57 protein-coding genes (1 of these 57 only partly in view) are annotated in these 56,730 nt (G+C 64.5%); 22 read left to right on the top strand and 35 right to left on the bottom strand.

The annotated features are described in order from the left end of the window. On the top strand, positions 1 to 186 hold the end of the coding sequence (locus AC1DX0_RS01510; RefSeq protein ID WP_477220945.1) for a lactonase family protein. The gene continues 912 nt to the left of window position 1, outside the view; only the last 186 of its 1,098 coding nucleotides appear in the window; the start codon falls outside the window, past its left edge; the stop codon is at positions 184 to 186. Positions 187 to 223: 37 nt separating this feature from the next. Here the strand turns inward: AC1DX0_RS01510 and AC1DX0_RS01505 are convergent, their stop codons facing one another. The 3 genes from AC1DX0_RS01505 to AC1DX0_RS01495 all read right to left on the bottom strand — a co-directional run bounded on the left by AC1DX0_RS01505 (position 224) and on the right by AC1DX0_RS01495 (position 2,815). Then, positions 224 to 1,210: a Tim44 domain-containing protein gene (locus AC1DX0_RS01505; protein WP_477220946.1), complete on the bottom strand. Its 987-nt coding sequence runs from the start codon at positions 1,208 to 1,210 to the stop codon at positions 224 to 226. Positions 1,211 to 1,284: 74 nt separating this feature from the next. Continuing rightward, positions 1,285 to 1,578 carry a TFIIB-type zinc ribbon-containing protein gene (locus tag AC1DX0_RS01500; RefSeq protein ID WP_477220947.1) on the bottom strand — a complete coding sequence of 98 codons (294 nt, stop codon included), beginning with the start codon at positions 1,576 to 1,578 and terminating at the stop codon, positions 1,285 to 1,287. A 247-nt stretch (positions 1,579 to 1,825) separates the two neighbouring features. Next, positions 1,826 to 2,815, bottom strand: a complete 990-nt coding sequence (locus AC1DX0_RS01495) for a zinc-dependent alcohol dehydrogenase family protein (RefSeq protein WP_477220948.1) — start codon at positions 2,813 to 2,815, stop codon at positions 1,826 to 1,828. A gap of 102 nt (positions 2,816 to 2,917) precedes the next feature. Between AC1DX0_RS01495 and AC1DX0_RS01490 the strand changes: the two genes are divergently transcribed. Further along, a complete protein-coding gene (locus tag AC1DX0_RS01490) occupies positions 2,918 to 3,820 on the top strand; it encodes a LysR family transcriptional regulator (protein ID WP_477220949.1) in 903 nt (300 codons plus the stop codon). Between the two features lie 89 nt (positions 3,821 to 3,909). Further along, positions 3,910 to 5,556 (top strand): acetolactate synthase large subunit, encoded by a 1,647-nt coding sequence (locus AC1DX0_RS01485; protein ID WP_477354082.1) that lies wholly within the window; start codon positions 3,910 to 3,912, stop codon positions 5,554 to 5,556. Between the two features lie 44 nt (positions 5,557 to 5,600). On the opposite strand, the gene AC1DX0_RS01480 is transcribed toward AC1DX0_RS01485, so the two are convergent. The 8 genes from AC1DX0_RS01480 to AC1DX0_RS01445 form a co-directional block, all read right to left on the bottom strand. Then, positions 5,601 to 6,770 carry a substrate-binding protein gene (locus AC1DX0_RS01480; protein ID WP_477220951.1) on the bottom strand — a complete coding sequence of 390 codons (1,170 nt, stop codon included), beginning with the start codon at positions 6,768 to 6,770 and terminating at the stop codon, positions 5,601 to 5,603. An 80-nt stretch (positions 6,771 to 6,850) separates the two neighbouring features. Continuing rightward, on the bottom strand, positions 6,851 to 7,552 hold the full coding sequence (locus tag AC1DX0_RS01475) for an ABC transporter ATP-binding protein (RefSeq protein WP_477220952.1): 702 nt from the start codon (positions 7,550 to 7,552) through the stop codon (positions 6,851 to 6,853). Positions 7,553 to 7,554: 2 nt separating this feature from the next. Continuing rightward, on the bottom strand, positions 7,555 to 8,259 hold the full coding sequence (locus AC1DX0_RS01470; RefSeq protein ID WP_477354079.1) for an ATP-binding cassette domain-containing protein: 705 nt from the start codon (positions 8,257 to 8,259) through the stop codon (positions 7,555 to 7,557). Beyond that, positions 8,256 to 9,242: a branched-chain amino acid ABC transporter permease gene (locus AC1DX0_RS01465; RefSeq protein WP_477220954.1), complete on the bottom strand. Its 987-nt coding sequence runs from the start codon at positions 9,240 to 9,242 to the stop codon at positions 8,256 to 8,258. The genes AC1DX0_RS01470 and AC1DX0_RS01465 overlap by 4 nt, the downstream gene beginning before the upstream one ends. Next, on the bottom strand, positions 9,239 to 10,096 hold the full coding sequence (gene urtB, locus AC1DX0_RS01460) for an urea ABC transporter permease subunit UrtB (protein WP_477220955.1): 858 nt from the start codon (positions 10,094 to 10,096) through the stop codon (positions 9,239 to 9,241). Before urtB ends, AC1DX0_RS01465 begins: the two co-directional genes overlap by 4 nt. Positions 10,097 to 10,100: 4 nt before the next feature. Next, a complete protein-coding gene (locus tag AC1DX0_RS01455; protein WP_477220956.1) occupies positions 10,101 to 11,222 on the bottom strand; it encodes a class II histone deacetylase in 1,122 nt (373 codons plus the stop codon). 84 nt (positions 11,223 to 11,306) lie between these two features. Next, complete coding sequence (locus AC1DX0_RS01450) at positions 11,307 to 14,018, bottom strand: winged helix-turn-helix domain-containing protein (RefSeq protein ID WP_477354076.1); 2,712 nt, start codon at positions 14,016 to 14,018, stop codon at positions 11,307 to 11,309. Continuing rightward, positions 14,015 to 14,662: a GNAT family N-acetyltransferase gene (locus AC1DX0_RS01445; protein WP_477220958.1), complete on the bottom strand. Its 648-nt coding sequence runs from the start codon at positions 14,660 to 14,662 to the stop codon at positions 14,015 to 14,017. Before AC1DX0_RS01445 ends, AC1DX0_RS01450 begins: the two co-directional genes overlap by 4 nt. A gap of 177 nt (positions 14,663 to 14,839) precedes the next feature. Here AC1DX0_RS01445 and AC1DX0_RS01440 point away from each other — a divergent pair, with 177 nt between their 5' ends. From AC1DX0_RS01440 to AC1DX0_RS01425, 4 genes are read left to right on the top strand one after another with little or no spacing between them, the layout of a single operon-like run. Further along, positions 14,840 to 16,141 carry an ArgE/DapE family deacylase gene (locus AC1DX0_RS01440; RefSeq protein ID WP_477220959.1) on the top strand — a complete coding sequence of 434 codons (1,302 nt, stop codon included), beginning with the start codon at positions 14,840 to 14,842 and terminating at the stop codon, positions 16,139 to 16,141. Beyond that, positions 16,138 to 17,196 (top strand): phosphotransferase, encoded by a 1,059-nt coding sequence (locus AC1DX0_RS01435; protein WP_477220960.1) that lies wholly within the window; start codon positions 16,138 to 16,140, stop codon positions 17,194 to 17,196. The genes AC1DX0_RS01440 and AC1DX0_RS01435 overlap by 4 nt, the downstream gene beginning before the upstream one ends. Beyond that, positions 17,197 to 18,507, top strand: coding sequence for an aspartate aminotransferase family protein (locus AC1DX0_RS01430; RefSeq protein ID WP_477354073.1), 1,311 nt, complete (start codon positions 17,197 to 17,199; stop codon positions 18,505 to 18,507). It abuts the gene before it with no gap. Between the two features lie 16 nt (positions 18,508 to 18,523). Beyond that, complete coding sequence (locus AC1DX0_RS01425; RefSeq protein ID WP_477220962.1) at positions 18,524 to 19,180, top strand: GntR family transcriptional regulator; 657 nt, start codon at positions 18,524 to 18,526, stop codon at positions 19,178 to 19,180. A gap of 25 nt (positions 19,181 to 19,205) precedes the next feature. Here AC1DX0_RS01425 and AC1DX0_RS01420 read toward each other — a convergent pair whose 3' ends face one another. The 5 genes from AC1DX0_RS01420 to AC1DX0_RS01400 are packed head-to-tail and all read right to left on the bottom strand — an operon-like array spanning position 19,206 to position 23,938. Next, positions 19,206 to 20,510 carry an NAD(P)/FAD-dependent oxidoreductase gene (locus tag AC1DX0_RS01420; protein WP_477220963.1) on the bottom strand — a complete coding sequence of 435 codons (1,305 nt, stop codon included), beginning with the start codon at positions 20,508 to 20,510 and terminating at the stop codon, positions 19,206 to 19,208. Then, positions 20,507 to 21,490, bottom strand: a complete 984-nt coding sequence (locus tag AC1DX0_RS01415; RefSeq protein ID WP_477221096.1) for a branched-chain amino acid ABC transporter permease — start codon at positions 21,488 to 21,490, stop codon at positions 20,507 to 20,509. The genes AC1DX0_RS01420 and AC1DX0_RS01415 overlap by 4 nt, the downstream gene beginning before the upstream one ends. Next, complete coding sequence (locus AC1DX0_RS01410) at positions 21,487 to 22,395, bottom strand: branched-chain amino acid ABC transporter permease (protein ID WP_477354070.1); 909 nt, start codon at positions 22,393 to 22,395, stop codon at positions 21,487 to 21,489. Before AC1DX0_RS01410 ends, AC1DX0_RS01415 begins: the two co-directional genes overlap by 4 nt. After that, the gene (locus AC1DX0_RS01405; protein ID WP_477354067.1) at positions 22,392 to 23,141 is read right to left on the bottom strand and encodes a branched-chain amino acid ABC transporter ATP-binding protein; all 750 of its coding nucleotides are present in this window, start codon (positions 23,139 to 23,141) and stop codon (positions 22,392 to 22,394) included. The genes AC1DX0_RS01410 and AC1DX0_RS01405 overlap by 4 nt, the downstream gene beginning before the upstream one ends. Further along, positions 23,138 to 23,938, bottom strand: a complete 801-nt coding sequence (locus AC1DX0_RS01400; RefSeq protein WP_477220966.1) for an ABC transporter ATP-binding protein — start codon at positions 23,936 to 23,938, stop codon at positions 23,138 to 23,140. Before AC1DX0_RS01400 ends, AC1DX0_RS01405 begins: the two co-directional genes overlap by 4 nt. 128 nt (positions 23,939 to 24,066) lie before the next feature. Here AC1DX0_RS01400 and AC1DX0_RS01395 point away from each other — a divergent pair, with 128 nt between their 5' ends. From AC1DX0_RS01395 to AC1DX0_RS01365, 7 genes are all read left to right on the top strand, one after another. Continuing rightward, the gene (locus AC1DX0_RS01395) at positions 24,067 to 24,798 is read left to right on the top strand and encodes a GntR family transcriptional regulator (protein ID WP_477354064.1); all 732 of its coding nucleotides are present in this window, start codon (positions 24,067 to 24,069) and stop codon (positions 24,796 to 24,798) included. Further along, a complete protein-coding gene (locus AC1DX0_RS01390; protein ID WP_477220968.1) occupies positions 24,795 to 25,283 on the top strand; it encodes a DUF3830 family protein in 489 nt (162 codons plus the stop codon). Before AC1DX0_RS01395 ends, AC1DX0_RS01390 begins: the two co-directional genes overlap by 4 nt. Position 25,284: 1 nt before the next feature. Continuing rightward, complete coding sequence (locus AC1DX0_RS01385; RefSeq protein ID WP_477220969.1) at positions 25,285 to 25,638, top strand: TIGR04076 family protein; 354 nt, start codon at positions 25,285 to 25,287, stop codon at positions 25,636 to 25,638. Beyond that, positions 25,635 to 26,690: an aldo/keto reductase gene (locus AC1DX0_RS01380; RefSeq protein WP_477220970.1), complete on the top strand. Its 1,056-nt coding sequence runs from the start codon at positions 25,635 to 25,637 to the stop codon at positions 26,688 to 26,690. Before AC1DX0_RS01385 ends, AC1DX0_RS01380 begins: the two co-directional genes overlap by 4 nt. Next, a complete protein-coding gene (locus AC1DX0_RS01375) occupies positions 26,687 to 27,115 on the top strand; it encodes a DUF4440 domain-containing protein (protein ID WP_477220971.1) in 429 nt (142 codons plus the stop codon). The genes AC1DX0_RS01380 and AC1DX0_RS01375 overlap by 4 nt, the downstream gene beginning before the upstream one ends. A 49-nt stretch (positions 27,116 to 27,164) precedes the next feature. Further along, positions 27,165 to 28,424, top strand: coding sequence for an ABC transporter substrate-binding protein (locus AC1DX0_RS01370; RefSeq protein WP_477220972.1), 1,260 nt, complete (start codon positions 27,165 to 27,167; stop codon positions 28,422 to 28,424). Positions 28,425 to 28,639: 215 nt separating this feature from the next. Then, on the top strand, positions 28,640 to 30,037 hold the full coding sequence (locus AC1DX0_RS01365) for an FAD-binding oxidoreductase (protein WP_477220973.1): 1,398 nt from the start codon (positions 28,640 to 28,642) through the stop codon (positions 30,035 to 30,037). Between the two features lies 1 nt (position 30,038). Here AC1DX0_RS01365 and AC1DX0_RS01360 read toward each other — a convergent pair whose 3' ends face one another. The 8 genes from AC1DX0_RS01360 to AC1DX0_RS01325 all read right to left on the bottom strand — a co-directional run bounded on the left by AC1DX0_RS01360 (position 30,039) and on the right by AC1DX0_RS01325 (position 38,246). Beyond that, on the bottom strand, positions 30,039 to 30,839 hold the full coding sequence (locus AC1DX0_RS01360; RefSeq protein WP_477220974.1) for an ABC transporter permease: 801 nt from the start codon (positions 30,837 to 30,839) through the stop codon (positions 30,039 to 30,041). Further along, the gene (locus tag AC1DX0_RS01355; RefSeq protein ID WP_477354061.1) at positions 30,836 to 31,669 is read right to left on the bottom strand and encodes an ABC transporter permease; all 834 of its coding nucleotides are present in this window, start codon (positions 31,667 to 31,669) and stop codon (positions 30,836 to 30,838) included. The genes AC1DX0_RS01360 and AC1DX0_RS01355 overlap by 4 nt, the downstream gene beginning before the upstream one ends. Positions 31,670 to 31,701: 32 nt before the next feature. Next, on the bottom strand, positions 31,702 to 32,802 hold the full coding sequence (locus AC1DX0_RS01350; protein ID WP_477220976.1) for an ABC transporter ATP-binding protein: 1,101 nt from the start codon (positions 32,800 to 32,802) through the stop codon (positions 31,702 to 31,704). Positions 32,803 to 32,879: 77 nt separating this feature from the next. Beyond that, on the bottom strand, positions 32,880 to 33,905 hold the full coding sequence (locus AC1DX0_RS01345) for an ABC transporter substrate-binding protein (protein ID WP_477220977.1): 1,026 nt from the start codon (positions 33,903 to 33,905) through the stop codon (positions 32,880 to 32,882). Between the two features lie 52 nt (positions 33,906 to 33,957). Next, positions 33,958 to 34,956: an AraD1 family protein gene (gene araD1 / locus AC1DX0_RS01340; RefSeq protein WP_477220978.1), complete on the bottom strand. Its 999-nt coding sequence runs from the start codon at positions 34,954 to 34,956 to the stop codon at positions 33,958 to 33,960. A gap of 33 nt (positions 34,957 to 34,989) precedes the next feature. After that, on the bottom strand, positions 34,990 to 35,769 hold the full coding sequence (locus AC1DX0_RS01335; RefSeq protein WP_477220979.1) for an SDR family NAD(P)-dependent oxidoreductase: 780 nt from the start codon (positions 35,767 to 35,769) through the stop codon (positions 34,990 to 34,992). A gap of 9 nt (positions 35,770 to 35,778) precedes the next feature. Beyond that, positions 35,779 to 37,506: an IlvD/Edd family dehydratase gene (locus AC1DX0_RS01330; protein WP_477220980.1), complete on the bottom strand. Its 1,728-nt coding sequence runs from the start codon at positions 37,504 to 37,506 to the stop codon at positions 35,779 to 35,781. Continuing rightward, a complete protein-coding gene (locus AC1DX0_RS01325; RefSeq protein WP_477354058.1) occupies positions 37,503 to 38,246 on the bottom strand; it encodes a FadR/GntR family transcriptional regulator in 744 nt (247 codons plus the stop codon). Before AC1DX0_RS01325 ends, AC1DX0_RS01330 begins: the two co-directional genes overlap by 4 nt. Positions 38,247 to 38,355: 109 nt before the next feature. Between AC1DX0_RS01325 and AC1DX0_RS01320 the strand changes: the two genes are divergently transcribed. Next, complete coding sequence (locus AC1DX0_RS01320) at positions 38,356 to 39,282, top strand: aldose 1-epimerase (protein ID WP_477220982.1); 927 nt, start codon at positions 38,356 to 38,358, stop codon at positions 39,280 to 39,282. 28 nt (positions 39,283 to 39,310) lie between these two features. Here AC1DX0_RS01320 and AC1DX0_RS01315 read toward each other — a convergent pair whose 3' ends face one another. The 8 genes from AC1DX0_RS01315 to pcaQ all read right to left on the bottom strand — a co-directional run bounded on the left by AC1DX0_RS01315 (position 39,311) and on the right by pcaQ (position 47,404). Next, positions 39,311 to 40,756, bottom strand: coding sequence for an aldehyde dehydrogenase (locus AC1DX0_RS01315; RefSeq protein ID WP_477220983.1), 1,446 nt, complete (start codon positions 40,754 to 40,756; stop codon positions 39,311 to 39,313). A 37-nt stretch (positions 40,757 to 40,793) separates the two neighbouring features. Next, the gene (locus tag AC1DX0_RS01310; RefSeq protein ID WP_477354091.1) at positions 40,794 to 41,579 is read right to left on the bottom strand and encodes a coniferyl-alcohol dehydrogenase; all 786 of its coding nucleotides are present in this window, start codon (positions 41,577 to 41,579) and stop codon (positions 40,794 to 40,796) included. Positions 41,580 to 41,581: 2 nt separating this feature from the next. Beyond that, a complete protein-coding gene (locus AC1DX0_RS01305; RefSeq protein ID WP_477220984.1) occupies positions 41,582 to 42,649 on the bottom strand; it encodes a branched-chain amino acid ABC transporter permease in 1,068 nt (355 codons plus the stop codon). Next, positions 42,646 to 43,542: a branched-chain amino acid ABC transporter permease gene (locus AC1DX0_RS01300; RefSeq protein ID WP_477220985.1), complete on the bottom strand. Its 897-nt coding sequence runs from the start codon at positions 43,540 to 43,542 to the stop codon at positions 42,646 to 42,648. The genes AC1DX0_RS01305 and AC1DX0_RS01300 overlap by 4 nt, the downstream gene beginning before the upstream one ends. Then, on the bottom strand, positions 43,539 to 44,267 hold the full coding sequence (locus AC1DX0_RS01295; RefSeq protein ID WP_477220986.1) for an ABC transporter ATP-binding protein: 729 nt from the start codon (positions 44,265 to 44,267) through the stop codon (positions 43,539 to 43,541). Before AC1DX0_RS01295 ends, AC1DX0_RS01300 begins: the two co-directional genes overlap by 4 nt. Then, positions 44,264 to 45,007 carry an ABC transporter ATP-binding protein gene (locus AC1DX0_RS01290; protein WP_477221098.1) on the bottom strand — a complete coding sequence of 248 codons (744 nt, stop codon included), beginning with the start codon at positions 45,005 to 45,007 and terminating at the stop codon, positions 44,264 to 44,266. The genes AC1DX0_RS01295 and AC1DX0_RS01290 overlap by 4 nt, the downstream gene beginning before the upstream one ends. 21 nt (positions 45,008 to 45,028) lie before the next feature. Beyond that, on the bottom strand, positions 45,029 to 46,345 hold the full coding sequence (locus AC1DX0_RS01285) for an ABC transporter substrate-binding protein (RefSeq protein WP_477220987.1): 1,317 nt from the start codon (positions 46,343 to 46,345) through the stop codon (positions 45,029 to 45,031). A gap of 141 nt (positions 46,346 to 46,486) precedes the next feature. Further along, positions 46,487 to 47,404, bottom strand: a complete 918-nt coding sequence (pcaQ, locus tag AC1DX0_RS01280; protein ID WP_477354055.1) for a pca operon transcription factor PcaQ — start codon at positions 47,402 to 47,404, stop codon at positions 46,487 to 46,489. A gap of 93 nt (positions 47,405 to 47,497) precedes the next feature. Between pcaQ and pcaD the strand changes: the two genes are divergently transcribed. The 7 genes from pcaD to AC1DX0_RS01245 all read left to right on the top strand — a co-directional run bounded on the left by pcaD (position 47,498) and on the right by AC1DX0_RS01245 (position 53,640). Beyond that, complete coding sequence (gene pcaD / locus AC1DX0_RS01275; RefSeq protein WP_477220989.1) at positions 47,498 to 48,307, top strand: 3-oxoadipate enol-lactonase; 810 nt, start codon at positions 47,498 to 47,500, stop codon at positions 48,305 to 48,307. Next, positions 48,300 to 48,707 (top strand): 4-carboxymuconolactone decarboxylase, encoded by a 408-nt coding sequence (pcaC, locus tag AC1DX0_RS01270; protein ID WP_477354052.1) that lies wholly within the window; start codon positions 48,300 to 48,302, stop codon positions 48,705 to 48,707. Before pcaD ends, pcaC begins: the two co-directional genes overlap by 8 nt. Beyond that, complete coding sequence (pcaH, locus tag AC1DX0_RS01265) at positions 48,697 to 49,452, top strand: protocatechuate 3,4-dioxygenase subunit beta (protein ID WP_477354049.1); 756 nt, start codon at positions 48,697 to 48,699, stop codon at positions 49,450 to 49,452. Before pcaC ends, pcaH begins: the two co-directional genes overlap by 11 nt. Beyond that, the gene (pcaG, locus tag AC1DX0_RS01260; RefSeq protein WP_477354046.1) at positions 49,452 to 50,066 is read left to right on the top strand and encodes a protocatechuate 3,4-dioxygenase subunit alpha; all 615 of its coding nucleotides are present in this window, start codon (positions 49,452 to 49,454) and stop codon (positions 50,064 to 50,066) included. Before pcaH ends, pcaG begins: the two co-directional genes overlap by 1 nt. 19 nt (positions 50,067 to 50,085) lie before the next feature. After that, complete coding sequence (locus AC1DX0_RS01255) at positions 50,086 to 51,138, top strand: 3-carboxy-cis,cis-muconate cycloisomerase (RefSeq protein ID WP_477220993.1); 1,053 nt, start codon at positions 50,086 to 50,088, stop codon at positions 51,136 to 51,138. Then, complete coding sequence (pobA, locus tag AC1DX0_RS01250) at positions 51,138 to 52,310, top strand: 4-hydroxybenzoate 3-monooxygenase (protein ID WP_477220994.1); 1,173 nt, start codon at positions 51,138 to 51,140, stop codon at positions 52,308 to 52,310. Before AC1DX0_RS01255 ends, pobA begins: the two co-directional genes overlap by 1 nt. 295 nt (positions 52,311 to 52,605) lie before the next feature. Continuing rightward, positions 52,606 to 53,640, top strand: coding sequence for a LacI family DNA-binding transcriptional regulator (locus AC1DX0_RS01245; RefSeq protein WP_477220995.1), 1,035 nt, complete (start codon positions 52,606 to 52,608; stop codon positions 53,638 to 53,640). Here AC1DX0_RS01245 and AC1DX0_RS01240 read toward each other — a convergent pair. From AC1DX0_RS01240 to AC1DX0_RS01230, 3 genes are all read right to left on the bottom strand, one after another. Further along, positions 53,628 to 54,578, bottom strand: coding sequence for an alpha/beta hydrolase (locus tag AC1DX0_RS01240; RefSeq protein WP_477220996.1), 951 nt, complete (start codon positions 54,576 to 54,578; stop codon positions 53,628 to 53,630). The genes AC1DX0_RS01245 and AC1DX0_RS01240 overlap by 13 nt on opposite strands. Before the next feature lie 23 nt (positions 54,579 to 54,601). Further along, the gene (locus tag AC1DX0_RS01235; RefSeq protein ID WP_477220997.1) at positions 54,602 to 55,750 is read right to left on the bottom strand and encodes a Gfo/Idh/MocA family protein; all 1,149 of its coding nucleotides are present in this window, start codon (positions 55,748 to 55,750) and stop codon (positions 54,602 to 54,604) included. 269 nt (positions 55,751 to 56,019) lie between these two features. Continuing rightward, the coding region (locus AC1DX0_RS01230; protein WP_477354043.1) for a DeoR/GlpR family DNA-binding transcription regulator at positions 56,020 to 56,730 on the bottom strand (711 nt) is incomplete at its 5' end.

Below are 56,730 nucleotides of genomic sequence, written 5' to 3'. Positions count from 1 at the left end.
GCCCCATGCGGTGGTGCGACGCCGCGCAATCTGGCGCTGACGCCGTCGGGCGGTCATCTGTTCTCGGCCAACCAGAACGCCGATCGCATCTCGATCTTCGCGCGCGACGCGGCGAGCGGCATGCTGACCGACACCGGAAGCGCCATCGAGATCGGCACGCCAATGTGCGTCAGGATCGTGCGCTGAACCGCCAGCAGCTATCCTCGGACAAACTGGCCGGGTCTCAAGCCTGCTGTATGGCCGAGAGCTTCCAGTTCGAGCCATTCTCACGCATGAATGTCCACAGCTCGGTCGTCTCCGTCGGCTGATCTTCGTCGCCTTCGACGACCTTGTTGGTGGCCCGTTCGCGCATCACGTCACGAGACTCGTAGCGCAACGCGGCCGTGGCGTAGTCGCGGTCATCCTCGCGCCAGCTTTCCGCGACGTCGGCCTGCAGCAAACTGATATCGGAGACCTCGTTCTTGAGACCTTTCTGGGCGTTGTCGGCTAGCTCTTCCGAGAGATAGGACACCATCTCGGGCGTCGTCGCCCGGCGGAGCGCAGCATGGTCTTCGCGCCCGAAGGCTTCCTGGACGTCGGTCAACAGTTGCTGGAAGGCATCGAGATCGGTCTGGGCCAGCGTGATCTCCTCGGAACCGGCGGTCGCAGAGCCTCCGCCCGAACCACCGCCAAAGCCGGGAATTGCGAACGAGCCCGTAGTTTGCTGCTGTGCCGCAGTGCGGTTCTCAAATATCGACGCCTGGGCGTTGCCGGCACCGGCGAGCGCAGGCGCAGGGCCTCGCGCCGATTGCGACCGGAAGAAGCGGATGGCCAGCATGATCGCGCCGCCGATGAGCAGGGCCTGAAGCAGGAAACCGAACATGCCGGCCAGGCCGCCAAAACCCTGGCCCAAGAGCAGCCCGATCAGGCCACCGATCAGCAGACCGCGCATCATCGTTCCGCCGAAGCCGCTCATGAAGCCGGGTCTTTGCGGGCCGGCCTGCGGCTGCCGGGCGGCAGAGTTCACACCGGTGTTGGGCGTCATCGAACGCTCGACCGGAGCGGTCGGCGCTGGTGCGGTCCTGGTCGGCGGCGCCGACTGGAACGTGCGCGTGCCGCGACTGCCGAAGCTGCCGCCGCGCCGAGCCTCGGCATGATCGATCGCGACCATGGAGAATGCCAGGAACAGTCCTGCAAAGATGGTGGCAAATCGGCTTGTGCGAGACATCATCGGGGTTGGCCTTTATCGGTGTGTTTCTTGGAAATTTTCAGCAATGCCGGCCCGGGTTACCGGGCGTCATGCGGTCAATCGAACAATTCTTCGAAGAATGATTTCTTCCGCTTCGGATAGCGGTGGCCGTGCGAGCGGGAATAATCGTCGTCGCGGCCCTGGCCTTGCTGCGGCTGGGAAAACGCTGTCGGCTGCGGCGCGGGCGACGCCTCCTTGCCGGAGCGCTCGATGATCTTGTCGAGTTCGCCTCGATCAAGCCAGACGCCGCGGCACTGTGGACAATAATCGATCTCGATACCCTGGCGTTCGCTCATTGTGAGCGCGACGCGGCAGGAGGGGCAAACCAGACCAAGGAGAGAAGTTGTCATACGGGGCTCCAACCGAAAGGAATGAGCCCGCTTGACCGAAAAGGATGGAAAACGGGCCCGTTAAAGCGGTCCGACATCACAATCACAGAAGCGATCGTCAGAGGGGCCCGGCCCGCATCAGACAGGTAGGAATGCGGAGCCGGACCTTCAAGGGCGATAGTGCCGGCAAGGATGATTAGTTCGCCGTCGCTCAGACCGTCACCACGATCTCAGACCGTCACCACGATCTCAGACCTTCACCACGATCTCAGACCGTCACGACGATCTTGCCGAACTGTTCGTTCGATTCGAGATAGCGGTGCGCCTCGACGATCTGGTCGAAGCCAAAGCTCCGGTCGATGATCGGCCTCAGCGTGCCCATCTCCAGGCCTTCGAGGATGGACGCCTTGGCGGCTTCCAGCTTCGCCGGATCGCCGGTGATCTCGTGGACAAGGTAGCCACGCAGCGTCAGCGTCTTGCCCAACACAGCAGCCAAAGGGAATGGTGTCGGCTCGCTGCTGAGGCCGCCATATTCGATCAGAATGCCGCCCTTTGACATCGCAGCCGTCAGTGGCCCGAAGATCGGGCCGCCGACTGCATCGAACACGACGCGCACGCCTTGCGATCCAGAGATCTCGTTCAGCCGCGCCGCCAGATCCTCTTCGGCCAAGACCACGACATGTGCCGCTCCGGCGTCGAGCAGGGCCTGCTTCTTGGCTGGTGTCCGCGTCACCGCGATCGCCGTCGCGCCGATGCTGTTGGCGATCTGGATCGCCGCAAGCCCGACGCTGCTTGAGGCCGCCGTAATGACGACGGCATCTCCACTGCTCAGTTTGGCGATGTCGATCAGCGCGCCATAGGCGGTGAGATACTGCATCCAGATGGCTGCCGCCGTCTGCCAGTCGAGCGATGGCGGATGCTTGACGATGAGCCCGGCCGGATAGGTGACCAACTCGCCGTAAGCCGGCCAGCGGATCATCGATTGCGGCGGAATGACACTGACCGCATCGCCCGGTGCGAAATCCTTCACGCCGTCGCCCACCGCCTCGACAACGCCCGCTGCCTCGAGACCAAGCCCTGAGGGCAGGGCGGGTGTTTCAATGTAAGCGCCCGAACGCAGCAGCGCCTCGGCGCGATTGAGGCCGAGTGCCTTGACCCGGATTTGAACCTCGCCCGGACCGGGTAGAGGGGGGTCAACGTCCTCGATGCGCAGAACCTCGGGACCACCATGCTGGTGGAAGCGGACGATACGGGTCATTCGGGATACTCCAAATCATTTCAACCGAATGACCTATGCAGCCAAGGATCTCCGGGATAAATGGCTGTTCAGATAAAGCAGTAGAAACCAGGAGTTCCGAATTTGGATCGGCTCGAGAGCATGGCGGTGTTCGTCAGGGCGGTCGACCTCGGCTCGTTTGCGGCTGCGGCCCTCGCGCTCGACCTGTCCGGACCGATGGTTGGCAAGCATGTCCGCTTTCTCGAGGAGCGGCTCGGCGTGCGTCTCATCAACCGCACCACGCGCCGCCAGAGCCTGACAGACTTCGGCCGCGCCTATTATGAACGCTGCCGGGTGGTGCTGGCCGAGGCCGAAGCCGCCGATGCGCTCGCTGCCGACCAGTTTTCCGAACCGCGCGGGAAACTGCGCCTCACCATGCCGGCGCATTTCGGCCGCCACTGCGTCGCCCCCGTGCTGCTGCACCTGGCGCGGCAATATCCGATGCTGGAACTCGACCTGTCGCTCAGCGACCGCTTCGCCGATCTCGCCGAGGATGGCTTTGACCTTGCTATCCGGACCGGCGATCTCATCGACAAGGCTGGCGTGATCGCGCGCCGCGTTGCGCGCCAGGACATGGTTGTCTGCGCCGCGCCCTCCTATCTCAGAATTCATGGTGAACCGCGGCGGATCGAAGATCTCGTCGACCATCACGCCATTGTCTATCGCCGGCTCGGTCAGGTGGTTCAGCCGTGGCTCTTCCCGCGCGACGGGCAACCTACACAGGAGATCATGCCCAGCGGCAGGCTGCGGCTCGACGATCTCGATGCCATCGCCGACGCAGCGGTCGAAGGTATGGGTCTGGCGTGGCTGCCCTGGTGGCTGGTTCGCGAGCGCATTCGAGCCGGCGCGCTGGTGACGCTGTTGCCGGACCAGCCGCGCTATCCCTACGACTGCCACGCCCTTTGGCTGCAGACGCCGCATCTGCCGCTCAAGGTGCGGCTCGCCGTCGACGCTCTGGCGGCCGCCTTGCCGAAATTGAAGGCCTGATTGCCAACAGAGCAAGCTTGCGCTCTTTGAGGCGCCACTTTCCAATGCCATATGAAGGCGGAATATGCGCATTGCAGGAGAGGCGGTTCATGACCAAAGGTTCGGATCTGTTCGTTGCGGCCCTCGAGAATGAAGGGGTCGACCGGATTTTCGGCATTCCGGGCGAGGAAAATCTCGACATCGTCGAATCCATCCGCCGCTCGTCGATCCAGCTGATCCTGACCCGCCACGAACAGGCGGCGGCCTTCATGGCCGCCACCTATGGCAGGCTCACCGGCAAGGCAGGCGTGTGCATCACCACGCTTGGCCCCGGCGCGCTCAACCTGACGACCGGTTCGGCCTATGCGCTGCTCGGCGCGATGCCGATGATCATGATCACCGGCCAGAAAGGCATCCTGTCATCGCGGCAGGCGCGCTTCCAGATCGTCGACATCGTCGCGGCGATGAAGCCGCTGACCAAGCTGTCGCGCCAGATCGTCTCGCCGAAGATGATCCCCTCGCTGGTGCGCGAAGCTTTCCGTGTCGCCCAGGAAGAGCGTCCCGGCCCCGTGCATCTGGAACTGCCGGAAGATATCGCGGCTGCGGAGTGCGAGCCGATCGCACTGGTGCCGACGCATCCGGTCGAACTGCCGCTGGCCAGCCCCGGCGCGCTCGATCGCGCCGCCCGTATGATCCTAGAGGCGAAGCGTCCGCTGCTGATGTTCGGCGCGGCGGCGTCGCGGCCGCGCGTGACCCCCGATGTCGCCCAGTTCGTGCTGCGCACGCAAATTCCCTATTTCACCACGCAGATGGGCAAGGGTACCGTGCCCGGCGGCACCGAGCTCTACATGGGAACGGCAGCCCTTTCGGAGCGCGACTATGTGCACGAGGCGATAGAACAGGCCGATCTGATCATCACCATCGGCCACGACACGGTCGAGAAGCCGCCCTTCATCATGGGCGCCAACGGGCCGAAGGTCATCCATGTCGGCTATCAAACAGCCGATGTGGAGCAGGTCTATTTCCCGCAAGCCGAAATCGTCGGCGACCTCGGCCCTTCGCTGGCGCTGCTGGCCGACCGCATCGAGGGCAAGATCCCCAACGCGCAGGCCCTGCTGCCGCTGCGCGAAGGCATTTTGAGCCGGATCGCAGCGCGCGCCACCGAAGATCGTTTCACGCCGCAGCGCATCGTGCATGACGTGCGCGCCGTTATGCCGGCGGACGGAATCCTCGCCCTCGACAACGGCATGTACAAGATCTGGTTCGCGCGCAACTACCGCACACGCATGGCAAACACGCTGCTGCTCGACAATGCACTGGCCACCATGGGTGCCGGCCTGCCATCGGCGATGATGGCGGCACTGCTTTATCCGCAGCGCCGTGTCATGGCGATCTGCGGCGATGGCGGCTTCATGATGAACAGCCAGGAACTGGAAACCGCCGTCAGGCTCAAGCTCAACCTCGTCGTATTGCTGCTCGAAGACCACGCCTATGGCATGATCCGCTGGAAGCAGGCGGTCGACGAATTCCCGGATTTCGGCATGACCTTCGGCAATCCCGATTTCGTCAAATACGCCGAGGCGTACGGYGCCAAAGGGACGAGGGTTGATGCGATCGCCGAGTTGCGGCCGGCGCTGGAACAGGCGTTCRCCGGCGGCGGCGTCCATCTCGTCGTCGTGCCCATCGACTATTCCGAAAACACCAGGGTGCTTGTCGACGAATTGCGTGAGCGGTTGCCGGCGCCGCAGACGCCCTGACGGCAGCGGCAACGCCGCCGTCAGGATTGGTTGAGTGCGCAGGCCTACACCTTGCAGTAAGGCGTGACCGGCGCGATGGTGCCGAAATCCTTGACGATCTCGTAGCTGATGCCGTCCGCCGCCGCCTTGCCGACATAGGAATGGCAGAGCGTGTGGTTGTTTGTGGCATCGACACGGATCTTGCCTTGCGGCGCGTCGAACTCGATCGTCGGCAGCGCCTTGAGCACATCGTCGTCTTTCAGCGATCCGGCCTTCTCGGCGGCCAGCGCGTAGAGATGCAGGCCGTTATAGCCGGCTTCGCCGATGCCGTTGACCATCTTCTCCTGGCCGAATTTTTCGCGGAAGCTCGCGATGAACTTCTTGTTGACCGGATTGTCGAGTGCCATCCAGTAGGGCTGCGGCGCGTAGGTGCCGGCGGCGACGCCGGGCGGCAGCGCGTCCTTGTTGAAGACCTCGTCGAGCGGCGCGATCAGCGGCTGCTTGATGTCGAAAGAGCGATACTGCTTGAGCTGCGTGACGGCGTCATTGCCGACCACCATCGACCACACGACATCAGGCTTCAGCGACTTGATCTTCTGGAAGGCCGGGCCGAAATCCGTGGTGCCGAACGGATAATAGTCGGCGCCGATGATCTTGCCGCCGGCCTTCTCATAGGCCGCCGTGATCGCCTCTGTCATCTTCTGCGGCCAGGCATAGTCCGAAGCCATGACATAGATCGTCTTGCCGAGGTTTTCGGCCACCCACGGCATCATCGGGTCGACCTGCTGCATCGGGATCGGGCCGGTGGCGACGAAGTAGCGGTTGCATTCGCCGCCCTCGAAATTGGTCGGGTAGAAAAACAGCTTCTTGGCCTTCGACGTCACCGACAGCGTCGCGCTGCGCTCGGGCGAAATGATCGTGCCCATGACCACGTCGACCTTGTCTTCGTTGAGGAGCTTGCGCGCCTTGTCGATGGCGCCCTTGGTCGTGGTCTGGTTGTCCTCGATGAACAATTCGACCTGGCGGCCGCCAATGCCGTTGGCGGCGTTGAGTTCGGCGGCGGCGAGCTTGTAGCAATTGAGCAGCGTCTCGCCGAGGATCGCCTGCAACCCGGTGATCGGGATCGACAGGCCGACCTTGACGGTGTCGGCGGCGCGCAGGATTGACGGCGCGCCGACCATGGCGAAGGCAGCGGCAGCGCCGCCGGATTTGAGGATCGTTCTTCTGCTTATCATTGTTATGTTCCCTTCCAGTTCAGGCGCGCCCCATGCACGCCTTACAAAGCCAAGAGGTCCCAGGCGCGCTTCAGCGCGCCTTATAGGGCCAACAAATCCTTGAGCAGGCTCTCGTCGGCGAACGCCTCCGGCGTGCCTTCGTGCACGATCCTGCCCTTCTCCATCACCAGGCAGCGGTCCGCCGCCTTGAGAACGAGATCGAGATTCTGCTCGACCAGAACGATCGCGATGCCGCGCTCGCGGGCGATGCGCGGCACCAATTCGGCGATCGACTGCACGATGTTCGGCTGGATGCCTTCCGAGGGCTCGTCGAGCAGCAGCACCAATGGCAGGCCGCACAGCGCGCGGCCGATCGCCAGCATCTGCTGCTGGCCGCCCGAGAGCGTGCCGGCGATTTGCGCCTCGCGTTCGCGCAGAATCGGAAAATAGCCGAAGATGTCGTCAGGAATGCCGCCGTCGCCGCGATCCCTTGCGGCACGCGTGCCGACTTCCAGGTTCTGCCTCACGGTCAGCTGGTTGAAGATGCCGCGCCCCTGCGGCACATGGGCGATCCCCGCCCGCGCGCGGCGGAAGGCCGGCGCATTGGTAAGGTCCTGGTCGCCCAGAACCACCGCGCCGCCGCTTGCCTTCAAGCCGCCGGCGATGACCCGCAGCAGCGTCGTCTTGCCGGCGCCGTTGCGGCCGAGCAGGCCGACGACTTCGCCTGATGCCACGCTGAGGTCGATGCCGTTCAGCACCGGGAGCAGGCCGTAGCCGGCCGAGACCGCCAATGTCCGCAGCATGGTCAGCGCCTCCCCAGATAGACGTCGCGGACCATTTCGTCGGTCTCGATGTCATGGAAAGGACCACTGCGCAGCCGGCGCCCCTGATGCAGCACCAGCGTCTCGCAATTCAGCGCCCGCACGAAACGGATGTCGTGTTCGACGGCGACGATCGAGAATTCGCCCTTGAGCCGCAGCAGCATCTCGGCGGTCGCCAGTGTCTCCTGCGGCGTCATGCCGGCGGTCGGCTCGTCGAGCAGCAACAGCCTCGGCTCGATCGCCAGCGCCATGCCGATCTCCAGCCATTGCTTCTGGCCATGCGCGAGTTCGCCGGCCAACGTGGTCGCGCGGTTACCAAGCGCGACCAGTTCCAGCAACTMACCGACCGGCCGAACCGGAGACGCCACGCCCCACCGTGCCACCTTGAGGTTGTCCTCCACCGAGAGGCTCGGAAAGACCGACGGGATCTGGAATTTTCGGGCTATGCCGAGCCGGGCGATGCGGTGCAGCGGCAGACCGGCAATGTCATGGCCGAGGAAGCGCACGCTGCCGCTGGTCGGGCGCAGCGTGCCGGTCAGCACGTTGAGAAAGGTGCTCTTGCCGGCGCCGTTCGGCCCGATGATGCAGCAGAGCTCCTTGTCGCGCACGGTCAGGTTCAACCCTTCCAGCGCCTGCAGCCCGCCAAAGCGGATGCCGACATTCTCGGCCTGGAGCAGGACATCGCTCATTGCGCGTGTCTCCGGCCTTTGAACAGGCTCTTCAGCCGCGCGTAGATCGACAGGATGCCGTCGGGCAGCACGAAGACGATGATCACGAAGACACAGCCGAGCAGCAGCGGCCACAGGCTCGGGTTGAAGCTTGAGATCGTCTGCTGCGCACGCTGGATGAAGATCGCGCCGAGCACCGGACCGAGCAGCGTACCGCGCCCGCCGACCGCCACCCAGACGATGACTTCCGTCGACAGCAGCAGTCCGGAGAGGTCGGGCGCCACCAGCCCGGCCATGCAGACATAGAGCGCGCCGGCAAGCCCGGCGATCGCCGCCGAAACGACGAAGGTGACGAGCAGCCGCAGTGGGGCGTTGTGGCCGAGCGCCGCCGCCCGGACTTCATTGTCCTGGATGGCGGTCAGCACCGTGCCCCAGCGGCCACGGCTGATCGACCACAGCGCCAGCACGACCACCGCGACGATGGCCGCGACGAAGATGTAGGAGGGCAGATCCTGGCTGAGATCGACATGCGTGCCGCCAACATCGAATTCGATCGGCGGGATGCCGATCAGGCCGCTGTCGCCGCCGGTGACCGAACTCCAGGAGACGGCGGCTTGCTGGCAGATGACGCCCATCGCCAGCGTGACGATGGTGAAATAGCTGCCGCGAATGCCGCCGAAGAACAGGAAGTAGCCGATGATGGCGGCGACGAAGGCCGCACCGGCCACCGCGCCCATGATGCCGAGCAGGCTGCCGAAGGGGATCGCGTCGTTGAGCGTGACCAGCGCCATGATGTAGCCGCCAATGCCGAAGAAGGCGGCGTGGCCGAAACACAGAATGCCGGTGCGGCCCCAGAAGAAGTCGAGGCTCGCCGCGAACAGGCCGAAGATCAGCGCGTCGCGGATCACCGTCAGCTGATAGCCATCGGCGAAAAGGGGATAGATGACAGCGAGTGCTGCGCAGACGGCGAAGATCAGCAGCCAGTTGCGGTCGCGGGCGATCATCGTGACGCCCCGTTGAACAGGCCGTTGGGCCGTAGCCGCACAGCGACGATGGCCGCGAGCAACACGATCGCTTGCGCCAGCGACGGCGAGATCTGGTAGTTGAGCACACTGGTCAGCCCGCCGACGAAGACGCTGCCGGCAACAAGGCCACCGATCGAACCGACGCCGCCGACAATGACGACGAAGAAGGCGTTGGCGAGGTAGTTCACTCCCATCTGCGGCAGCACGATCGCCAGCGGCGCGACCAGCCCGCCGGCGAGCCCGGCGATGGCCGCGCCGAAGGTGAAGGCGATGGCGTAGGTGCGCCGCGTGTTGATGCCGACGCCCTCGGCCATCTCGCGGTTCTGGATGACGGTGCGGATATCGAGCCCGAACGATGTCCGGTTGATCAGCAGGACGACGCCGAACAAGGTCAGCATGGCAATGGCGATCAGGATCAGCCGGTAGGCGGGATAGACGGTGAAGAACAGGTCGAGCGTGCCCTCGATCGGTGGTGTCACCGGCTTGGCGCCGAGCCCGAAGGTCAGTTCCAGCCCTTGCTGCAGGATCAGGCTGACGCCCCAGGTGGCAAGCACCGTCGAAACCGGCCGCGAATAGAGATGGCGGATGATGGCGAATTCCAGGATGCAGCCGACCACGGCGCCGGCGATGGGCGCGGCGGCCAGCCCCAGCCAGAACGACCCGCCGATGCTCTGGACGAAATAGACCGCGAAGGCGCCGACCGTGACGAACTCGCCATGCGCCAGATTGGTCACGTTCATCAGGCCGAAGCTGATCGCCAGCCCGAGCCCGACCAGCATCAGGATGCTGATCAGCGTCAGCGCGTTGAGGAGCGTGGTGATCAGAAAATCCATCGCGTCAGGCAGCGCTTGCGAGGCGTTGGCGCAGGCCGGTGAGCAGGCCTTCGGCGGCGTCGATCACTTGAGCCTGATGCGGCTGCAAGTCCTGCCCGGCCCATTCGTCGATATGGTCCGACAGCGGGTCGACCACTTCGGTGCGGTGATTGGCCAGCGTCTCGATGACGGCGTGGCCGCAGAACGGCACATAACCTTCGGAGTAGCCGCCTTCATGGCTCATCATCAGGCGGCCGTTCGATGTCTCGGCGGCCAGCGCCACCAGGCGCGCGGCAAGGCGCCGGAAGCATTCGCTGTTGAGCATCATGCGGCCGAGCGGATCAAAGCCCGAGGCATCGAAACCCGACGCGACGATGACGAGGTCCGGCTTGAAGGCGCGCAGCGCCGGGGCGACGACGCGGTCGAAGGTTGCCTCGTAAGCGCCGGTGCCGCTGCCGGCCGGCAGCGGGATGTTGATGTTGTAGCCTTCGCCGTCGCCCTTGCCATTGTCGGCCAGCGCGCCGCGCCCGGTCGGATAGAGATTGTCCTGATGCAGGGAAATGGTCAGCACCGAGGGGTCGGAATAAAACACCGTCTCGGTGCCATTGCCGTGATGCACGTCCCAGTCGACTATCGCCGCGCGGCCGAGCAGGCCTTCATGCTGCAGCCGGCGCACGGAGACGCCGATGTTGGAGAACAGGCAGTTGCCCATCGCCTGGTCGGGCTCGGCATGGTGCCCGGGCGGGCGCGCCAGCGCATAGGCATTGTCGACGCGGCCGGTTAGCACCGCGCGCATCGCCGCATAGGTGGTGCCGGCGGACAACAGCGCGATGTCGAAGCTGTTGAGGCCGATCGGCGCCTGCGGTCCGGCGAAACCGGAGCCGCGTTCGCTGAGCATGCGGATGTCGTCGACATGGCGCTGCGTGTGCACGCGCAGCAGGTCCTCGACCGTCACCGGCTCGGCAAGAATCGGCACCAGATGGCGCGACAGGCCGCTGACCTGGATGAGGTTGTTCAGCCGGCGCTTCGATCCCGGCGATTCCAGGTGCCGTCCGGGTTCCACGAAACGGCCGGGAGGCATCATGTCGGCGCTGGAGCCGGTGTCATGCCACATCAGCTGTTCGTGAAAAACGTAACCTGTCGCCATAAGCAGCGTCCTCTACAATCCGGAGGAGGCTAGCAGGCTAACGATCCCACGGCCCGACCCTAAAGAAGGGGCTGTGCCGGATGTCTACACCCCTCCTTTCGGAGGGGGACGGAGGTCTGCGGCGGCCTGCGCGGCGCGCACGGCCTGGACGCGGTTCGATACCGAGAGCTTGCCGAAAATGTTCTTCAAATGCCATTTCACCGTGGTCTCGCTCACCGACAGCGCAACCGCGATATCCCTGTTGGACATGCCTTCCGACAGGCAGCGCAGCAGTTCGGACTCGCGCCGGGTGAGCTGTTCCTTCTCGGCTGGGGCGGCGGTCTTGCGCGTCGCCACGGGCATGGTCTGCGCGGCATCGATGATGCGCGTGGCATAGGCCGACAGCGCAGGGTCGGTCTTTGCCTGCGCCGCACGCAGCCGCATCAACCCCTCGACAACAGGCCTGCCCTCATCGACGAAGGAGCGGATGAAGCCGGAAGGCTGGGCAAGGCGCAAGGCTTCGAGAAGATGGCGATCGGCTTCGCGCTGGTCCTGGCCGGCATTCTTGGCGCGCAGGATCAGCGCCAGTATGTGGCGGCGCATGCGCCCGCTGCTTTTCGTTCGCTCCAGCAACGTGTCGAAAAGTTCTGCGGCCGCCGCGTAGGATTTCTCCGCCGTCAGCAGCCGGCCTTCGGCGAAGAACTCGAACTCGTTGGCGACTGTAGGGGCGGTTTCAGCGCTTTCACGGCGATGCTCGCTCAGCAGCGCGCGCGCCTCGGCGACGCGGTTCTGGTCGAGCAGCAGCCGGATGCGATCATGCACCAGCACCGAAGCGAGGCGGCGGTAGACGGAGCCGCGCACACGCTGGTAGACGCGTTCCAGCATATCCAATGCCACGTCGCCGCGACCGGTCAGCTGCAGCACACGGGCATAGGTCGGCACGCTGGCCAAGGGATAGACGATGACCGCGGCGCCCTCGATCAGCGGCCCGAGATTCTCGACCAGCGTCAGCGCCTCGCCGGATGCGTTGGTCTCGTAGGCGAGTTCGGCCAGCAGCGTTCCGGCAAGCGCCTCGGCGTAGGAGTTCGCGCCGATCCGCGTCCTGGCCTCGATGATCGTGTTGCGCAGCAGCTTTTCGGCGGCGGGCAGGCGGCCGGCCGAGCGCTCGATGACCGCCATATAGCAATTGGCGATGGTGACGCCGAGCAGGCTGCCGCTTCGCTCATGCGCCTTGCGCGCCGCGTCGACCGCCGCCCAGGCGCCCTCGAGGTCGCCCAGCGCGTAGAGATTGTAGCCGATGACATTGGCGGTCGCACCTTCCATGAACCAGGCATCGGGAGCGATGATGCGCAGCGCGGCCAATGCTGTGTCGCGCGCGTCCTCGAACTGCTCCAGCGTGCTGTACACAGCGGCATCGAGGACCACGATTTCGGCCTCGATCGTGGTGCCGGTCAGCGTACCCGGATCCTTGCCGTCGGCCGGCCCGGTCTCGACGAGCTTGCGCGCATTGGCGAGCGTCTGCTGGGCGATCTCGGGCTGGCTTGAGTGCACCGCCAGCCACAACACGACGAGTTGCAGCCGAATGCGCTGGTCGACCAGTTTCCGGGGCAGCAGTGCCAGCAATTGGCGTACGTATAGCAGCTGGCACTGGGCGATCAGTTCGAGCGCATTGTTCTCGACGAACACCRCCGCGCGGGCCTGGTCGCCGGCGGCGAGCGCATGTCCGATCGCTTCGGTCAGCATCTTGCGTTCGCCAAACCATTCGGCTGCGGCCAGATGCAGCGGTGCGATCATCTCCGGTTCGCGCCGCTCCATTTCACGGCTGAGGAAGTCGTGGAACAGATGATGATAGCGGAACCAGCGCCGCTCCTCGTCGAGCGGCACGAGGAACAGATTGCGGGTCTCGATCTCGGTGATATCAGCCTCGGCGTCCGCCGCGCGCAAGACGGCCCGGCACGCCTCGGCGCTGAAGCGCTCGAAAATCGAACTGTAGAGCAGGAATTTCGCCAGCGCCGGCGGCAGCCCGAGGAAGACTTCGCCCATCAGGAAGTCGGCGACGTTGCGGTTGGCGCCGGTGAAATTTCCGATGACGGTTTCCGGTGCGTGCGCGGCACTGAGCGACAGCGAAGCGAGTTGCAGGCCGGCGGCCCAGCCCTCGGTCCGCGAGCACAAGGCCTCCACAGTGCCGCTGCTGACGCTGAGGCCCAGCTTGTCGTTGAAGAAGGATTCCGCTTCGGACGAGGCGAAGCGCAGATCGTCCGGGCCGATTTCGAAAACGTCGCCCAGCACCCTGAGCTTGCCGAGCTGCAGATCAGGCAGGTTGCGCGAGCCGATGACGAAGGCGACGTTGGCTGGTGCCTGCCGGGTCAGGCGCTCCATGAAGCGCTTCACCGCCGGCGCTTCGATGGCGTGGTAGTCGTCGAAGAACAGGGTGATCTCGGCATCACGCGCCGCAAAACCCGCCACCAGTGCTGCCAGCACGACATCGAGCTGCGGGATCGGGCTCGACTGGAAGGCAAGGTCGAGTTCGGCCGGGTTCTGGACGAGATGGCGCAGCGCCCCCACCAGATGCGACAGGAAGGTGCCTTCGTCATTGTCCGTCGCCTCGCAGGAGAGCCATGCGGTCAACCGGCCATGGCGCGCGACTTCCGCGGCCCACTGCGCCATCGTCGTCGACTTGCCGAAGCCGGCGGGCGCGGCGAACAGCACGATGCGCGTATCGACATGCCGCCCCAGCCTCGACAGGATGCTTTCGCGCCGCACCCACCGGCGATGGTGCGGCGATGCCTGGCTGGCGGGTTGCGAAGACGGTCTCATCTGGCGCCGGGCACCCATTCCGTCTCGATCAACGGGATCTGCGGGGCCGCATCGCGCGGCAGGGTTCCCTTGATCCGGGGGTCGTCCGTGATTTCGAAACCGGCCGCATAGGGCTCGAACCCGCAAGCCCTGTAGAACCCGATGACGCTGTGATGATCGATGCTGCTGGTGTGCAGCCAGATGCGGCGGGGGCTGAGACGCCATGCCTGATCAAGCGCGCCGGCCATCAGCCGCTTGCCAAGGCCCCTGCCGGGCAAGGTGGGGAACAGGCCGAAATAGGTGATCTCGACCTCGTTGTCGTCGGCCACGCAGAATTCGACCATGCCGACATGGTCGCCGCTTTCATCATGGCCGTAATAGACATGCTGGTGAGGGTCGGCGAAATGCGCTGATATTTCGGCATCCGACATTTCGGCGGCGCCATCCCACAGCCAGGGAGCGCCGATCTCGAGGAAGATCGCGCGGTAGTCGGCACTGTCGGGCTTGGTGATCCGGGTCATTGCCAGCGGCTGCGCGAGGTCAGGCATAGGGGCGCGCGCTTCCATCCACGTTACCGCATTGATGATCTTGCCGGCCGGCACGCGCCGGTAGCCGGACGAGAGATCGGTGATTTCATCCGGCAATGCGCCTTGGGTGACCAGCATCTGTCCTCGATCTCTGCCATGCAGCTTTGCTGGCATGCAAGAAGCTGATGCCAACTCTGCGCCCGCCTGCCAAGAGGTTCGCGGGTTGGGCCATCGTTTTGGCCTGACCTGTCTCTTTGCCTTTCCAGGAAATGGCATATGAGATATGATACACCATTCAAGGGAAAGCGGAATATCATGCCTGAGCGAATTGCCGACGAAGCCATTTTAAGCGCGGTCGATGACGGCTTCGCGCGGCAAGTCGCATTCCTGGCGGATCTCGTGCGCTTTCCTTCCCAGCGTGGCGAGGAGCACGCCGCGCAATCCTTCATGGCGGCTGCCTATCAGGCCGACGGCTACGCGGTCGACATGTGGCGCGTTGATGTCGACGCCATCCGCGACCTTCCGGGTTTTTCGCCGGTTGCGGTTTCCTATGATGATGCCTTCAACGTCGTTGCCACCCACACGCCGCGAAACGCCACCGGCCGCTCGCTGATCCTCAACGGCCATATCGACGTGGTGCCGACGGGACCTGTCGATCGCTGGGTGCGCGATCCCTACGATCCGGCGATCGAGGATGGCTGGATGCATGGCCGTGGCGCCGGCGACATGAAGGCCGGTCTGTCGGCCTGTCTCTACGCGCTGGCCGCCTTGCGCGGCCTCGGCTATCAGCCGGCCGCGAACGTCTATCTGCAGTCGGTGGTCGAGGAGGAATGCACCGGCAATGGCGCGCTCGCTTGCCTGCAACGCGGCTACCGCGCCGATGCGGCTTTCATCCCCGAGCCGCTGGAGCCAAGGCTGATGCGGGCGCAGGTCGGTCCGATCTGGTTCAAGGTCGAGGTCGATGGGGACCCTCAGCATGCGTCGGGGGCTTTCTCGGCCGGCGCCAATGCCATCGAAAAGGCCTTCGTCATCATCCAGGCGCTGAAGCAGCTCGAAATCGTATGGAACGCGCGAAAGGTGGATGATCCGCATTTTCACGATCATCCGCATCCGATCCGCTTCAACCTCGGCAAGATCGAAGGCGGCGAATGGACATCGAGCGTTCCGGCGCGCTGCGTTTTCGAGATGCGTGTCGCCACCTATCCCGGCCAGAAGCTGGAGGATGCGAGAGCCGAACTCGAAGCCTGCATCGCCGACGCAGCCCGTTCCGATCCGTTCCTCGCCAATCGCCCGCCCACAATGACCTATAATGGCTTCATGGCCGAGGGCTATGTGCTGGAGGGTGCCGACGAGATGGAAGCCGTGCTGCGGCGCAGCCATACAGCCGTGTGGGGCGAGCCGCTGACGGAGCACGTCACCTCGGCGACGACGGATGCGCGCTTCTTCGGCCTCTATGCCGACACGCCGGCGATCGTCTATGGCCCGATCTGCCGCATGCCGCATGGCTATGACGAGGCCGTCGATCTGGATTCTGTGCGCAAGGTTACCCAGACCATCGCGCTGTTCATCGCCGACTGGTGCGGTCTTGAGCCGCTTGATCCGAAGGCGAGTTCATGAGCGCAGCCGTGCCTGACGGTTTCGGCGAAACGCTCGCCGAGGACGCGCCTGACGTTTCGATCGCCGACGCGTTGGATATCTTGCACCGGCACTATGGGCTCACCGGCAGCGCGCGCCCGTTGCCGGGCGAACGCGACCACAATTTCCATATCCAGACCGAAGGCGAGGGCGAGTTCGTCCTAAAGGTCTCGCACCCGGCGGAAGAAGCCGGCTTCACCGATTTCCAGAACAAGGCGCTGGACCATATCCTTGCGGTCGACCCGACCCTGCCGGTCCCTTCGGTGCGCAAAAGCCTCGAGGGCGAAGCGCAATTCACGGTCAGCGTCGGTGGATCGGCGCCGCGCATCATCCGGCTGGTGACCTATCTGCCTGGCCACTTGCTGTCGCGCTCGCCCACGTCAGCCACACAGGATCGCAATCTCGGCATCTTCCTCGCCCGGCTTGGCCGGGCGCTGCGCGGCTTCTTCCATCCGGCCGCCGGCAGCGACCTGCTCTGGGATATCCGCAAGGTCGCCAAGACGCGGCCGATGCTTGCACATATCGCCGATGCCGGTCACCGTGCAATGGTCGAGCGTGTGATGGACGCTTTCGAGGAGCATGCGGCGCCGGTCATCCCGAGCCTGCGCGCGCAGATCGTCCACAACGACATGAACTCCTACAATGTGGTGATGGACGCTTCGCGGCCGGAGGTGGTGACCGGCATCCTCGATTTCGGCGACATGATCCATTCGCCATTGATCTGCGATCTCGCCATCGGTGCCGTCTACCGCTGGCCGGCTGAAGGTCATCCGCTGGCTTCAGCCGCGCGCTTCGTCGCCGGCTATCAATCGGTGCAGCCGTTGGAGGCCGAAGAGATCGGCATTCTTTTCGACTTGATCCGTGCCCGCCTTGCGCTCATCGCCAACATCGCCAGCTGGCAAGCGGAACGCTTCCCGGCCAAGCGCGACTACGTGCTGCGCCTCATCACCGAGGTCTGGGCCTCGCTCGAACGGCTGGACGAGCTGTCGTCCGCGGATGCCCGCCGCTATTTTCTCGACCATTCCAATCCGGAGTAGATGCTCGTGTCCCAGTCTTCGTCATATCCCGCAAATGCCGACTCGGCGCCTTCCGAGCAAGCCCTGCTCGAACGCCGCGCCAGGCTGCTTGGGCCGACCTACCGTGCCTTCTACCGCAACCCGATCCATCTGGTGCGCGGCAGCGGCGTCTGGCTCTACGATGCGCAGGGCCGCAAATTMCTCGACGCCTACAACAATGTCGCCTCGGTCGGGCACTGCCATCCGCGCGTCGTCGAGGCGTTGTCACGGCAGGCAGCCACGCTCAACACGCACACACGCTACTTGAGCGAGATCATCCTCGACTATGCGGAAAAACTGCTTGGCACCGTTCCGGCCCATCTCGGCCACGCCATGTTCACCTGCACCGGCAGCGAGGCCAACGACCTCGCCATCCGCATCGCCCAGCATTCGAGCGGCGGCACCGGCGTGATCATCACCGACTTCGCCTATCACGGCGCCACGATCGCCACCGCGCAACTGTCGCCGGCGGCTGTTGGCGCCAAGGGCGTGCCCACGCATCATCGCACCGTGGCAGCACCCGACACGTTCCGCGACCATGGCCGCGCCGCGCGCGATTTCGCCGGAAATGTCGCCGCCGCCATCGACGACATGCGTGCGCAAAACATCCGTCCGGCGGCGCTGCTGCTCGACTCGGCCTTTTCCAGCGACGGCATTTTCTTCCCCGATGCGGCGGTCATGCGCGAGGCGGCCGATCACGTCAGAAAGGCCGGCGGTATCGTCATCGCCGATGAGGTCCAGTCCGGCTTCGGCCGGCTTGGCCAGGGCATGTGGGGCTTTGCCAATTATGGCCTCGAGCCGGATATCGTCACCATGGGCAAGCCGATCGGCGACGGGCATCCGATGGGCGCGGTGCTGGTGCGGCCGCAGCTTGTTTCATCCTTCGGCTCGAACACCGGCTATTTCAACACATTCGGCGGCAACCCGGTCGCGGCCGCTGTCGGCATCGCTGTGCTCGAGGTGATCGAAGGCGAGGGGCTGATCGAGAACGCACGCAATGTCGGCGCCTATACAGCTGACCTGTTGCGCGCGCTGCAGAACCGGCACGGCATGGTCGGTGATGTCAGGCACAACGGCCTCTATTTCGGCGTCGAGTTGACGGCCGATGGCGACGAGGCGCTGGCCGCCAGCAAGACATCCGCGGTTGTCGAAGCCATGCGCGAGGATGGTGTGCTGATCTCGTCCTGCGGTCCGCGTGGCAATGTGCTGAAGATCAGGCCGCCTCTGCCCTTTGCCAGGGACAATGCCGAGCAACTGGCCGAGACGCTCGATCGCGCTTTATCGAACTGGTGATCGGAGCGGGGCGCGCATGCTGAAGCTCGAACATCAAACCCTCAACGACCGCGCCTATGGCGCGCTCAAGCAGGAACTGATTTCAGGCGGCTTCAGCCCGGGCCAGACGCTTGTCATCCGCAAGCTCGCCGAGACGTTCGGCATCTCGACGACGCCGATCCGCGAAGCGCTGCAAAGGCTGGTAGCCGAGCGGCTGCTCGAGATGCAGAACAATCGTTCGATCATCGTGCCCTTGCTGTCCGCCCCGGCCTTCGAGGAACTGACTCATATCCGCATCGCCGTCGAAGGGTTGGCGGGCGAGATGGCCGCGTCGCGCATGAGCGAAAACGGGCTGGTCGACATCCAGGCGACGCTGGCCGGCATGCAGCGCGCCATCGAGGCCGGCGACGCCAGGGCCTATCTCTCGCTGAACGAGGCGTTTCACTTTGCCATCTACCAGCATGCCGGCGCGCCGATCCTGTTGAACATGATCCGCGATCTCTGGGGCCGGGTCGGACCCTATCTCAAGCTTTTGATGCAGGCCGATCGTTACATCCCACAGTCGAACGACGCACATCGCCGGATTGTTGCCGCGCTGGAGCAGCGCAATGGTCCTGCTGTCCGGGTCTCTCTTGAGCAAGACATCGCCGTGGCCGCCGCGGTTCTCTCCGAAAATCTTCGCACCACTGACTGATTGTTCGCACGCCAGACGCGATCGCCTATCTCGCCTCGTCCAGCCGGTCGCGCAGCATGCTCCAGCCGAGCAGCATGTTCGGCGCGTGCCGCAGCAGCGCGTGGAACGGGATCGGCGCCGGCGGCGCGAACGGCAGCGGCAAATCGCGCGCCTCGATTCCCGTGGCCCAGTCGGCCAGCACCTTGCCCATCGCCGTCGTCATGGCAATGCCGCGCCCGTTGCAGGCGCGGCCGGCGATCAGTCCCGGTCCGAGGTCCAGGAGGTGCGGCAGGAAATCCGGTTCGACCGCGGCCATTCCTGACCAGCCATAGGCAAGCGGCGGCAGGTCAGGCAAATCGAGATGCCTGGCGAGGCGCCGCCAGATTGTTTGCGGCACGCGTGTGTCGGCGCCGGCACTCAGAATATGCATGCCGCCGCTGATCAGCCGGTTGTCGGCATCGAAGCGGAAGGTGAACAGATTGCGCCTGGTGTCGCCGGCGCCTTGTCCGCCGGGAAGCAGCCGCGTGCGGATGTCACGCGGCAGCGGCTCGGTCGCGATCTGAAAAACCTTCAGCGGAATATAGCTTCGCTGCAGCGGCGGATTGAGCGATCCGCCATAGGCGTTGGTGGCGATCAGCACCTTGCCGGCACGCACCGAGCCCGATGGCGTTTTCAGTGCCCAGCCATCGGCCACCCGATCGACCGAGGTGACAGGTGTGTGCTCGAAAATCTCAGCGCCAGCCTTCTCCGCCGCATCGGCCAGTCCGTTCGCGTAGCCGACCGGATTGAGCACGCCGCCCGAACGGTCCATCCAGCCACCGATATAGCCGCGAATGCCCGTCAGCGCTTCGACGCCCTGCCGATCCAGCGTGACAGCCGGCCGGCCGCGCCGTGCCCATTGCCCGGCCCGCGATTTGACCTTCTCGAAGGCGGCGGGCGAGTGCGCCGGCTGGATCCATCCGTTCTGCACGGCGTCGCAGTCGATGCCGTGCCGTTTGATAAGGCCGAAGACCAGATCGGCGCTGCCGGCGGCGAAATCGATCAGCCTCTCGCCGCGCTCGGGGCCGAGATGCGCAAGGATGTTGTCCGGGTCCATCTTGGCAAAGTTGGGCACGACGAAACCGGCATTCCTGCCGGTCGCGCCCCAGGCAATGATTTCGGCTTCGAGGACGGCGACGGACAGCCCTTTCCCCGCCGCGTGCAGCGCGGTCGACAGGCCGGAAAAACCGCCGCCGACAATGGCGAGGTCGACATTGACCTCGCCGTGCAGCGCCGGCCGGTCGCGGCGGTTGCGGCTGACGGCATGCCAAAGTGAAGCGCCATGCGCTTCCCGCCGAACCACGGCGTTCATGATCCGGAACTGCTCTTGGCCGTAGTCACCTTCGCCTGCTTGCCCAGACGTGGCCGCCGCAGTCTGTCGCCGAACAATCCGTTCGGCCGGATCAACAGGATGACGCAGAGCATGACGCCGATGGCGACGATCTGCAGCGAGGCCGCGCGTGCCTGTTGCTCGGGCGCAAACAGCACGCTGGTCAGCGTGCCTGACCCGGCCCATATCCCCCAGACCAGAATGCTGCCGATGACGGCGCCGAGATTGCTGCCCGAGCCGCCGACGATCAGCATCACCCACACCTGGAAGGTCAGGATCGGCAGATAATTGTCCGGCGCGATGAAGCCGGTGAAATGCGCCTGCAGCGCGCCGGCCAGCGCCATGATGGCGCCACCGACGGCAAAAGCCTGGACGCGGTAGAAGCGTGCGCTCTTGCCGAGCGAAATCGCCGCTCGCTCATCCTCTCGCAAGGCCTTCAGCACGCGCCCCCACGGGCTGCGCGACAAATGCTCCAAGGCGAGATAGGCAATCAAGGTCACCGCCGCGACCACGGCAAGGTTCGACAGGTTGAACAGCAGCGGCGTCTCGGCAAGACTGCCGAAGGGGCGCGGGATGAAGCCGATGCCGAACGGCCCGCCGGTCAGCTTCTGCGCGTTGAGCGCGACCAGTTGCACGACCACGGCGACGCCGAAGGTGGTGATCGCCAGATAGTCGGATCGCAGCCGCAGCGTCGCCATGCCGGTCAGCGCCGCCGCGATACCGCCGACGATCATAGCGCCGAGCCAGCCGACAAGAATTGGCAGGCCGAAGCCACCCAGCCGTGCAGCATCGTCCGGTGTCGTCAGCAGCGCGGATGTATAGGCGCCGATGGCGACGAAGCCGGCGAGGCCGACATTGAACAGGCCGGTCAGGCCCCACTGCAGATTGAGCCCCAGAGTGACCAGCGAAAAGATCAGCGCGGTGGTCAGGAAAAAGGCGCCGTAGCCGAGCAGGTCCATCAGCGTTCCCTCACACCAAACAGGCCGACCGGCCGCACGAACAACACAGCCATCAGAATGATGAAGGAGACGGCGGCGCGCCATTCGGCACCGATCAGCTGCACCGCGCCGGCTTCGGCGAGCCCGATGATCAGGCCGCCGAGCACCGCGCCCGGGATGCTGCCGATGCCGCCGAGAATGGCGGCGGCGAACATCGGCAGCAGCATGTCGAAGCCCATGAACGGGCGGATCTGCACCAGAATGCCGATCATCACGCCGGCGACGCAGGCCAGCGCCCCGCCGATGATCCAGGTGACGCGCACCACGCTGGCGACGTCGATGCCGACGATACGGGCCAACGCCGCATTCTGGCTGAGCGCCTGCATCGAACGGCCGGTCTGCGTGCGCGTCATCAACAGGTGCACGCCGAGCACCAGCACGGCGGTCAGCAGCAGCAGCGCGATCTGGTCGGGGGTGATGCGGATGCCGAAGCCGACCGGCATGGCGATCTGGATCGCCCGGCTGAAATAGGTCGGCCGCGAGCTGAAGGTGAATTCGAGCAGGCTKCKCAGCGCCATMGAGGCRCCRAAGCTCGCCATCACCACGATGATCGCCTGGCCCTGCGAGCGCAGCCGCGAAAACAGCACTCTGTCGAGCAGCAGCGCCAGCAGAGCGGTGAACGCCATGCCGACGACCAACGCAACCAGGAGCGGCCAGCCGAAGGACAAGGGTGCGATGGGCGCCACCTTGCCGAATGTCGCACCGATGGCGCTGACCACGGCCAGCGTTGCATAGGTGCCCCAGGCCATGAAGTCGCCATGGGCGAAATTGGAGAAGCGCAGGATTGAATAGGTCAGCGTCACACCAATGGCGCCGAGGCCGATCATCGAGCCGGTCAGCAACCCATCGACGACAAATTGCAGGCTCATGCCGCGCCTTCCTTGCTGGCGTGAGAAGGGCGCTGGCCGAGATAGAGTTCGGCAACGACCGGRTCGTTCCACAGCTCCGAGGCGATGCCTTCGTGCCGGTCCTTGCCMTCGACCAGCACATAGGCACGGTCGCCGATGGCCAGTGCCGCCTTGGCATTCTGTTCGACCAARAGGATGGTGACGCCGGAYTTGCGGATGCCGGCCAGCATCTCGAACACCATCGAGACGAATTTCGGCGACAGGCCGGCCGAMGGYTCGTCGAGCACCAGCACCTTGGGATGGACGATCAGGGCGCGGGCGACGGCGAGCATCTGCCGCTGTCCGCCCGACAGATTGCCGGCGGCGGTGCGGCGCTGGCGCACGAGGTCGGGAAAGGCCGCGTACATTTCTTCGATGCGGCCGGGGATGTCGCGCCGTTCGAGAATGCCACAGGCGACCTTGAGATTGTCCTCGACCGACATCAACGGAAAGATGTTTTCGGTCTGCGGCACGAAGGCCAGGCCAAGCCGTACCATGGTGTGGGCGGGTGCGGCGGTGATGTCCTTGCCGTCCAGAAACACCGTGCCGCCGGTGATCGGGACCAGGCCGGCGATCGCCTTGATGAAGCTCGATTTGCCGGCGCCGTTGGGGCCGAGCACGACGACGATCTCACCCTTGCTGACGGTAATCGAGGCGCCTCGCACGATCGGCACGCCGGGCTCGTAGCCGGCTTCGAGGTCGCGCACGTCGAGGACGATCTCGCTCATGCGGCACCTCCGAGATAGGCCTCGATGACGCGCGGGTCGCGGGCGACCTCTTCCGCCGTGCCTTCGCTCAGCAACTGCCCGCTCGCCATGACAAGCACGCGATGGCAAAGCCGCGTCACCATGTCGATGTTGTGCTCGATCAACAGGAAGGTGATGCCGCGCGCATTGATGTCGCGGATGCGGTCGATGATGACTTCCAAAAGCGTTGCGTTGACGCCGGCAGCCGGCTCGTCGAGCAGGATGATCGCCGGGTCGGCCATCATGACGCGGGCAAGTTCCAGCAGCTTGCGCTGGCCGCCGGACAGCACGCGCGCCGGTTCATGCGCGAGATGGGTGAGGGTGACGAGCTCCAACAGGTCGAGTGCCTTTGCCCTGGCCGCTTTTTCCTGTGCCGCCACCCGCCACGGCGTGACGAAATTGGCGAGCAATTTCTCGCCGGCCTGGCCCTGTGCCGCCAGCATGATGTTTTCGATCAGCGTCAGATTGGGCAGCGGGCGCGGAATCTGGAAGGTGCGGCCAAGCCCACGGCCGATACGCAGGTGAGCGGCTTCGCCAGAGACCCGCGTGCCGTTGAGGAGAATATCGCCGCTGGTCGGCAATATGCTGCCGGCAAGCAGATCGAACATCGTCGTCTTGCCGGCACCGTTCGGTCCGATCAGGCCGAGGATCTCGCCCGCTTTGACATCAAACGAGACGTCATTGACCGCGACAAGGCCGCCGAACCGCCTGACGACATGGCTTGCCGTCAGAACCGGTGCCCGGGTCTCCTGCCCTTGGCGCTCCGCTGCCTCGCTCATCAAACCCTCTGGCCGAAGACGATCGTCGTCGCCTCCTGATTTTTGATTTGTGATCACACTTGCTTTGATCACGCTATTCGGCTTTAATTTCATCCGCAAGCCGAAAACGGGCCAAGACCGGGAATGCCATGCAAAAGGCTGCCATCGAGCGAAACAACGAGACGATCGCAGCCCAGCTTACGCCGGTCGGTCGCGAGACAGTGCAGGATCGCGTCTATTCCGAGTTGCGCCGGGCCTTGATCGGCKGCCTGTTCGAGCCGAACCAGGTGCTGACCATCCGTGGCCTGGCCGATGCGCTGGTCACCTCGACCATGCCAGTGCGCGAAGCGCTCGGGCGGCTGATTACGGAAAAAGCGCTGGAGGCACTGCCCAACCGATCGGTGCGCGTGCCGCCGATCACGCTAGAGAGGATCGACGACCTTCTGCGCGCCCGCTCGCTCATCGAAGGCGAAGCGATTGCACTTGCCGCCACGCGCATGAGCCCGCGCCAGATCGCTTCCATAGAAGCCATGCTCGGCGAGTGGGACGAGATGCGGGCCCTGAAGCACAAGAAGGATATCGACCGCGAAGCGACGCTCAACCAGAGCTTCCATTTCGAGATCTACCGCTGCTGCGGCTCGGCCGTGCTGATCCCGATGATCGAAAGCCTGTGGCTGCAATCGGGACCTTGCATCCGCGTTGCCATCTACGCCTTTTCCGAAGCCGGCGAGGTCGACACCGCGCACTACCACCGCAGCATCGTCGCGGCTCTCGTCAAACAGGATGCGCAGGCGGCGCGCGAAGCACTGGTGGCCGATATCAGCCGGCCCTTTGCTTTCCTGCGCGACAAGCTGCAATCCGCAGGGAAAGACCAGACATGACGAAGCCAGCCATCAGCATCACCGAGCCGCGCTCGAAGCTTTCCGTGACAGCGCTGTTGCTGCCCGAAAAGGCGCCGGAAAATGCCGCCTTTCTCCAGGCGTATCTCGCTACGCCACGTGTCGTTCCCGGTATCCATGCGATGTGGACGGGACCTGAGATTTCCTGCCCGGTTCCGTCAGCCGATCTCGATGGCCAGTCCTATGCCCGGCCTCTACCGGCGGAGAACGCAACGCTGACGCCGCAGCCGGGAGACATCGTGCTGTCCTACGTGCCGCCGCGCATGTGGGGCGGCAATCCCAATGCCATCTTCGACATCGGCCTGTACTACGGGCAAGGGGCACGGCTTCTGTTCCCGATCGGCTGGCTGGCCGGCAGCGTGGTGGCGCAGGTGCGCGCCGATCAGCGCGACCATTTCGCCGCTGCCTGCGGCATCATCCGCCGCAACGGCGCCTGCGACATCACCTTCAGCCTGGTGGAGGCCTGACATGGCGGACGACAGTTTCGAGCTCTTCGATCTTCGCGTCGAGGCGGTCATCCCCGAGGGCAAGCCGATCTATTGCGGCGCTAAGCCCGGCGACTATTTCGAACTCAAGGGCGAGATGCTGTCGATGCCGGCAGGGCAGAGTTTTTCGATCTATTCGCTTGCCTCCGTATTGCCGTTTCTCGCGGCAAAGCAGCGCCCGACCGACCGCAATGACTGGATGACCTCGGACGCCGAGATCGCTTGTCCCGATCCCAATTGCGCCAGCCGGTTGCGGATCGTCAGGCTGGCCAAGCGGCGGTTCAGCCATGCCGAAACCACGGCCGTACCGCTGCCGAAGGAGAACGACCTGACATGACCGCCAAGACCTTCGAACTCGGTCCCGGCTACAGCATCTCGCGCGTCATTCGCGGCGGCTGGCAGCTGGCCGGGGGGCACGGCGCCGTCGAGCGCCAACAGGCGGTGAGCGACCTGATCGCAGCCTTCGATGCTGGCATCTGGACCTATGATTGCGCCGACATCTATACCGGCGTCGAGGAGCTGATTGGCGCCGCGCGCCTCAGGCTGGCCAGYGAGCGCGGCCTCGATGTCGCCGCCAGGATGAAGGTGCACACCAAGCTGGTGCCCGACCTCGAACGGCTGGCCGGCATCAGCCGCGACTACATAAGGGGCATCGTCGACCAGTCGCTGCGTAGGCTGAAGACCGAGCGGCTCGATCTCGTGCAGTTCCATTGGTGGGACTATGATCAGCCTCGTTATGTCGAGGCGATGGGCTGGCTCAACGAGCTTCGGCTGGAAGGCAAGGTGCGCAATCTCGGTACCACCAATTTCGACACGCCGCGGCTTGCCGAAATCCTCGCCGCCGGTATTCCGCTGGTCAGCCAGCAGCTGCAATATTCCGTGCTCGATCAGCGGCCGGGCAACAGGCTCGCCGCACTTGCTGAGAAAAACGGCGTCAGCTTCCTCTGCTATGGCTCCGTCGCCGGCGGCTTCCTCAGCGACAAATGGCTTGGCGTGGCCGAACCCGCCACGCCGCTCGAAAACCGCTCACTGGTCAAATACAAGCTGATCATCGATGATTTTGGCGGCTGGGACCTGTTCCAGCAACTGCTTCAGGCGCTGCAGGCCGTCGGCGACCGCCACGGCGTCGACATCGCCACCATCGCTAGTGCCTGGGTTCTGGAACAGCGCCAAGTAGCGGCCGTCATCGTCGGTGCCCGCAACCAGGCGCATGCGCTTGCCAATGCGAAAATCATGGATGTCGTACTCGATGCCGACGACCGCACCCGCATTGCTGCCGTCATCGCGCAAGGCGCCGGCCTTGAGGGCGATGTCTACACGCTGGAGCGCGACCGCCATGGCCGCCATGGCTCGATCATGCATTACAACCTCAATGCGGGGAAGAAATGAGCGGCGAGCCCTCCCTGTTCTCGCGTGCCAGCGTCGAGGTCATCGACCTGCATCGCTTCTTCGTCGACTGGTTCGTCGCCGCGCGCGCCGACACGGTGGATTTCAGCCGCTTCGAACGCGCCATGGGTGATGGCGTCACCATGGTCGCGCCGGACGGCAAGGTGCTCGATCGCGCTGCTGTCGTCGACCATGTCCGCTCGAGCCGGGCTTCGTGCGACGACGGCTTCGCCATCTCGATCGAGGACATCCGGCCGGGCTGGCAAAGCGCCGATACGATCGTTGTCTTCTACGTCGAGGCGCAGTTGCGCGGCGGCAAGCGCAGCCGCCGCCAGTCGAGCGCCGTCTTCACCACCAGTTCATCGGCGCCCAACGGCGTCGAATGGCGACATCTGCATGAAACCTGGCTGCAGGTGCCGGAACGCTGAACAGGCTCCAGAGATCAAATTAGAGTCGAGTAACGAAAGGGGAACAACAATGACAAAGACGATACTCCAACTCACCACGGCACTTGCCCTCGTGACGATGGCCGGTGCGGCGCAGGCCGCCGATTGCAAGATCACCGTCGGCCTCGTCATGGAACTGACCGGCCCCGCCGGCGAATATGGCCAGGCCGGCGCCAAGTCGGTCGAAATGGCSTTCCGCGAYATCAAYGCMGCCGGCGGMGTRCGYGGCTGYGATCTCGCCACCGACACMCGCGACAGCCAGAGCCAGGGCAAYATCGCKGTCGATGCCGCRACCCAGCTGGTKCAGGTCAAGAARGTGCCGGTYATCATCGGCGGCATCATCTCYTCGGTGTCGATCCCGATCCTGACGTCGGTCACCGCCCCGGCCAAGATCGTCCAGGTCTCGCCGGCTTCGTCCTCGCCGACGCTGACCGCGCTCGGCCGCGACGGCAAGACCAACGGCATCTTCTTCCGCACCATCACCTCCGATGCGCTGCAGGGCGTCGCCGCCGCCAAATACGCCATCGACAAGGGCTTCAAGAAGCTGTCGATCATCCACGTCAACAACGACTTCGGCGTCAACATGGTGGCCGAATTCTCGCGCGCCTACAAAGCGCTCGGCGGCACCATCGTCTACGACACGCCCTACAATGAAAAGCAGTCGAGCTATGCCTCGGAAGTCACCGCGGCGATGGGAGGCGAGCCGGACGGGCTGTACCTGGTCAGCACGCCGGTCGACGGCGCAACCGTCGCCCGCACCTGGATTTCGCAAGGCGGCGTGCAGAAATTCCTGCTCAATGACGGCATGAACAGCCCGGACTTCATCGAGTCGGTCGGCGCCGACTATCTGAAGGAAGCCTATGGCACCTCATCGGGCACCAGCCCGACGGCTTCCACCGACTACTTCATGAAGAACTACAAGGAATTCTCCGGCATCGAGCCGTCCAATCCGGCAGCCGACCGTTCCTATGATGCTGGTGCCATCGTTGGCCTCGCCATCGCCATTGCCGGCTCCGAGGATCCGGCCAAGATCAAGGATGCCATGTACAAGGCCGTCGATCCGGCCGGCACGCCGATCTTCGCCGGCAAGGACGAGTTCGCCAAGGCGCTCGGCCTGATCAAGGACGGCAAGCCGATCCGCTACGAAGGCGTCATCGGCCCGGTCGCCTTCGACAAGTATGGCGACATCACCGGCCCGTTCCGGCTGTGGAAGATCGTCGACGGCAAGGTGACCACGGACGGTGAAATGACCACCGACGACGTCAACGCGCTGCAGGCCAAGCTTCAGTAAGGCCGGCAACCTTCTTCCGGCATCAATCGCGTCACATCGCGATTGATGCCGGCATCGCCTAGGGCAGGCCGATATCGCTTGCACGGCAGGCGATCCCGAATAGGATCGGCCGGCTGCAATTGAGGGATGGCGAGCGTGTCGGACGGAAATACTCATCGGGCCATCCGGTCGGCGGATGCCGACGATGCGCTTCGCCACACAGGCGCCTGAGCCCGATGTCGCCTGAAACGCAACGACTTCTGTCAGCCCTTGGCGATCGGCTGGGCGCCGGCGGTGTGCTCGCCGGCTCCGATGTCGACCAGCGCTATCGCGATGATCCCGACGGCAAGCTTGGCGTGCTGCCCGAAGTGGTGCTGCGTCCGCGCGATACCGTTGGTGTCGCGGCCGCCCTCGCCGGGTGCAACGCTCTCGGCCAGCCGGTCGTCGTCCAGGGCGGACGCACCGGGCTGGCCGGGGGCGCACGCGTGCAGCCGGGCGAGATCGTGCTGTCGCTGGAGCGCATGACCGGCCTCGCCGTGCCGGACAGTCAAGCCGCCAGCATCGTTGCCGAAGCCGGTGCGACGCTGCAGGCGGTGCAGGAGGCCGCCGATGGCGCCGGGCTGATGTTCGGCGTCGATATCGGCGCGCGCGGTTCGGCCACGGTCGGCGGCAACATCGCCACCAATGCCGGCGGCATCCGCGTGCTGCGCTACGGCATGTACCGCGCGCAGGTGATGGGGCTGGAAGCGGTGCTTGCCGACGGCAGCGTGCTGTCCTCGCTAAAAGGCCTGCCCAAGGACAATTCCGGCTACGACCTCAGCCAGCTCTTCATCGGCGCGGAAGGGACGCTCGGCGTTGTCACCCGCGCCGCGCTCCGGCTGCATCCGAAACCGGCATCCGAGGTGAACGCCTTCTGTGCGCTCGCTTCGCTCGATGCGGCGATCGCCTTGCTCGGGCTGCTCAGGCAAAAGCTCGGCCCGTTGCTGTCAGCCTATGAGGTGAATTTCACGCCGCTTTATGACGTCATGGTTGCCAGCATGGCCATGCCGGCGCCGTTGCCGGCGGGCTCACCCGTCTATGTGCTGGCCGAGATCCAGGGCAGCGAGCCCGAACGCGACGGCGAGCGCTTCGCCGAGGTTCTGATGCAGGCGGTCGAGGACGGCGTGGTCGACGATGTCGTCGTCTCGCAGTCGCCGCGCGAATTCCGCGCGCTGTGGGACGTGCGCGAGGACGCCAACCGCATCCTGTTTTCGATAAAGGGTCTGATCGGCGTCGACATCAGCATTCCCTTGGCGCACATGGGAACATTCCTGCAAGAAGCCGACGCCGCCATCCATGCCGTCGACCCCGCCGCCGACATCTACGTCTTCGGCCATCTCGGCGACGGCAATCTGCATTATCAGGTGCTGACGGCAGATCCGGCGGCGGCTTACGGCATAGTCTATCGCGGCGTGGCGGCGGCGGGAGGCGGCGTTTCGGCCGAGCATGGCATCGGCCTCGACAAGAAACAGTGGTTGCATCTGGTGCGCAGCGACGCCGAAATCGCTGCGATGCGGCGGCTGAAGACGGCGCTCGACCCGAAGAACATCCTCAATCGAGGACGGGTCTTCGACCTCGATCCAATTCTTCGATAACTCAGGTCCGTTCCGTCGCCATCTGCCTGGGGATCAGGAAACGGGCGGCGAGCACGCAGAGCAGCACCGTGAACATCAGGATCAGCGCCACCAGCGCATTGATGTCGGGCGAAAAGCCAAGCCGCATCATCGCCCATAGCCTGACCGGCAGTGTGCTTTGCGTGCCGGTGACCAGGATGGTGATCATCGTTTCGTCGAACGACAGCGCGAAGGCTAGGATGGCGCCGCCGACCATCGCGCTCGACAGGTTCGGCAGGATGATGCGCCAGAAGGTCTGCCAGCCAGTGGCGCCGAGATCGTAGGAGGCTTCGACCAGCGTGCGGCTCATCGACTGCAGCCGCATCAGCACGGTGCGGTAGACGATCGCCAGCACGAAAACGGTGTGGCCGATGACGACCGTCAGCAGCGAGCGTTCGAGGTGGATTTCGCGGAAGAAAATCAGCAGCGCCAGGCCGCTGATGATCGGCGGCATCAGGAAGGGCAGGAAGATGATGAACTGCAGGAACGAGCGTCCGGACCGGCGGCCGTGATAGTAGAGCGCCAGCAGCGTTCCGCTGACCACCGAGAGCACGACGGTGCAGACGCCGACGATCAGCGTGGTACGCAAGGCAGCCAGGATGTCGTGGTTTTCGGCCAGCGCCACATAGGTCGAAAGCGTCGGTGACGACCAGTCGACATTGCCATGCGAAATGGTGAAGAACGACGACACGATCGGCACGAACAGCGGGCTGTAGAGCAGCACCGCGACCAGTGTCGTGATCGCGGCCAGGAAGATGGTGGAGGGCCGGGGCAGGGCGTTCATATCGACGTCCCCCGGTTGCGTCCGAAGCGTTCGCCGATGAGGATGGCGCAGATCACCACGATCGCCAGCGCCACCGAGAGTGCAGCGCCGAACGGCCAGTTATAGGCCGTGCCGAACTGGCTGTAGAGGATGCGGCCGAAGGTGAAGCCGCTGATCCCGCCGACCATCTGCGGTGTCAGGAAATCGCCGATCGCCAGCACGAAGACGAAGCTCGCCGCCGAGGCGACGCCGGGAAGGCTGAGCGGCAAGGTGATGCGCAGGAAGGTCTGCCAGCCGCTGGCGCCAAGGTCATCCGAAGCGCGCAGCAAGGTCTGCGGGATGCGCTCCAGCGACAGGAAGATCGGCAGGATGGCGAAGGGGATCAAGAGCAGGCTCAGCGTCAACAGGATGGCATTCATGTTGAAGACGAAAAGCGTCGACGGCTGATCCAGGATGCCGACCGCCACCAGTGCCTTGTTGAGGAAGCCGTTGAGGCCGAGGATGCTGCGGATGGCGTAGATCTTGATGACGTAGCTCATCAGCAGTGGCACCAGAAGCAGCATCAGTAAGGCATAGCGCCAGCGCCCCTTGAGCGTCGTCAGGAAATAGGCGGCGGGATAGGCGAGCAGGATGCAGATGACGGCCACCGACACGCACAGCACGATGGTGTTCCAGAACACCGGCAGGAAGATCGGATCGGTGAAGAACCTGATATAGTTGCCCGGCGACAGTCCGTAGACGATCGTGCCCTGGTCGACGCTGAAGAAGCTGTAGCCGAGGAAGATCGCCAGCGGCACGAGGACAAAGACCACCGGCAAGGCGAAAGCCAGCACCGTCACCAGCAGCGACAATCGCCTTTCCGCGGGATGTGTCGAGCGGGCGCTCATGCCAGCACCAGATGGCCTTCATGCGGCGCAAACGAAAGCGAGACCGTCTCGCCTGACTTGAGCGCGCTGCCGTCGATCCGGCTCGGCATGCGCAGCCGCAGCCGTTGCCCGGCATCGCCGCCAGCCGTGATGGTGGCGACGGTCGACGAACCGGCAAAGGCCAGATCGGCTATTACGCCGGAAAAGCGGTTGCCGCTGTCCGTTGCATCCGCAAGACGCAAGGCCTCGGGACGGAACGCCGCGAAGGCGCTGGCGCCATGGATCGCGGCCTTCAGATGCGGCTGGTCGCTGATCGAACAGACCAGACGCCCAAGCGCGGTCTCGATCGATCGCTGCTCGCCCTGGACGGGGCCGAGCTTTCCGGCCACCAGATTGTTCTCGCCGAAGAAGCGCGCCACGAACTCGCAATTCGGCTTGTAGTAGAGGTCGTGCGGCGTGCCGAGCTGGCGGATATGGCCGGCCTGCATGACACAGATCCGGTCGGCCATGCCGATCGCTTCCTCCTGGTCGTGGGTGACGAACAGGAAGGTGGTCTTGATCTCGCGCTGGATGGATTTCAGGAACTCCTGCATCTGCCGGCGCAGCTCCAGATCGAGTGCTGCCAGCGGCTCGTCGAGCAGAATCAGGCGCGGCTGGCAGATCAGCGCCCGGGCGAGTGCGACGCGCTGGCGCTGGCCGCCGGAAAGTTGCGCAGGAAAACGGTCGGCGAAACGCCCGAGCTGCACCAGTTCGAGGGCTTCCGCGACACGGCGCGCGATCTCCTTGCGCTTGATATGGCGCACCGAAAGTCCATAGCCGACATTGCCGGAAACGGTCATATGCGGGAACAGCGCATAGTCCTGGAAAACGGTGTTGAACGGCCGCTTGTTGATCGGCATGCGGCTGATGTCCTGACCGTCCAGCCGGATCTCGCCCGCGGTCAGCGGTTCCAGCCCGCCGATCAGCCGCAGCACCGTGGTCTTGCCCGAGCCCGACGGTCCAAGCACCGTCAGGAACTCGCCGTCCTGGATCGACAGGTCGATGTCGTGCAGCACGGGAACCGTGCCGTAGGATTTCGAGACGGACCGCAGCGTCAGCAGGTCGGCGTTCTGGTTCATAAGCTATTCTCGCATACGCTGCGGCGGTCCGGAACGTCCGGACCGCCGGGTCCTTCGAGGTCAGGTTGCGGAAAGGATCAGGGCGTCGCCTTGATCTCGTTCCACAGATCCGAACGCTTGAGCGGATCCTCGACATTGTTGAGCCAGACCAGCTTGTCATTGCCGCCGGCGCTGCTCGACTCGACCACCGTGTTGCCGAAGCCGGTGCGCTCGGAAAGCTCGCCGCTGACCTTTTTCGTCAGCATGAAGTCGATCCACTTCTCGGCCGCCGCATTATCGCGGACGCCCTTGGAGATGACCCAGTTGTCGAGCCAGGCCAGCGCGCCTTCGCTTGGATTGACGTAGGCGACATGGGCGCCGATCTTCTGCAGCGCCTTGACCTGCTGCTGGCCGTAATTGGCCCAGATCAGGGCGACGTCATTGTTCTGGTAGATCTGCTGCGCCTCGTCGGCGGTGGTGTAGAAGCTCAGCACGTTGCGCTTGAGCTCGACCAGCTTGGCCTTGACCGCCGCCATCTGCTCGGCGTCGAGGTTGAACGGATCCTTGTAGCCCAGCGTCAGCGCGGTGAACGAGAAATTGTGCTCGCCATTGTCATAGGCCAGGATCTTGCCCTTGTAGGCCGGATCCCATAGCACGGACATCGAGGTTGGCGCCGGCTTGACCTTGTCGGTGTCGTAGATCAGGCCGATGGAGTCGAAGCAGAACGGAATGCCGTAGACCTTGCCGTCCTTGGTGTCGCCGCTGACCTGCGACAGATCGCGGAAGCGCGGCAGCACCTCCTTCTGGTTGGGCAGTTTGGTGATGTCGATCGGCGACACCAGATCGGCCTTGATGTAGCGCTGCAGCTGGGCGGTGTTGACGGCGAAGACGTCGAAGTCCTGCCCTTCGCTGCCCTTGATCTTGGCCCAGATCTCATCGTCGCTGCCGATGAAGACGACATCGACACCGATGCCGGTGGCGGCGGTGAAATCCTTCACCCAGTCCGGATCGGCGTAGCCGTCCCAGGCCAGCACGCGCAGGTTCGCGGCCAGCGCCGCCGATGTCATCAGGCCGATGCCGAGCCCGATGGTCGCTAATCTCAGAAACGCTTTCTTCAGTCCCATTTTCAATCTCCCATTGTCGTTCTGGTGGACCGTAATTTTCGGGCCTGCGCCGTCACAGCGGGGTGACGGTGACCAGTCCCTCGTCCGGCACCGAGACCATCCGGTTGCGCAATGGCTTGCCGAATGTCTTTGCCTGGATTTCATACTCGTCGCCGGAAGCCGTCTTGACGCCGGAGGCGTAGCTCATCACCGCCGCGCCGAAGAAATAGGCATGCAAATCGCCCGCCCTGCGGTGCATCGGGTAGCGGAAATGGAAATGTTCGAGATTGGCGATCGAGTGCGACATGTGCGTCTCGCCCGACAGAAACTCCTGTTCCCAGACCACGGCGCCGTCGCGCAGGATGCGGGAATGGCCGCGCACTTCTTCGGGCAACTCGCCGACCAGAAGCTCCGGCCCGATCGAGCAGGAGCGCAGCTTGGAATGGGCGAGATAGAGATAGTTTTCGCCTTCCGTCACATGGTCGGAATATTCGTTGCCGAGCGCGTAGCCGATGCGGTAAGGGCGGCCATCCGGCCCATTGAGGTAAAGCCCGACGATCTCGGCTTCCTCGGCGCCGGCACGTGCGAAGGCCGGCATGGGCAGATCGGCACCAGGCGGCACGACGCAGGTGCCGACACCCTTGAAGAACCATTCCGGTTGGATTCCGATCTTGCCGACGCCGGGCTTGCCGCCTTCCAGGCCCATCTTGAAGATCTTCAGCGAATCCGATTCTTCGGCGTCCTCGCCATGTGTCAGCAAGTGCATCTGGTTGCGCGCAGCGGCACTTCCGGTGTGCGTTAGGCCGGTGCCGGTGACCAGGAAGCGCGCCGGCTCCGGATGGTCGACAGGGGCCAGCACGCGGCCATCGCGCAACAGCGCGTCATAGTCGACTGACGCGGTGCCCGTCCGCTTCTCGACCAGTGATGCGATGGACACGCCCTCGGCGATTGCCGCTTCGGCAAGCTCCAGCACGCTGCCGGTCTTGTCGAGCGGATGCAGGTGATTGCCGTCATCGGAGACGCGGCCGACCCGCCTGCTGCCATCCGGCATTCTGTACTGAACAAGACGCATGACTAACCTTCTTCCCTTTTGGTACGGTTCGGGTCACACCCAGCCCGCATCGACGATGAACTGCTGGCTCGTGCACATCAGGCTGTCGTCGGCGGCGAGGAACAGCGCCATGCGTGCGATATCGGAGGGCTGCAGCCGGTCGGGCAGGCATTGCCTTTCGGCGATCTGGCGCTCGCCGGCCGGGTTCAGCCACAGCCGCATCTGGCGCTCAGTCATCACCCAACCCGGCACCATGCAGTTGACGCGGATGCGCTCGGGGCCGAGTTCGCGGGCCAGAGCCCGCGTCATGCCGTAGACAGCGGCTTTCGCCGTGACATAGGCCGGGCAATCGGGATCGCCGACCATCCAGGTGATGGAGCCGAAATTGATGATCGAGCCGCCGCCCAGCGAGCCCATCTGCGGGCGCACCGCCTGCGCTGCAAAGAACTGGTGGCGCAGATTGACCGCCATGCGGTCGTCCCAGTATGCGACCGTCACGTCCTTGGTCTGATGACGGTCATCATTGCCGGCATTGTTGCACAGCACCTGGATTGCACCGTTGTGCAGCATGGCCTGGACAGTTGCTGCCTGCAGCTCCTCGACATTGCGCAGGTCGCAAGGAATGAACAGCGGCGCACGATGTCCCTCGGCCGCAATCGCATCGACCAGACGCTTCGAGGGTTCTTCTGCCAGATCGACGAAGGCGACGCGGCTGCCCTGCGCGCAGAAATGGCGCACCAGGCTTTCACCGATGCCGCTGCCGCCACCGGTGATGAACACGCTGCGGCCCTTGAGGCTGGGATAGGTCGCGTAGCTGCCGATCTCATCCGTCATTGCGCGCCTCTAATGGGAATGCCGGGGAATGCCGGCATCGCGCCGGCCGACGAGAAAGTCGAAATCGCAGCCCTTGTCGGCCTGCAGCACGCGCTCGACATAGAGGCTCTGGTAGCCACCCTCGGGCGGCGCCGGCGGCTGCCAGTCGCGGCGGCGGATCGCCAGTTCTTCGTCCGATACCAGCAACTCCAGGCGGCGGCCAGCGACGTCGAGTTCAATGAGATCGCCGTCGCGCACCAGCGCCAGCGTGCCACCTGCAGCAGCCTCCGGCGCGACATGCAGCACCACCGTGCCGTAGGCCGTGCCGCTCATGCGCGCGTCCGAGATGCGCACCATGTCGGAGACACCCTGCTTGAGCAGCTTGGCCGGCAGCGGCATGTTGCCGACCTCGGCCATCCCTGGATAGCCGCGCGGTCCGCAATTCTTCAGCACCATCACCGAGGAGGCGTCGATATCGAGCTCCGGATCGTCGATGCGGGCGTAGTAATGCTCGATGTTTTCGAACACGACCGCCTTGCCGCGATGCTGCATCAGCTCGGGCGTTGCCGCCGACGGCTTGATGACCGCCCCGTTGGGCGCCAGATTGCCACGCAGGATCGAGATGCCGCCTTGCTCGGTCAACGGCGCGCTCATCGGCCGGATGACCTCGCTGTTGTAGTTGGGCGCGCCGTCGATCAGTTCCCCGATGGTCTTGTCGCTGACGGTCATGACGTCGCGATGAAGAAGCCCCACTTCATCAAGCGACGCCATGACCGCAGCTAGCCCCCCGGCGTAGTAGAAATCTTCCATCAGGAATCGGCCCGACGGCATCAGGTCGACAATGGTCGGCACGTCGCGGCCAAGGCGGTCCCAATCCTCGAGGCTGAGATCGACGCCGATCCGATTGGCGATGGCGATCAGATGCAGCACCGCGTTGGTCGAGCCACCGATCGCCCCGTTGACGCGAATGGCGTTCTCAAACGCCTCTCTGGTGAGAATGTCCGAAATTTTCACATCCCTGCGGACCAGCTCGACGATCTGGCGTCCGGCCATCTGGGCCAGCACGCCACGGCGCGAATCCACGGCCGGGATCGCGGCATTGTCGGGCATGCCGATGCCGAGCGCTTCCACCATGCTGGCCATGGTCGAGGCCGTCCCCATCGTCATGCAACTGCCGGCCGACCGGCTCTGGCCCTGTTCGGCCGCGAGGAAGTCGGCGACCGGCATGCGGCCGGCCTTCACCTCTTCGGCGAATTTCCAGACATGGGTGCCCGAGCCGATATCCTGGCCGCGGAACTTGCCGTTGAGCATCGGTCCGCCGGAGACGGTGATGGTCGGCAGATTGCACGAGGCAGCCCCCATCAGCAGCGCCGGTGTGGTCTTGTCGCAGCCGACCAGGAGGATAACGCCGTCGATCGGATTGCCGCGAATGGATTCCTCGACATCCATGCTGACCAGGTTGCGAAACAGCATGGCTGTCGGGCGCATGTTGCTTTCGCCCAGAGACATCACCGGGAACTCCAGCGGCAGGCCACCGGCTTCATAGACGCCGCGCTTGACGTGATCGGCCAAGGCGCGGAGATGCGCATTGCACGGCGTCAGCTCCGACCAGGTGTTGCAGATGCCGATCACCGGGCGGCCGTCGAAGGCGTCGGCCGGAATGCCCTGGTTCTTCATCCAGCTGCGGTGCATGAAGGCGTTCTTGCCTTCACCGCCGAACCAGGCTTCGGACCGCAGTTTGCGTCTGGTCTCGGTCACGATGTCTGTTCCCGATCCTGGCGGCGCTTGTTGCGGTTATCGACGCTGCGGCGCACGTCGTCTTCGGCATTGTCGATGAGCACCAGCAGCGCCTTTTGCGCGCCGGCGGCATCACCGGCGGCGATCTTCTCGGCCACTTCGCGATGCAACGGCAAGGAGTGGCGCTGCCCGCCCGGATTGTCGTTGGAGAGGCGAAAGCTCATCACCAATGCGGTCTCGACCAGCGCCGCCAGCGAGCCGATCAGCTCGTTGCCGGTCATGCGCAGGATGGTTTGGTGGAACACCAAATCGGGCTTGGCGAAACGGTCGCCGTCATCGCTCAGCGCTTCCATTTCAGCGAGTGCGACATGGATCTCGGCGATCTGTGCCGGCGTCGCGCGCTGGGCGGCAAGTGCTGCCGACATCGGCTCGATGGCGCGGCGCAGTTCGAACAGCGCCCGGACATCGTCGGCGCTGACGCCTCCGGCATAGCGCCATGACAGCACGTCCGGATCGAGGAAATTCCAGTCGGAGCGCGGACGCACCCGTGTGCCGGTCTTCGGCCGCGATTCGACCAGCCCCTTGCCGGCCAGCACCTTGATCGCCTCGCGCAGCACCGTGCGGCTGACCCCCAGCATCTCGCTGGAATCGTCGGCATTGGGCAGTGCCTCACCGGGCAGGAAGTCGCCCTGCACGATGCGCAAACCGATCTGCTCGACGACGGTTGCGTGCAGCGCGGTCGAGCCGCTGGAAACCGCCACCGCAACTCTTGATGTGCGCGCCGTGCTGAAAGATTTCTTATTCTTCATACTATTCATATGATATGTCTTATAACCATGGCGATTGGAGTCAAGGGATAGGGGAGCGCCGATGACAAAGAATTCCGCTGCCGTTGCCGCGCAGCACACGGAGCTAGTTTCGATCAGCGACGGCATCGCGACGGTCGAGCTTGCTCCGGCCACCGGCGGCGCCTTGGCGTCCTATCGCTGGTGGCACAATGGCTCTGCCGTGGATTGGCTACGGCCAGCCGATCTGGCTGCGGTCGGCCGTCGCGATGCCGGCGCCATGGCCTGCTTCCCGCTCGTTCCCTATTCCAACCGCATAAGGGGCGGCCGGTTCGAATTCGCCGGTCGCACCATCCAGCTTCCCACGACTGGCGACGACCCTCATCACGAGCATGGCCATGGCTGGCGTCGGCCTTGGGCGGTCGTGAGGCACGAAGCTGGCACGATCGTCCTGCGCTATCGCCACGCCGCCGATTCCTGGCCATGGAGCTATGAAGCCCAGCAGGAGATATCGCTGGCCAACGGCGGGCTTTGCATCACTGTTTCGGTGCGCAACCTGTCGGACGCACCGATGCCGATTGGCTTCGGTCTCCATCCCTATTTTCCGTCGACGCTGTGGACACATGTCCAGGCGCCGGTGTCAGGCATGTGGGAGACGGATACGGAGGTCCTGCCCACCCGCCATGTCCTGCCGCCGGCGGGCGTCGATCCGTCCATCGGCTTTGACGTATCGGAAGTGGACTTCGACACGGTCTTCACCGGTTGGGCGCGCCGCGCCCGGATCACTTGGCCGGAGCAGGGGCGGCAGCTGGACATCGAGGCCGAAGCGCCGCTCGATTTCCTCGTCCTCTATACGCCGCCAGGCGAGCCGTTCTTTTGCGCCGAGCCGGTCAGCAACATCACCGATGCCTTCAACCGGACGGGCGAGGACATCAACACCGGCTGCATCGTACTGGCGCCCGGGCAGATGCGATCCGCCAGCGTTCGCTTCACGCCGTCATTGGCTGTTTGACCTTCGTTATCGGTTGCCCGAAGCGGGATCAGAACGGGTAGTGCTGGCCCGGATCCTCGATCGTCACCCAGCGCAGATCGGTGAATTCGGCGATCGAGGCCTTGCCGCCGAAGCGGCCATAGCCCGAGCCCTTGACGCCGCCGAACGGCATTTGCGCTTCGTCGCCGACGGTCGGGCCGTTGATATGGCAGATGCCGGCCTCGATACGGGCGGCGACTGCCATCGCCCGCTTGATGTCACGGCTGAACACGGCTGACGACAGGCCATACTCGGTGTCGTTGGCAACACGCACGGCTTCGTCCTCGCCCTTCACCCGGATCACCGGCTTGACCGGCCCGAAGGATTCTTCCGAATAGACGCGCATGGCCGGCGTGACGTGGTCGAGCAGCGTCGCCTCAACGACGGTACCGGTGCGCTTGCCGCCGGCCACCAACTTGGCGCCCTTGGCGACAGCGTCGGCGACGAGTTCTTCCATCTTGTCCGCGGCCTGGCTGCTGATCAGCGAGCCCAGCACGACATGGCCGCGCGGGTCGCCCGCTGGTAGTTGCGAGGCGCGGGCGGCCAGCTTGGAAACGAACTCGTCGGCGATCTTGTCGTCGACAATCAGCCGCTCGGTCGACATGCAGATCTGGCCCTGATGCATGAAGGCGCCGAAGGTCGCGGCGTTGACCGCGGCGTCGATGTCGGCGTCGTCCAGCACCAGCAGCGGCGCTTTGCCACCGAGTTCGAGCAGCGCCGGCTTCAGGTGCCGGCCAGCGAGTTCGGCGATGATCCTGCCGACCTTGGTCGAGCCGGTGAAGTTGACGCGCTTGACCGAGGGGTGCGCAACCAGCGCCTCGACGATTGCAGCGGCATCCCTAGGGTCATTGGTGACGACATTGATGACGCCCTTGGGCAGCCCCGCCTCGACCAGGACTTGGCCGATCAGCCGTTGCGTGCCTGGGCACATTTCGGAGGCCTTCAGCACCACTGTGTTGCCGCAGGCGATCGGCATGGCGATGGCGCGGGTGCCGAGAATGACCGGCGCGTTCCACGGCGCGATGCCGAGGCAGACACCGGCCGGCTGGCGGATGGCCATCGCCAGCGTGCCCGGCTTGTCSGASGGGATGATYTCSCCCGAGATCTGCGTCGTCATSGCGGCTGCYTCACGCAGCATGTTGGCSGCCAGCATGACATTGAAACCGGCCCAGGGACCTGTGGCACCGGTTTCTTCCATCATCAGCTTGGTGAATTCGCCGACCTTCGAGGCCATCACGTCAGCTGCCTTGGACAGCAGAGCCCGGCGCTCGCCAGGCCCGGTCTTCGACCATGCTGGAAAGGCGGCCGCTGCGGCTTCGACGGCGGCGTTGGCGTCGGCAACACTGGCCGCGGCGGCGCGCGTTGCCAGTTTGCCGGTGAACGGGTCCATGCGCTCGTAGGAGGCCGAACCGGACGCATCCCTTTTGTCGCCGTCGATCAGAAGTCCGATATCCATGACTGTCTCCCTCGCTCCATCGGAGCGTCCTCATTGGTTAGAAGCCGAACATCTCGGCATTGATCGATGCTTCGAGGCCACCGTCAACCGGCACGTTGGCGCCGTTGATCCAGCGCGCGCCGTCTGAGCACAGGAACAGCACGACCGGCGCGATGTCGCCTGACGTGCCGGCGCGTCCGACCCTGGCAATGTCGCTGTCGACGCGGGCATCGCCAAGCACGGTGCGGAACTGTTTCAGGATCGGCGTCTCGACCGGACCGGGGCTCACCGCATTGACGCGGATGCCACGGCGTTTGAACAGGTCCTGATGCGCCGCGCGGAAGGTCCATAGCAGCAGCAACTCCTTGGAGACGGGATAGCCTTCCTCATTCCGGACCGCATGCGTGCAGACCACGTCGGCGACATCGGGAAAGCCYTCGATGSCGACCATSGARGCGGCGCGGTTGAGATTGGCGCGCCAGCCRWAGCCGGCGATCGAGGCGACGTTGAYGATAGCACCGCCTTCGCGAAGTCTTGGCACGAGGCCTTCCGAGAGTGCCCTGAGGCCGAAGAAATTGACGGCCAGCGTCGCCGCCGCGCCCGTGTTGCCCGAAAGCCCGGCGACATTGCAGAGCGCGTCGATGCGCTGCGGCAGGCTAGCTATGAGGTCRTCGACGCCGGCCTTCGACGAGATGTCGGCCTTGACGAAACTGCCCACCGTTGCAGCTGGTTCACGCACATCGACACCGATCACATCGGCGCCGAGCTGGCCGGCGAGCTCCGCCGTGCGGGCGCCGATGCCGGAGGCGACACCGGTGATGAGGATCGTCTTGCCGAAAAGCATGGTCATGCCTTCTCCTGATGCTGTGGGGTTCGCTCCGGCGAGGGCGTGATGCCGTCATCGGCCGGCGCATTTCCAGGAAGCCTGACGCGGTAGCCCACCGGCAGCAGGCGCAGGCCAAAGCGCTCCTCGATCGTCCCCCACAGGCCGCGCGGCAGGAAGAGCGAGAACAGTACGGCCGTGGCGCCAAGGCCGACCAGGTACCAGACGCCTGTGCCGCCGAACCACGTCTCGATAAGGAAGAACACCAGCGCGCCCAAAATGGCGCCCTCGAACGTGCCGATGCCGCCGACCAGCACCATGAAGATCATGTAGGCGGTCCACTGCACGTTGAAGTAGGTCTTCGGCTGGAAGGTAATGGAGGTCGCCAGCCACAGCGCGCCGGCAATGCCGATGCCGAAGGCGGCAAGCACGAACAGCAGCCGCTTGGTGCCGGTGACACGCACGCCGACCGAGGCGGCGGCGTCCTCATTGTCGCGGATGGCGCGGATTGCCGCACCGGTGCTGCCGCGCAGCACGCCGAACAGGATGGCGAGCAGCGCCGTCATGGAGGCCAGCGCCAGCCAATAGATCGTCGCCCGCCTGGTGCCGGCGTCGTAGACGTTGAGCGAGATCAGCGACGTGCCGGTTTCGCCCTGCACCAGCCGGTCGAGATTGACGAGCAGATGCGTCAGCGCCGCGATCACCCACATGCCGATGGCGAACTCGCCATTCCTCAGCCTCAGCATGAACAGCGACAGCGGCCAGGAGATCGCGCCGACGACAACAGCCGAAACGAAAAGCGAGGCGAAAGGGTTGAGCCCGGCATTGGCCAACCGGATRGCGAAATAGGCGCCGAGCCCGAAGAACACCTGCTGGCCGACCGAGACCAGGCCGCCGAAGCCGGCGAGAGCGTTCCACATCGCCGCCAGGATCACGTAGATGAACAGCGCGGTCATGCGGTCGACCGCGCCGGCCGACAGGAACTGCGGTGCGATCGCAAGCAGTGCGATGATGACGGCGACCGCAATCGTCGCGATCCGCGATGCCGCCGTGCCGCGTTCGATAACCGGCGAGGTCGAGACAGCGCTCATGACGCGCTCCGGGACGGCAGGCGCAGCAGGCCGCGCAGGCCAAGGCCTGATGTCGAAAGCCGCACGAACAGCACGACAAGGAAGACGGCATGGCCGCCGATCAGAAAGCCCTGCGGATGCACTTGCGCGCCAAGTGTCTGCGCAAGCGCCAGCACGATGCCGCCGATCAGCGTTCCCCACAGCGAACCGGCGCCGCCGATGACCGCGGCCTCGAAGGCGAACAGCAATTGCGGTGCGCCGGCATAGGGATCGAAGGTGGCGCGCATGCCGAGGAAGGCGCCGGCAAGGCCGACGGTGACCATGGCGATGGCAGCGGCGATAGCGTTGGCGCGGCGTGCGTCGACGCCGACCAGTCCGGCTGTGTCAGGGTCTTCCGACGTGGCGCGGATCGAGCGGCCGAGCCTGGTGCGGGTGAGGAACAGCTGCAGCCCGCCAAGCAGGATCACGGCGGTGGCAAACATGATCACGGCGAGCTTGCCGACATAGATGCTGCCCGGCCATTCCCAGGAATCATAGGACAGGCTGCCGATATAGGGCGCCAGCGAACGCGTATCGGCGCCGAACTGCTCGAACAGCATGTTGTCGATGACGATGGCCAGCCCAAACGTGGTTAGGATCGGCAGCAGCGCCCCGCCGCGCGCGCTGCGGTCGAGCAGGAAGCGCTGCAACGCCCAGCCGATCGCCGCCATCAGAGGCAGCACGATAAGCAGGCCGAGGAACGGCGAGATATGGAACCGCGAGGCGAGCCACCACAGCGCAAAGGCAGCGAACACGGCCAGGCTGCCATGGGCGAGGTTGATGATGCGCATCACCGAAAACATGAAGGACAGGCCGCAGGCGATCAGCGCGTAGTAGCCGCCAAGCAGAATGCCCTGGATGATCTGGTTGCTCATGCCGGAACGCTCCCGGAGCTTTTCCGGTGCAGGCCGAAATAGGCCTTTGTCACATCGTCACGCGAAACCGTCTTGCTCGGGCCTTCCAGCGCGACGCGCCCTTCGAGCATGCAGATGACCCTGTCGGATACTGAGAGTGCGCGGTTGAGGTCCTGTTCGACGAGGATGATCGTCGTTCCGGAAGCGATCAATCCCTGAAGGGCTGCATAGACGCGGTCGACGATCAGCGGCGACAGGCCAAGCGAAACCTCGTCGAGCAGCAGCACGTCGGGATTGCTCATCAGCGCCCGGCCGATCGCCGTCGCCTGTTGCTCGCCGCCTGAAAGATGGCCAGTCTTGGCATGACGGCGCGGCTTCAGATTGGGGAACATTTCGAGCACTCTGTCGACGCTCCAATCGCCCGCCCGGCCGGCGGTCTTGCCGAGCAGTAGGTTTTCTTCCACCGTCATCTGCACGAACAGCTTTCGCCCTTCCGGCACCAGCGCGATGCCCATGCCGACGCGCCTGTGCGACGGCACATCGGTCATATCAGCGCCGTTCAACAGCACGCGGCCGGCCGCCGGCTGGTGCGCGCCGGCGATTGCTCTGAGCAGCGTCGTCTTGCCGGCGCCATTGGCGCCGACCAGCGCCAGCGTCTCGCTGCGTTCGATGGCGAAGCTCACGCCGCGCACCGCCTGAAACAGGCCATGCCGGACAACCAGGTTCTCGACCGACAGCAGGCTCATTTCGGGCCTCCGCCGAGATAGGCGCGCACGACCTCGGGATCGGTCATCACGGCTTGCGGCTCGCCGTCGGCGATGATTTTTCCCGCATCCATGCAGATCAGCCGTTCGGCCACCTGCAGCAGGATGTGGACGATGTGCTCGATCCAGACGATGCCGATCTTGCGCCGGCGCAATTCCTTGATCGTGTCGACAAGCTCACTGGCTTCGCCGTCGGTCAGCCCGCCGCCGATCTCGTCCAGCAGCAGCAGCGTTGGTCGCGCGGCAAGCGCCCGTGCCAGTTCCAGCCGCTTGCGGTCGAGCAGGCCGAGCGTCTCGGCGCGCCGGTTGGCAACGCCCAGCATGCCGCACAGTTTCAGCGAGCCGAGCGCCTCCTCATAGGCCTCGTCACGGCCAAGTCCGGCGCCATGCGAGGCGGCAACGAAGACATTTTCGAAGGTGGTCATGCCACTGAACGGTTTGGGCACCTGATGCGTGCGCACCAGCCCGAGCCGGCAGCGCTGCGTCGCCGGCAGCGCCGTCACTTCATCGCCTTTGAAGCGGACCGTACCCGAGCTCGGCGGAAAGGCGCCCGAAAGCACGCTGAGCAGCGTCGTCTTGCCGGCACCGTTCGGGCCGACAATGCCGACTGCATCGTCGGCACCCATCGCAAAGTCGACGGCATCCAGCACCACAAGCGCGCCGAAGCGCTTGTGGATGCGGGCGGCAGTGAGAACAGCCTGTTGTTGCGGATGGGTCACCAGGCGATCCTCGTCAGCGGTCCATCAGCCGTTGTAAGGCAGAAGCTTGGCTTCGACGGGCACCTTCGGATCGGTGGCGTTCTCAGTCACCACATAATCGAGCGGGAATTTGCTGCCTTCCTTGGCCGCGACCCACTGCGTGCCGATGATCGGACCGGGCGACACATTGGCCACCGGGCCGCTGGTGAAATCGACCTTGCCGATCATGGTCTCGGTCTTCAGCGTGCTCAGCGCCTTGGCCACCGCCGCCTTGTCCTTGGCGTCGGTGCTGGCCTTCAGCGCTTCGAAGCCGGCGTCGAGCAGCGACATCGAGGCGCCGAGCTGCTGCGTCCACTGCTTGCCGCTCGCCGCCTCATAGCCGTCGGCCAGCTCGGTGCCCGAAACGCCGGTCAGCGGCGACTTGTAGGGGAAGGCCTTGTGCCAATAGGCGGCGCTCGAAATCTTCATGCCGAGATCGCCAAGCGCCTCGATGTCCGATGGGAACAGCCCGGTCTTGGCGACCTGGCAGATCTTGATCTGCTTGATCAATCCTTGCTGCGCCGCCTGGCGCCAGAACGCGGCGAAGTCCGGCGGGATCGGGAAGGAGTTGAAGATCTCGACGCCTTCCTGCTTGAACAGCGCGATCTGCGAGGAATAGTCGGTGGTTCCGGTCTCGTAGGCGCCCGGATCGACGATCGTAAAACCTTGCTTGGCCAGCAGCGGCGCCAGATTGGCGCGGATGGCGTTGCCGTCGGCGTCGTTGGGATACATGACGCCGACCTTCTTGTTGGTCTCGATCAGGTTCCACTGCGAGATGTAGGTCTTGAAGAACTCGCCGACGCCGAAGCCGAAATGATAGGTCCATTTGAACGGCGAGGGCGCGCCGGGCTTGGCGCCACGGCCGAAATACCAGGCCTCCCACGGCATGACCGTCGAAAGGCAGGGCACGCCGGCGGCCTCGCAGGCGTCGGCCACCGGATTGATCACCTCCGGCGTCGACACCGCCAGCATCAGGTCGATGGCCTGGTTGTTGATCAGGTCCTTGGCGAGCTGGCCCGCGCGCGACGGATCCGATTGCGTGTCCTGGTCGAGGATTTCGACGCTGTATTTCTTGCCGCCGATCTCAAGACCGCCGGCCAGCGCCTTGCGSGCCAGATCGAGCACATAGCCGTCGGTCTGGCCGAARCCGGCCAGCGGCCCGGTGCGCGGACTGACGAAGCCGACCTTGAGCGTGTCGCCTGCCTGGGCGAAGGCCTTGCGGCCGCCAAGCGTGAGCGCCGCGCCGCCGGCAATCGAGGTGGCGACGAACTGGCGCCGCGAAATGCCGCGAATGCTGGATTTGCTGCCGATAGAATAGGTCATGCGTTCCTCCCTCTGTGCTCCTCCATCGGCACAGTGCACCAGCGTTTTGGTTCGGTAAAATGATATTTTGCGGTGTTTCATTAACCCCAGGGTTAGGAGAGTCCCGACCAAGACGGAACCCGGTCCGAACAGTCCGACGCCTCATTTGACCGGTCTGGCCGCCTCGCGAATGGTCTGCAGCAGGATGGTGAAAGCCGGCGAGGGGGCAGTATCGGTGCGCATCGTCAGGCCGACCGGTCCCTTGGTTTCGTCGGTGTCGACCGGCAAGGCGACAAAGGCGCCGCTGGCGATCTCGTTGGCTACCACGCCGGCCGAAATGATCCAAACCGCATTGCTCTGCCGCATGAAAGAGCGGCCAAACGAATCCGAGACCGTCTCGATCTCGGTGGCCGGCGCGGTCATGCCGTTGGTGATGAACAGGCGATCGACAAAGGGACGGATGACGGATTCCCGGGTCGGCATCAGCACCGGGAATTCGTCGAGCCTGGCGAAGATGTCAGCCTCCGGCTCCAACAGCGGATGTCCGGCCCGCACCACGAACAGCACCTGTTCGGAATAGAGGTGCTCGAAGAAGAAGCCGGTCATGTTTTCGGGCGCGGCCAGCCGTCCGACGACGAGATCGAGCGCGCCGGTGCGCAATTGTTCGAGCAGCACGGCGTTCTCGCCGGTGACGATCTTGATCGCGGCGCCGGTGTTTTCCCCGAGGAACAGGCTCATGGCCMGCGGCATSACYYKSGCCGACACTGTCGGCAGCGCGCCRATGCGGATCGGATGGCGATTGACGGCGCCATCCTGGCGAACGGAATCGACGCCGCGCTTCAAGGCCGTAATCGCCGAGCCGGCATGGCCAAGGAAGATTTCGCCGAGCCTTGTGACCCGGATGCCGCGCCCGTCACGTTCGACAACGGCGACACCGAGCGCCTCTTCCAGTTCACGCAACGTCTTGGTCACCGCCGGCGCGCTGACATGCAGGAAGTCGGCGGCGCGGGCCACGCTGCCCTGCCGCGCGACTTCCAGGAAAGCCTGTAGGTGACGGAAGCGGATGCGGCTCTCGGACATGGATTTGATAACCCCTGAGTTAATGAAACGGCGCAAAATATCATTTTACCGAACCAAATGCCTTGTGCAATGTGGGGGTGGAGGATCGAAATCGTGCCATTCGTCACCATCGGCGGCATCACGCTGCATCATCGCCACGTCAAGGCGGCCGGCAATGCGCCCCCGATCATATTCATCAATTCGCTGGGCACCGACTTCCGCATCTGGGACGAGATCGTCGCCGCACTGGATGGCGAAATGCCCTTGCTGGTCTATGACAAGCGCGGCCACGGGCTGTCCGACATCGGTGATATCAGGTCGATCGACGATCATGTCGACGATCTCTCGGCGCTCATCGATCATTTCGGGTTGGAGAAGGTGGTGCTGTGCGGCCTGTCGGTCGGCGGCATGGTCGCGCAAGGGCTCTATGCCAGGCGGCCGGAGATCGTCGAGGCCATGATCCTGTGCGACACGGCCCACAAGATCGGCACGACGGACAGCTGGAACACCCGCATCGCAACCGTCAAAAGCAAGGGCATCCAGGCCATTGCCGACGGCGTGTTCAAAGTGTGGTTCACCCCCGCCTTCCACGCGAACCGGGTGGCCGAGTTGGACGGCTACTGGAACATGATGACCCGGCAAGCTGTCGCCGGTTATCTCGGCACTTGCGCGGCAGTTCGCGACGCGGATTTTACCGAAGCCGCGCGCCACATCGCCGTACCGACGCTTTGCATCGCCGGAGACCAGGACGGCTCAACACCGCCCGATCTCGTCCGGTCGCTGGCTGCTCTGATTCCCGGCGCGCGTTTCGAGATCATCCGCGACGCCGGACACATTCCTTGCGTCGAACAACCCAAGGCACTGGTCGCGCTGATCCGCGATTTTGTCGCTTCGCTTGCCTCTGGAGCAGAAACCCATGGATGAAGTCCCCGCCAACGCAGCCAGATATCGCACCGGCCTCGCGGTGCGGCGGTCAGTGCTCGGCGACCGCCATGTCGACCGGGCCGAGGTCACCGCCACCGATTTCGACCAGCCTTTCCAGGAGCTGATCACCGAGGCCGCCTGGGGAACGGTGTGGGCGCGGCCGGGTCTCAGCAAGCGCGAGCGCTCGATCGTCACGCTGGCGCTGCTCGCCGCACTCGGCCATGATGAGGAGGTCGCCMTGCATGTGCGCGCCACCGCCAACACCGGYGCSWCGCGCGASGATATTTGCGAAGCGTTCCTGCATGTSGCCATCTATGCCGGCGTGCCGGCCGCCAACCGTGCCTTCAGAATAGCCAAGGACGTGTTCTCGGAAATGGACGGAGCCGACAATGCCAGCTGAGTCCGGCTCGAACCGGAGGCCCGAGACCGGTGCCTTCTTCCAGCGCGACCGGACATGGCACCCGCCGGCGCTGACGCCGGGCTACAAGAGTTCGGTGCTGCGCTCGCCGCAGAAGGCGCTTTTGTCCTTCGACAACACGCTGTCGGAAATAGCCGGACCGGTCTTCGGCCACGCCATGCTCGGTGAACTCGACGCCGACCTCATCCACAATTTCGCTAGGCCGGGCGAGAGCGCCATCGGCGAGCGCATCATCGTCCATGGCCGCGTGTTCGATGAGCGCGGCGTTGGCGTTCCCGGCGTGCTCATCGAATTCTGGCAGGCCAATGCCGGTGGCCGCTACCGCCACAAGAAGGATGGCTATCTSGCGSCRCTCGAYCCGAATTTCGGCGGCTGCGGCCGCACCATATCAGGCGACGATGGTGGCTACGCCTTCCGCACCGTCAAACCCGGTCCCTATCCCTGGCCGAACGGGCCCAATGACTGGCGCCCGGCCCACATCCATTTCTCGGTCTTCGGCCATGGCTTTGCCCAGCGCCTGATCACCCAGATGTATTTCGAGGGTGATCCGCTGATCTGGAAATGCCCGATCGTGCGCGGCATCGCTGACAAGGCGGCCATCGAGGCCCTGACGGCCATTCTCGACACGCAGGCGACGATCCCGATGGACGCGCTCGCCTACAGGTTCGACATCGTGCTGCGCGGCCGCCGTTCGTCGCTGTTCGAAAACCGGCTGGAGGGCAATTGATGGCGCAATCGCTCGACCGGCTCAGGGAAAGCCCCTCGCAGACCGCGGGACCCTACGTCCATATCGGGCTGACACCGAATTTCTGCGGCATTAGCGGCGTCTATGCGACCGATCTCGGCGCGACCATGGTCAACGACAAGACCAAGGGCGAGCGCGTCGGTCTCAAGATCCGGGTGCTGGACGGCACCGGCACGCCGCTCAAGGACGCGTTGATCGAGATCTGGCAGGCGGACGCCGACGGGCTTTACAATTCCCCGGCCGAATTGCGCGGCGCCGCCGATCCGAACTTTTTCGGCTGGGGCCGTTGCCCGACCGATATGGAAACAGGCGTCTGCGCCTTCGAGACGATCAAGCCGGGTCGCGTGCCGTTCAGGGATGGTCGCCTGATGGCGCCGCACATCACGCTCTGGATCGTCGCGCGCGGCATCAATCTCGGCCTGCACACGCGGCTCTATTTTTCCGATGAGGAAAAGGCCAATGCCGGGGATCCGATCCTGRCGCGCATCGAGCAYCGYRYYCGCGTGCCGACGCTGATCGCCGRGCGYCAGGGCRACACCTACGTCTTCGACGTCCAYCTCCAGGGSGASAAGGARACGGTCTTCTTCGACAGCTGATGGTCAGGAGGAGCAGGACATGACCGTATCGCCCTTCGACCATCCATTGCTGTCAGCTCTCCTCGGTGACGAGGAAGCATCGAGGCATTTTTCCGTCGACGCGGAAATCGAGGCGGCGCTGGCGTTCGAGAGCGCGCTGGCGGAAGCGGAGGCCGAAAACGGGATCATCGCCAGGGATGCCGCGGCGGCGATCGTGGCGGCGCTTGGTACCTTCCGCCCGGACACCGCCTTGCTCAGGGCAGGCATCGCCAAGGACGGCGTCATGATGCCGGAATTGGTGCGCCAGATCAGGGCTGCGGTCGGCGAACCGCATGGCGACAAGGTGCATTTCGGTGCGACCAGCCAGGACGTCATCGACACGAGCCTGGTGCTCCGGCTGAAATCCGTCGCCGAGCATCTCGGCCTGCTGCTGACCGAGACCATCATACGGCTCACCTCGCTGGAAGAACGCTTCGGGGGCAGGGCGCTGACCGGAATGACCCGCATGCAGCCAGCAATTCCGATCAAGGTGGCGGATCGCGTGAACGCCTGGCGGGCGCCGCTGCAACGGCATCAGGAAAGACTGTCGAAGCAGTCCAGACGTCTGCTGGTGGTGCAGTTCGGCGGTGCCGCCGGCACGCTGGAAAAGCTTGGCGACAAGGGGCAGGCCGTGCGAGCGACCCTCGCGGCAAAACTCGATCTTGGCGACGCGCCGCAATGGCATAGCCAGCGCGACGCGCTCGCCGACTTCGCCGGCTGGCTGTCGCTGGTGAGTGGCAGCCTCGGCAAGTTCGGCCAGGACATTGCACTGATGGCGCAGGGTGGAACCGACATAGAACTGTCCGGGGGTGGCGGTTCGTCAGCCATGCCGCACAAGCAGAACCCGGTGAAGGCCGARGCGCTGCTGGCGCTCGCCCGYTTCAACGCCACSCAGCTKTCCGGCATGCATCAGGCKCTSGTGCATGARCAGGAGCGSTCGGGYGCSGCCTGGACGCTSGAATGGCTGCTGCTGCCGCAGATGGTCGTCGCCACCGCCGCGTCGCTGCGCCTCGCCGCCGAACTGACCGCGCAGATCGAAAGCCTCGGCCACTGATGCGCACCCAGGTCGCCATAATCGGGTCCGGACCCTCCGGCCTGCTGCTTGGGCAGCTTCTGGCTGGCATCGGCGTCGAGACCGTCATTCTGGAGCGCTCGAGCCGCGACCACGTGCTCGGCCGCGTGCGGGCAGGGGTGCTCGAACAAGGCACGGTCGAATTGCTGGAGGAGGCTGGTGCTGCCGCAAGGCTGCATGCCGAAGGTTTGCCGCATTCCGGCATTTCGCTGGCTTTCGACGGGCGCCTGCATCGCATCGATCTCGCGGCGCTCACCGGCGGCAAGCACGTCACCGTCTACGGCCAGACCGAAGTGACGCATGATTTGATGGACAAGCGCGAGGCGGCCGGCCTCGTCACCGTCTACGAGGCCGCCAATGTTGCGCTGCAGGATTTCGACGGCGAAGCGCCTTTCGTCACCTACGACAAGGACGGCGTCAGCCATCGCATCGATTGCGACTTCATCGCCGGCTGCGATGGCTATCATGGCGTCAGCCGCAAATCGGTGCCGGAGCGCGCGCTGAAAACCTTCGAGTGGCAGTATCCGTTCGGCTGGCTCGGCGTGCTGGCCGAGGTGCCGCCGGCCGATCACGAACTGGTCTACGCCAATCACGAGCGGGGTTTTGCGTTGTGCTCGATGCGCTCGACGCACCGCAGCCGCTACTATGTTCAGTGCCCGCAGGACGATCGCGTCGAGGCATGGTCCGACGATCGCTTCTGGGACGAGTTGCGCCGCCGCTTGCCCGAACAGACGGCCGCAAGCGTCACCACCGGGCCGTCCTTCGAAAAGTCGATCGCGCCTTTGCGCTCCTTCGTTGCCGAGCCGATGCGCTTCGGCCGGCTGTTCCTGGTTGGCGACGCCGCCCACATCGTGCCGCCGACCGGCGCCAAGGGCCTCAACCTCGCCGCCAGCGATGTGCGCTATCTCTTCGCCGGTTTGCGCGATTACTACCGCGACAAATCCATGGTTGGCATCGACGCCTATTCAGCCAAGGCATTGGCGCGCGTCTGGAAGGCGGTGCGCTTCTCCTGGTGGATGACGACCATGCTGCACCGTTTTCCCGACACCGGCGACTTCGGCCAGCGCATCCAGGAAGCAGAACTGGACTACCTCGTGCAGTCGCAGGCCGCATCGACCGCGCTCGCCGAGAACTATGTTGGGTTGCCCTATTGAGGGCAGCTATCCCTTGATCGCCGAGCCGACGATGGGATCGACGAAGAAGCGCTGCAGGAAGACGAACAGGATAAGCGGCGGCAGCACGCTGAGCGTGTCCGTGCAGGCTCGAAGCCCAGGTTTTCATTTTCAGAACGCCAACAAATAATTTGACGCGCGAAACTCTTTTGCGTTGTAGTGGAAACGCGAAAATTTGACGGAAAAAATTCGTCAAGCAATGCTGCCTCACGACAACGGCCGCAAGACTGATTCTGGCCGGACCGGAAAGTTGGCGGGCGCGGGCAAAGGAATATCGATGGCGGAGAAGACCCACCGCACGATGGATGATTTCGCCAGGGCGTCCGGCGTTTCGCGGCCGACCCTGTCGAAATATTTCGACGATCCGGCCAGCGTGAAGCCGGCGACGCGGGCGCGTATCGAGGCGGCGCTGCGCTCCTCGGATTATCAGCCCAACGTTTTCGCGCGCAATCTCAACCGCAAACGCACCCGCAATGTCGGCATCGTCGTGCCGACGATTGCCGATCCGTTCTATGCCGAGATGGTCAGCCGCATCGAACTGCGCTGCCGCGACGAGGGGTTCTGGCCGATCGTCATCTCCTCGCACGGTTCGCCGAAGCTGGAGGCGGAATCGGTCAGGACGCTGATGTCGCTGAAGGTCGCCGGCGCCATCGTAGCGCCGCTGGGGTCGGTCTCCGAACCCGGCGTCTTCGAGCGGATGAGCGAAGAGATTCCGATCGTCTATTTCGACACCTATATCGAGGGCGACACGCCTTTCGTCGGCAACGACAACCACCAGAGCACGTCGACAATCGTCGACTATCTCTGCCGGTCGGGCGAGCCGCCGGTCTATGTCGACATTCCGCACGTCAATCACAATTCAGGCGAGCGCCTGCAGAGCTATATCGAGACGATGCGAGCCGCCGGCCTGGAGCCTGTCGTTCTCGAGGCGGCGGGCGGCTACAACTGGGACTTCGAGCGCATCGGCCATGAATGGATGGAGCGGACGCTCGAGAAAGGCGGCTTGCCGGCGCGCACGCTGCTGTGCGCCAACGACCGTCTCGCCTTCGGCGTCATGGCGGCGGCTTTTTCGCGCGGGCTGAAGATCGGCCGCCGGGCCGATTGCGACTTCCGTGTCGCGGCCCACGACGACCATCCGCTGAGCCGCTACACCTGTCCGGCGCTGACCACCATGGCGCAGGATTTCGCCGCCATGGCCGGCCGCAGCGTCGAGATGCTGCTGGCCTTGCTCGACGAGGCCGATCCGCCTGGCCAGGGCCTGGCGCGCAACGTCAAGCTCGGTGCGACGCTGGTGATGCGTCAGTCGGCCTGAGCGGGCGTCTGCAATTTGAGCCAGGCAGCCGCCTCGCTCACCGCCGGTCGCGCAGCCGGTATATGGCGGCCCATCGAGACGAAGCCGTGGATCTGACCCGGCCAGTGCCGCAGGACCGTTGGCACGCCTTCGGCGCGCAGGCGTTCGGCATAGGCCATGCCTTCGTCGGCAAGGATGTCGTGACCGGCGATCACGACAAATGTCGGTGCGGCGCCGGCGAGGCTTGACGCCAGCAGCGGCGAGACGCGCCAATCCGTGATGTCGTCTGGTGTTCGCACATAGTGATCGCGGAACCACGCCATGGTCGCGGCGGTGAGCCCGAAGCCGTCGCCGAAGCGCCGATAGCTGTCCGCGGTCTGGCGGGCATCGGTGTTGGGATAGATCAGGATCTGGGCGGCAAGCGGCGGCGCCAGCCCGTCACGGGCAAGCAAAGCCAGAACGGCGGCAAGGTTGCCGCCGGCGCTGTCGCCGCCAACGCAGATGCGGGCCGGGTCGATGCCCAGTTCCCCGGCGTTTTCCGCCATGAAGCGCAACGCTGCCGCGCAGTCTTCGAGCCCATCCGGAAATTTGTGCTCCGGCGCCAGCCGGTAATCGACGCAGACCACGACGGTGTTGCCCAGATTGGCCAGCCAGCGGCAGATCTCGTCATGCGAGGAGAGATTGCCGATGACCCAGCCGCCACCATGCAGATAGAGCACGGCGCGTGCCCCGGTCCGTGGCGCGCCGATGCCGCGATGGATGCGGATCGTGAGCGGGCCGTTCGGCCCGTCGATCTCTTGCTGCGAGGTCACTGCCACCGGCTCGTGCTCGCCCTGCTGTGTCGGGAACCACGCGTTATGGGCGGCCCGGGCCGCCGCTACGCTGCCGTTTTCGAACGGCTCGCCACCGCCCGCACGGCCGATTTCGAGGATGCGCAAAGCATCAGGGTCGAGCGTCATTACCATCTCCGCCGTCACTGCGCCTAGGCGAGCAGGCTGCTTGCTTCGTCCTCGGTCAGCAGCGCCGGCTGGACGACATCGCCGGCAATGGCGACCGAGCTCTTCGTTTCGCCCGAATTCAGGATCGCCTCCATGATCTCCAGCACATGCAGCGCCAGATTGCCGGACGCGCGCGGTGTTGCACCCGTCTTCAGTGAGCGCACCAGATCGGCGACGCCGAGCATGCGATAATTGGCGCGGTCAGGTGCCGCGTAAGGCCAGTTGCGGGCGCCGTAGAGTTCGCCTTCGCTGGCGAAATCCTTCCAGTCCGCGCCGCGTTCGGACAGCGACACCGTGCCGCCGAACGTGTCGGGATCGGGCAGGCGCAACGAGCCTTCGGTGCCGTGCAGTTCGATCGGATGGTTGGAATGCTTGAAGACATCCCACGAGGCGCCGAAGGTGACGGTGGCGCCCGAGCGGAATTCGAGCAGCGACAGCACATTGGTCGGCGTGCCGACCTTGAAGGTCGTGTTCTTGAACGGCCCTTCGGCAGTGATCCGCCTTTCCTCCTGGCCCTTGGTCGCCATTGCCATCACCCGCGCGACAGGGCCGAGCAGATTGACCAGCATGGTCAGGTAGTAAGGACCCATGTCGAACACCGGGCCGCCGCCCGGCTGGTAGTAGAATTGCGGGTTGGGGTGCCAGTGCTCCATGCCGCGCCCCATCATGAAGGCGGTGCCGGTGACCGGGCGGCCAATGGCGCCATCGTCCATCAGGCGGCGCGCCCGGCGTCCGGCGGCGCCAAGGAACGTATCCGGCGCCGAGCCGAGCAGCACGCCGCGCTTGGCGGCCTCGGCTACCAGGCGACGCCCGTCGCTGGCGGACGTTGCCAGCGGCTTTTCGGTGAAGACGTGTTTTCCCGCCGAAAGCGCGGAAAACGAAATGTCGAAATGCGCCGCGGGAATGGTCAGGTTGAGGACGAGATCGATCTCGGGGTCGGCCAGCAGCGCATCGACGCCGAGCGCCCGGATGCCATATTCCTTGGCCCGCAGCGCCGCCATGTCGGCCGAAATATCGGCGCATGCGCGCAACTCTATGCCCCCGAAGAGGGCGGCATTGCGCAAATAGGTCATCGAGATGTTGCCGCATCCGATGACACCGATTCCGAGCTTCGCCGTTGATTTTCCCTGCATTTTTGGCCGTACCTCCCAACTTCGTCATGCTCTGCTGGATCCGCTGCGCCGGCAACGGATCATTCTGGGAACGCGCTATACAACATTTTAAATCTTGACGCGCGTAAAATTTTTATAGAACATGCGAAAATGCTGGCGCGATATCGGGAGGCTGCCAGCCCTTGGGAGGAGAAAATGACCGACATGAAAAAACGGCCGACTGCCGATGCGAATCCCGTGGGTCATGCGTGCATTGGATATTCCCGTGGCAGCCAGGGACCGMGACGGGKTCAGGCATAGATCACCTTGGCSCCSGTCYTMTCRAGCTSKCTGCGTATYGGRCCGGRCAGGCCATCGTCGGTGATCACAACATCGACGCTCGACAGCGAAAAAGCCTTGGAGGTCCCGCTGACGCCCCACTTGCTCGAATCCGCGAGCAGGACAACGCGCCGGGCCATGCGCAAGAGGTTTCGCTTCGTTCGCGCCATGTCTTCGTTCACGTCGACCACATCCAGTGACGAGTCAATCGCATGCGCTCCAACAAAGACCTGATGCGCCACCAAGCCGCCGAGAGCCGTGTCGGCATCGGTGATCAGCGTGCTCACCGTGTCTGGATAGACCCGGCCACCGATCATGTGAACGTCGAGGCCTGGCCGATGCATCAGATGCTGCACGATATTCATCGCCGTGGCCGCGACCACGACATTGCTGAGCGGCGGTAACAGCATGGCAACCTGCATCAATGTCGAGCCGCCGTCGAAGATGACCGATTGGTTGTCCTCGAACAGGTCTACCGCTGCCCGGGCGATGCGTTTCTTTGCATCGAGGTTCGTTTGCATCCGCCGGGCGAACGCGGCCGTGGTCGAATCCGTGGTCCGGGTCACCGCCCCGCCACGGGTCTTGGTCAGCAGTCCCTTGCGATCCAGTATCTCGAGGTCGGAGCGCACCGTGACTTCCGACACGCCAAAATCGTCTGACAGGTCCTTGATGCGAACCTGTCC

It is taken from the genome of Mesorhizobium sp. P3_A9, from assembly GCF_056402975.1.
The sequence above is the reverse complement of the archived record's forward strand: the minus strand, read 5'-3'. Positions and strand labels throughout refer to the sequence as shown.

Bases quoted from the DNA above. Each gene is read 5' to 3' on its own strand.
- AC1DX0_RS01240 (WP_477220996.1), bottom strand. From the start codon at position 54,578: ATGACGCTCGACCCTGATGCTTTGCGCATCCTCGAAATCGGCCGTGCG.
- AC1DX0_RS01300 (WP_477220985.1), bottom strand. From the start codon at position 43,542: ATGAGCAACCAGATCATCCAGGGCATTCTGCTTGGCGGCTACTACGCG.
- AC1DX0_RS01480 (WP_477220951.1), bottom strand. From the start codon at position 6,770: ATGATAAGCAGAAGAACGATCCTCAAATCCGGCGGCGCTGCCGCTGCC.
- AC1DX0_RS01385 (WP_477220969.1), top strand. From the start codon at position 25,285: ATGGCGGACGACAGTTTCGAGCTCTTCGATCTTCGCGTCGAGGCGGTC.
- AC1DX0_RS01245 (WP_477220995.1), top strand. From the start codon at position 52,606: ATGGCGGAGAAGACCCACCGCACGATGGATGATTTCGCCAGGGCGTCC.
- AC1DX0_RS01505 (WP_477220946.1), bottom strand. From the start codon at position 1,210: ATGATGTCTCGCACAAGCCGATTTGCCACCATCTTTGCAGGACTGTTC.
- AC1DX0_RS01375 (WP_477220971.1), top strand. From the start codon at position 26,687: ATGAGCGGCGAGCCCTCCCTGTTCTCGCGTGCCAGCGTCGAGGTCATC.
- AC1DX0_RS01400 (WP_477220966.1), bottom strand. From the start codon at position 23,938: ATGAGCGAGGCAGCGGAGCGCCAAGGGCAGGAGACCCGGGCACCGGTT.
- AC1DX0_RS01440 (WP_477220959.1), top strand. From the start codon at position 14,840: ATGCCTGAGCGAATTGCCGACGAAGCCATTTTAAGCGCGGTCGATGAC.
- AC1DX0_RS01495 (WP_477220948.1), bottom strand. From the start codon at position 2,815: ATGACCCGTATCGTCCGCTTCCACCAGCATGGTGGTCCCGAGGTTCTG.
- araD1 (WP_477220978.1), bottom strand. From the start codon at position 34,956: ATGCGTCTTGTTCAGTACAGAATGCCGGATGGCAGCAGGCGGGTCGGC.
- AC1DX0_RS01435 (WP_477220960.1), top strand. From the start codon at position 16,138: ATGAGCGCAGCCGTGCCTGACGGTTTCGGCGAAACGCTCGCCGAGGAC.
- pobA (WP_477220994.1), top strand. From the start codon at position 51,138: ATGCGCACCCAGGTCGCCATAATCGGGTCCGGACCCTCCGGCCTGCTG.
- urtB (WP_477220955.1), bottom strand. From the start codon at position 10,096: ATGGATTTTCTGATCACCACGCTCCTCAACGCGCTGACGCTGATCAGC.
- AC1DX0_RS01320 (WP_477220982.1), top strand. From the start codon at position 38,356: ATGACAAAGAATTCCGCTGCCGTTGCCGCGCAGCACACGGAGCTAGTT.
- AC1DX0_RS01390 (WP_477220968.1), top strand. From the start codon at position 24,795: ATGACGAAGCCAGCCATCAGCATCACCGAGCCGCGCTCGAAGCTTTCC.
- AC1DX0_RS01345 (WP_477220977.1), bottom strand. From the start codon at position 33,905: ATGGGACTGAAGAAAGCGTTTCTGAGATTAGCGACCATCGGGCTCGGC.
- AC1DX0_RS01295 (WP_477220986.1), bottom strand. From the start codon at position 44,267: ATGAGCCTGCTGTCGGTCGAGAACCTGGTTGTCCGGCATGGCCTGTTT.
- AC1DX0_RS01360 (WP_477220974.1), bottom strand. From the start codon at position 30,839: ATGAACGCCCTGCCCCGGCCCTCCACCATCTTCCTGGCCGCGATCACG.
- AC1DX0_RS01235 (WP_477220997.1), bottom strand. From the start codon at position 55,750: ATGCAGGGAAAATCAACGGCGAAGCTCGGAATCGGTGTCATCGGATGC.
- AC1DX0_RS01500 (WP_477220947.1), bottom strand. From the start codon at position 1,578: ATGACAACTTCTCTCCTTGGTCTGGTTTGCCCCTCCTGCCGCGTCGCG.
- AC1DX0_RS01465 (WP_477220954.1), bottom strand. From the start codon at position 9,242: ATGATCGCCCGCGACCGCAACTGGCTGCTGATCTTCGCCGTCTGCGCA.
- AC1DX0_RS01420 (WP_477220963.1), bottom strand. From the start codon at position 20,510: ATGAACGCCGTGGTTCGGCGGGAAGCGCATGGCGCTTCACTTTGGCAT.
- AC1DX0_RS01350 (WP_477220976.1), bottom strand. From the start codon at position 32,802: ATGAACCAGAACGCCGACCTGCTGACGCTGCGGTCCGTCTCGAAATCC.
- AC1DX0_RS01475 (WP_477220952.1), bottom strand. From the start codon at position 7,552: ATGCTGCGGACATTGGCGGTCTCGGCCGGCTACGGCCTGCTCCCGGTG.
- AC1DX0_RS01335 (WP_477220979.1), bottom strand. From the start codon at position 35,769: ATGACGGATGAGATCGGCAGCTACGCGACCTATCCCAGCCTCAAGGGC.
- AC1DX0_RS01365 (WP_477220973.1), top strand. From the start codon at position 28,640: ATGTCGCCTGAAACGCAACGACTTCTGTCAGCCCTTGGCGATCGGCTG.
- AC1DX0_RS01445 (WP_477220958.1), bottom strand. From the start codon at position 14,662: ATGCTGGTCACCCAAGGCGCATTGCCGGATGAAATCACCGATCTCTCG.
- AC1DX0_RS01455 (WP_477220956.1), bottom strand. From the start codon at position 11,222: ATGGCGACAGGTTACGTTTTTCACGAACAGCTGATGTGGCATGACACC.
- AC1DX0_RS01425 (WP_477220962.1), top strand. From the start codon at position 18,524: ATGCTGAAGCTCGAACATCAAACCCTCAACGACCGCGCCTATGGCGCG.